47 protein-coding genes and 2 pseudogenes (1 of these 49 running past the window's edge) are annotated in these 57,671 nt (G+C 59.4%); 28 read left to right on the top strand and 21 right to left on the bottom strand.

The window, feature by feature from the left end; genetic code table 11:
- Window positions 1-893, top strand: an 893-nt coding sequence (locus tag DWA01_RS08570) for a sigma 54-interacting transcriptional regulator (RefSeq protein ID WP_136057698.1), incomplete at its 5' end; no start/stop codon positions are given.
- A gap of 88 nt (window positions 894-981) precedes the next feature.
- Here the strand turns inward: DWA01_RS08570 and DWA01_RS08575 are convergent.
- A complete protein-coding gene (locus DWA01_RS08575) occupies window positions 982-3,006 on the bottom strand; it encodes a sensor histidine kinase (protein ID WP_114285434.1) in 2,025 nt (674 codons plus the stop codon).
- Window positions 3,007-3,244: 238 nt separating this feature from the next.
- Here DWA01_RS08575 and DWA01_RS08580 point away from each other — a divergent pair, with 238 nt between their 5' ends.
- Window positions 3,245-4,318: a 3-carboxy-cis,cis-muconate cycloisomerase gene (locus DWA01_RS08580; protein WP_114285435.1), complete on the top strand. Its 1,074-nt coding sequence runs from the start codon at window positions 3,245-3,247 to the stop codon at window positions 4,316-4,318.
- 436 nt (window positions 4,319-4,754) lie between these two features.
- Here the strand turns inward: DWA01_RS08580 and DWA01_RS08590 are convergent, their stop codons facing one another.
- The 6 genes from DWA01_RS08590 to pobA form a co-directional block, all read right to left on the bottom strand.
- Entirely contained in the window at window positions 4,755-5,585 is an 831-nt protein-coding gene (locus tag DWA01_RS08590) for a 3-oxoadipate:acetyl-CoA acetyltransferase (RefSeq protein ID WP_114285437.1), read from the bottom strand.
- A 71-nt stretch (window positions 5,586-5,656) separates the two neighbouring features.
- Window positions 5,657-6,277 carry a protocatechuate 3,4-dioxygenase subunit alpha gene (gene pcaG / locus DWA01_RS08595; RefSeq protein ID WP_114285438.1) on the bottom strand — a complete coding sequence of 207 codons (621 nt, stop codon included), beginning with the start codon at window positions 6,275-6,277 and terminating at the stop codon, window positions 5,657-5,659.
- 3 nt (window positions 6,278-6,280) lie between these two features.
- Window positions 6,281-7,006 carry a protocatechuate 3,4-dioxygenase subunit beta gene (pcaH, locus tag DWA01_RS08600; RefSeq protein ID WP_114285439.1) on the bottom strand — a complete coding sequence of 242 codons (726 nt, stop codon included), beginning with the start codon at window positions 7,004-7,006 and terminating at the stop codon, window positions 6,281-6,283.
- 36 nt (window positions 7,007-7,042) lie between these two features.
- Window positions 7,043-7,420 (bottom strand): 4-carboxymuconolactone decarboxylase, encoded by a 378-nt coding sequence (pcaC, locus tag DWA01_RS08605; RefSeq protein ID WP_114285440.1) that lies wholly within the window; start codon window positions 7,418-7,420, stop codon window positions 7,043-7,045.
- Complete coding sequence (gene pcaD, locus DWA01_RS08610; protein WP_114285441.1) at window positions 7,413-8,201, bottom strand: 3-oxoadipate enol-lactonase; 789 nt, start codon at window positions 8,199-8,201, stop codon at window positions 7,413-7,415. The genes pcaC and pcaD overlap by 8 nt, the downstream gene beginning before the upstream one ends.
- Window positions 8,201-9,370: a 4-hydroxybenzoate 3-monooxygenase gene (pobA, locus tag DWA01_RS08615; RefSeq protein ID WP_114285442.1), complete on the bottom strand. Its 1,170-nt coding sequence runs from the start codon at window positions 9,368-9,370 to the stop codon at window positions 8,201-8,203. Before pobA ends, pcaD begins: the two co-directional genes overlap by 1 nt.
- A 91-nt stretch (window positions 9,371-9,461) precedes the next feature.
- Between pobA and pcaQ the strand changes: the two genes are divergently transcribed.
- The 7 genes from pcaQ (at window position 9,462) to DWA01_RS08655 (ending at window position 18,645) form a co-directional block, all read left to right on the top strand.
- On the top strand, window positions 9,462-10,376 hold the full coding sequence (pcaQ, locus tag DWA01_RS08620; protein ID WP_114285443.1) for a pca operon transcription factor PcaQ: 915 nt from the start codon (window positions 9,462-9,464) through the stop codon (window positions 10,374-10,376).
- A 209-nt stretch (window positions 10,377-10,585) separates the two neighbouring features.
- Complete coding sequence (locus tag DWA01_RS08625) at window positions 10,586-11,632, top strand: TRAP transporter substrate-binding protein (protein ID WP_114285444.1); 1,047 nt, start codon at window positions 10,586-10,588, stop codon at window positions 11,630-11,632.
- A complete protein-coding gene (locus tag DWA01_RS08630) occupies window positions 11,632-12,141 on the top strand; it encodes a TRAP transporter small permease (protein WP_114285445.1) in 510 nt (169 codons plus the stop codon). The genes DWA01_RS08625 and DWA01_RS08630 overlap by 1 nt, the downstream gene beginning before the upstream one ends.
- Before the next feature lie 3 nt (window positions 12,142-12,144).
- Window positions 12,145-13,500, top strand: coding sequence for a TRAP transporter large permease (locus DWA01_RS08635; protein ID WP_114285446.1), 1,356 nt, complete (start codon window positions 12,145-12,147; stop codon window positions 13,498-13,500).
- Window positions 13,501-13,989: 489 nt separating this feature from the next.
- Window positions 13,990-15,699: a type I secretion system permease/ATPase gene (locus DWA01_RS08640; protein WP_114285447.1), complete on the top strand. Its 1,710-nt coding sequence runs from the start codon at window positions 13,990-13,992 to the stop codon at window positions 15,697-15,699.
- Window positions 15,689-16,981, top strand: coding sequence for an HlyD family type I secretion periplasmic adaptor subunit (locus DWA01_RS08645; RefSeq protein ID WP_114285448.1), 1,293 nt, complete (start codon window positions 15,689-15,691; stop codon window positions 16,979-16,981). Before DWA01_RS08640 ends, DWA01_RS08645 begins: the two co-directional genes overlap by 11 nt.
- Window positions 16,982-17,214: 233 nt before the next feature.
- Window positions 17,215-18,645, top strand: a complete 1,431-nt coding sequence (locus tag DWA01_RS08655; protein WP_114285533.1) for a Glu/Leu/Phe/Val family dehydrogenase — start codon at window positions 17,215-17,217, stop codon at window positions 18,643-18,645.
- A gap of 303 nt (window positions 18,646-18,948) precedes the next feature.
- On the opposite strand, the gene DWA01_RS08660 is transcribed toward DWA01_RS08655, so the two are convergent.
- Complete coding sequence (locus DWA01_RS08660) at window positions 18,949-22,167, bottom strand: 2Fe-2S iron-sulfur cluster-binding protein (protein ID WP_114285450.1); 3,219 nt, start codon at window positions 22,165-22,167, stop codon at window positions 18,949-18,951.
- 296 nt (window positions 22,168-22,463) lie between these two features.
- Between DWA01_RS08660 and DWA01_RS08665 the strand changes: the two genes are divergently transcribed.
- The 3 genes from DWA01_RS08665 to DWA01_RS08675 all read left to right on the top strand — a co-directional run bounded on the left by DWA01_RS08665 (window position 22,464) and on the right by DWA01_RS08675 (window position 27,198).
- On the top strand, window positions 22,464-25,544 hold the full coding sequence (locus DWA01_RS08665; protein ID WP_160115984.1) for a methyl-accepting chemotaxis protein: 3,081 nt from the start codon (window positions 22,464-22,466) through the stop codon (window positions 25,542-25,544).
- A gap of 65 nt (window positions 25,545-25,609) precedes the next feature.
- The gene (locus DWA01_RS08670) at window positions 25,610-26,656 is read left to right on the top strand and encodes a protein-glutamate methylesterase/protein-glutamine glutaminase (protein ID WP_200832527.1); all 1,047 of its coding nucleotides are present in this window, start codon (window positions 25,610-25,612) and stop codon (window positions 26,654-26,656) included.
- Complete coding sequence (locus tag DWA01_RS08675) at window positions 26,653-27,198, top strand: chemotaxis protein CheD (protein WP_114285453.1); 546 nt, start codon at window positions 26,653-26,655, stop codon at window positions 27,196-27,198. The genes DWA01_RS08670 and DWA01_RS08675 overlap by 4 nt, the downstream gene beginning before the upstream one ends.
- A gap of 200 nt (window positions 27,199-27,398) precedes the next feature.
- On the opposite strand, the gene DWA01_RS08680 is transcribed toward DWA01_RS08675, so the two are convergent.
- The 6 genes from DWA01_RS08680 to DWA01_RS08705 form a co-directional block, all read right to left on the bottom strand.
- On the bottom strand, window positions 27,399-27,839 hold the full coding sequence (locus DWA01_RS08680; protein WP_114285454.1) for a c-type cytochrome: 441 nt from the start codon (window positions 27,837-27,839) through the stop codon (window positions 27,399-27,401).
- Between the two features lie 135 nt (window positions 27,840-27,974).
- Window positions 27,975-28,454, bottom strand: a complete 480-nt coding sequence (locus DWA01_RS08685; protein ID WP_114285455.1) for a DUF411 domain-containing protein — start codon at window positions 28,452-28,454, stop codon at window positions 27,975-27,977.
- Window positions 28,451-29,407 carry a WD40/YVTN/BNR-like repeat-containing protein gene (locus DWA01_RS08690; protein WP_200832528.1) on the bottom strand — a complete coding sequence of 319 codons (957 nt, stop codon included), beginning with the start codon at window positions 29,405-29,407 and terminating at the stop codon, window positions 28,451-28,453. Before DWA01_RS08690 ends, DWA01_RS08685 begins: the two co-directional genes overlap by 4 nt.
- A gap of 102 nt (window positions 29,408-29,509) precedes the next feature.
- Complete coding sequence (locus DWA01_RS08695) at window positions 29,510-29,752, bottom strand: hypothetical protein (RefSeq protein WP_136057699.1); 243 nt, start codon at window positions 29,750-29,752, stop codon at window positions 29,510-29,512.
- A gap of 201 nt (window positions 29,753-29,953) precedes the next feature.
- A complete protein-coding gene (locus DWA01_RS08700; RefSeq protein ID WP_114285457.1) occupies window positions 29,954-30,337 on the bottom strand; it encodes a hypothetical protein in 384 nt (127 codons plus the stop codon).
- 120 nt (window positions 30,338-30,457) lie between these two features.
- Window positions 30,458-31,288, bottom strand: a complete 831-nt coding sequence (locus DWA01_RS08705) for a GNAT family N-acetyltransferase (RefSeq protein ID WP_114285458.1) — start codon at window positions 31,286-31,288, stop codon at window positions 30,458-30,460.
- A gap of 306 nt (window positions 31,289-31,594) precedes the next feature.
- On the opposite strand from DWA01_RS08705, the gene DWA01_RS08710 reads away from it, so the two are divergent.
- The 11 genes from DWA01_RS08710 to DWA01_RS08760 all read left to right on the top strand — a co-directional run bounded on the left by DWA01_RS08710 (window position 31,595) and on the right by DWA01_RS08760 (window position 45,945).
- Window positions 31,595-32,446, top strand: a complete 852-nt coding sequence (locus DWA01_RS08710) for an IclR family transcriptional regulator (RefSeq protein ID WP_114285459.1) — start codon at window positions 31,595-31,597, stop codon at window positions 32,444-32,446.
- A 112-nt stretch (window positions 32,447-32,558) separates the two neighbouring features.
- On the top strand, window positions 32,559-33,722 hold the full coding sequence (locus DWA01_RS08715; RefSeq protein ID WP_114285460.1) for a zinc-dependent alcohol dehydrogenase: 1,164 nt from the start codon (window positions 32,559-32,561) through the stop codon (window positions 33,720-33,722).
- 22 nt (window positions 33,723-33,744) lie between these two features.
- Window positions 33,745-34,665 (top strand): FAD binding domain-containing protein, encoded by a 921-nt coding sequence (locus tag DWA01_RS08720; RefSeq protein WP_114285461.1) that lies wholly within the window; start codon window positions 33,745-33,747, stop codon window positions 34,663-34,665.
- Window positions 34,658-36,544: a molybdopterin-dependent oxidoreductase gene (locus DWA01_RS23825; RefSeq protein ID WP_114285462.1), complete on the top strand. Its 1,887-nt coding sequence runs from the start codon at window positions 34,658-34,660 to the stop codon at window positions 36,542-36,544. The genes DWA01_RS08720 and DWA01_RS23825 overlap by 8 nt, the downstream gene beginning before the upstream one ends.
- Window positions 36,544-37,611 carry a molybdopterin cofactor-binding domain-containing protein gene (locus DWA01_RS23830; protein ID WP_114285463.1) on the top strand — a complete coding sequence of 356 codons (1,068 nt, stop codon included), beginning with the start codon at window positions 36,544-36,546 and terminating at the stop codon, window positions 37,609-37,611. Before DWA01_RS23825 ends, DWA01_RS23830 begins: the two co-directional genes overlap by 1 nt.
- A gap of 67 nt (window positions 37,612-37,678) precedes the next feature.
- Window positions 37,679-38,644 carry a Bug family tripartite tricarboxylate transporter substrate binding protein gene (locus DWA01_RS08735; protein ID WP_114285464.1) on the top strand — a complete coding sequence of 322 codons (966 nt, stop codon included), beginning with the start codon at window positions 37,679-37,681 and terminating at the stop codon, window positions 38,642-38,644.
- Between the two features lie 26 nt (window positions 38,645-38,670).
- Window positions 38,671-39,162 (top strand): tripartite tricarboxylate transporter TctB family protein, encoded by a 492-nt coding sequence (locus DWA01_RS08740; protein ID WP_114285465.1) that lies wholly within the window; start codon window positions 38,671-38,673, stop codon window positions 39,160-39,162.
- 5 nt (window positions 39,163-39,167) lie between these two features.
- Complete coding sequence (locus DWA01_RS08745; RefSeq protein WP_114285466.1) at window positions 39,168-40,682, top strand: tripartite tricarboxylate transporter permease; 1,515 nt, start codon at window positions 39,168-39,170, stop codon at window positions 40,680-40,682.
- On the top strand, window positions 40,675-42,759 hold the full coding sequence (locus DWA01_RS23505; RefSeq protein ID WP_235008482.1) for a thiamine pyrophosphate-dependent enzyme: 2,085 nt from the start codon (window positions 40,675-40,677) through the stop codon (window positions 42,757-42,759). The genes DWA01_RS08745 and DWA01_RS23505 overlap by 8 nt, the downstream gene beginning before the upstream one ends.
- Before the next feature lie 10 nt (window positions 42,760-42,769).
- Entirely contained in the window at window positions 42,770-44,221 is a 1,452-nt protein-coding gene (locus DWA01_RS08755) for an NAD-dependent succinate-semialdehyde dehydrogenase (RefSeq protein ID WP_114285467.1), read from the top strand.
- The gene (locus DWA01_RS08760; RefSeq protein WP_114285468.1) at window positions 44,218-45,945 is read left to right on the top strand and encodes a dihydroxy-acid dehydratase; all 1,728 of its coding nucleotides are present in this window, start codon (window positions 44,218-44,220) and stop codon (window positions 45,943-45,945) included. Before DWA01_RS08755 ends, DWA01_RS08760 begins: the two co-directional genes overlap by 4 nt.
- A 295-nt stretch (window positions 45,946-46,240) precedes the next feature.
- Here DWA01_RS08760 and DWA01_RS22930 read toward each other — a convergent pair whose 3' ends face one another.
- Window positions 46,241-46,618: a hypothetical protein gene (locus DWA01_RS22930; protein WP_136057700.1), complete on the bottom strand. Its 378-nt coding sequence runs from the start codon at window positions 46,616-46,618 to the stop codon at window positions 46,241-46,243.
- A gap of 236 nt (window positions 46,619-46,854) precedes the next feature.
- Here DWA01_RS22930 and DWA01_RS08770 point away from each other — a divergent pair, with 236 nt between their 5' ends.
- The 3 genes from DWA01_RS08770 to DWA01_RS08780 all read left to right on the top strand — a co-directional run bounded on the left by DWA01_RS08770 (window position 46,855) and on the right by DWA01_RS08780 (window position 50,133).
- On the top strand, window positions 46,855-47,316 hold the full coding sequence (locus DWA01_RS08770) for a hypothetical protein (RefSeq protein ID WP_136057701.1): 462 nt from the start codon (window positions 46,855-46,857) through the stop codon (window positions 47,314-47,316).
- Window positions 47,317-47,696: 380 nt separating this feature from the next.
- Window positions 47,697-48,458, top strand: a complete 762-nt coding sequence (locus DWA01_RS08775; protein ID WP_136057702.1) for a tetratricopeptide repeat protein — start codon at window positions 47,697-47,699, stop codon at window positions 48,456-48,458.
- A 421-nt stretch (window positions 48,459-48,879) separates the two neighbouring features.
- A complete protein-coding gene (locus tag DWA01_RS08780; RefSeq protein ID WP_114285472.1) occupies window positions 48,880-50,133 on the top strand; it encodes a glycerophosphodiester phosphodiesterase family protein in 1,254 nt (417 codons plus the stop codon).
- Between the two features lie 245 nt (window positions 50,134-50,378).
- Here the strand turns inward: DWA01_RS08780 and DWA01_RS08785 are convergent.
- A pseudogene (locus DWA01_RS08785) lies at window positions 50,379-50,555 on the bottom strand (IS3 family transposase); the annotation flags it as partial.
- Between the two features lie 90 nt (window positions 50,556-50,645).
- Between DWA01_RS08785 and DWA01_RS08790 the strand changes: the two are divergent.
- Window positions 50,646-51,032: pseudogene (locus DWA01_RS08790) on the top strand (transposase); the annotation flags it as partial.
- A gap of 487 nt (window positions 51,033-51,519) precedes the next feature.
- On the opposite strand, the gene DWA01_RS08800 reads toward DWA01_RS08790, so the two are convergent.
- From DWA01_RS08800 to DWA01_RS08820, 5 genes are all read right to left on the bottom strand, one after another.
- Complete coding sequence (locus DWA01_RS08800; protein WP_114285474.1) at window positions 51,520-52,926, bottom strand: aldehyde dehydrogenase family protein; 1,407 nt, start codon at window positions 52,924-52,926, stop codon at window positions 51,520-51,522.
- 96 nt (window positions 52,927-53,022) lie between these two features.
- Window positions 53,023-53,403: a YybH family protein gene (locus DWA01_RS08805; protein ID WP_136057703.1), complete on the bottom strand. Its 381-nt coding sequence runs from the start codon at window positions 53,401-53,403 to the stop codon at window positions 53,023-53,025.
- Window positions 53,403-54,083, bottom strand: a complete 681-nt coding sequence (locus DWA01_RS08810; protein WP_114285476.1) for a DJ-1/PfpI family protein — start codon at window positions 54,081-54,083, stop codon at window positions 53,403-53,405. The genes DWA01_RS08805 and DWA01_RS08810 overlap by 1 nt, the downstream gene beginning before the upstream one ends.
- Window positions 54,084-54,112: 29 nt before the next feature.
- Entirely contained in the window at window positions 54,113-55,066 is a 954-nt protein-coding gene (locus tag DWA01_RS08815) for a GlxA family transcriptional regulator (protein WP_114285477.1), read from the bottom strand.
- Between the two features lie 427 nt (window positions 55,067-55,493).
- On the bottom strand, window positions 55,494-56,402 hold the full coding sequence (locus DWA01_RS08820; RefSeq protein ID WP_160115985.1) for a LysR family transcriptional regulator: 909 nt from the start codon (window positions 56,400-56,402) through the stop codon (window positions 55,494-55,496).
- Between the two features lie 148 nt (window positions 56,403-56,550).
- Here DWA01_RS08820 and DWA01_RS08825 point away from each other — a divergent pair, with 148 nt between their 5' ends.
- Window positions 56,551-57,671 carry the 5' portion of an MmgE/PrpD family protein gene (locus DWA01_RS08825; protein WP_114285479.1) on the top strand. The gene runs 397 nt beyond the window's last position, so the window shows 1,121 of its 1,518 coding nt (coding positions 1-1,121); the start codon lies at window positions 56,551-56,553; its stop codon lies off the right edge, out of view.

Consider the following 57,671-nt stretch of genomic DNA (forward strand, 5'->3'; position numbering starts at 1 on the left):
CCGGCGCCCGGGGCCGGCTGCTTGGTGCGTCACCACAAATCAACATCGTGCGTGACATGCTGTGCAAAATCGCGCCGCTGCCGACCTCTGTCCTGTTCACCGGCGCCAGCGGCACCGGCAAAGAAATCGCCGCCCGCACCCTGCATTCCTTGTCAGACCGCGCCGATCAGCCGTTTGTGCCGATCAACTGCGCCGCGATCTCGCCCGACCATATTGCCGAAGAACTGTTCGGCGTGGTCGAAGGGGGGGATCAGCGCAAAGACGGGCTGTTCCTGCACGCCGACGGTGGCACGCTGTTTCTGGATGAGATCGCCCATCTGCCCGCCCAGGTGCAGGCCACACTGTTGCGGGTGCTGGAAGATCACCGCATCCGCCCTTCTGGTTCGGAACGTGAAATTCCGCTGAACCTGCGCATCCTGTTTGCCACCAATGCTGATTTGCAGGCGCGGGTGGCCGAGGGCAGCTTCCGCGCCGACCTGTATCACCGCATCAACGTCATCAATATCGAAATGCCCACGCTGGAAGACCGTGCCGAAGATGTGGTCGAACTGGCGGCGCTGTTTATGGGGCAGATTTCCCGCGGGCTTGGCCTGCCGGCGCTGGAGCTGAATGACCGCATCCTGCTGAACTTGCGGCGCTACAGCTGGCCCGGGAACGTGCGCGAGTTGCGCAATCTCATTGAGCGTTCGGTTATTCTGGGGGGCTTTCCGCCGGAATTTGCCGGCGCCGGTAAGGTGACCGGATCTGAGGCGGTTGAGTCACTGGAACTGGTGGAACAACGCCATATTCTGCATGTGCTGGATGCGTGTAACGGCAACCGTGCAGAAGCCGCGCGCCGGCTCGGAGTATCGCGCAAAACCATCGACCGGAAATACGCCATCTGGGAATGTTAAAGCGTATCGCGTCAGAGACCGGTCAGCGCATCACTCTGGTTGGCGGGTCAGCGTTTGTAAAACAAGCGTGGTCGTCAGCCAAAGTGAGTCAATATGAACGCGAAATGCTCTGAACTGCCGCCTCGCTCACAACCGCTTCTGGTAACCAGACCGTAAACGCGGTGCCGGTTCCGGTGTTCATGCCAGCGCCTGTGCCCATACCAGTGCCATCGTCGCTGCCGCTGTCGACGGTAATGATACCGCCGGCGCGCTGCACCAGGGTCTGGCTGATCGACAGGCCCAGCCCGGTGCCTTCGCCCGGTTTGGTGGTGAAAAACGGATCAAACACATTTTCAGCAATGCCGGGGGCAAGCCCGCTGCCATTGTCTCTGACGGTGATCGCTACCCCGCTGCCGCCCTCATGCGGCCTTGAGATTATGCGCAGGGTCAGGGTGCCGTCCCCTTTCATCGCCTGCAGCGCGTTCATAATCAGATTGATCAGCACCTGTTGCAGCTCGCCCGGATCCATCCGCACCTCTGGCGCGGCGCTGAAATCGCGGATCACCCTGGTGTCGCCCTGGCTGATACCAAAGCCAACCAGCACCAGACAATCTTCCAGCACAGCGCGGACGTCCACGCTCTCGTGCGCACCGCTGAATTCGCCGGGACGGGCGAACTGAAGCAGTTTGCCGACTATCGCGGTGATGCGCAGCACCTGTTGGTCAATCAGGGCGAATTCGGTGCGCACCTCTGCACCATTGGGGCCCAATAATTCGCGCATCACATCTACATTGCCCTGTATCACCGCCACCGGATTGTTTATTTCATGTGCAACGCCTGCGGTTATTTCCCCAATGGACGCAAGTTTTTCCGACACCACCAATTGCTGAAACGTGCTCTCCAACTTTTTGTTGGCGGCGCGTAATTCCTCGGTGCGCTGCTCCACACGTTCGTTCAGCTCCTCCGCCCAGTCGCGCAAATCCCGGTCCCGATCGCGCACCTGATCCAGCAGCGTATCCAGGTGAAACGCCACCTGGGCGATCTCATCCCGTGCGCCCACAGGCCCGATGCGCGCTTCCAGATCACCGGCCTCCACCAGGCTCATGGTTTTTGTCATCCGCTCCAGCGGCGAAAAAATGCCGCGCGCCATGCGCAGAAACAGCGGCACCGACAGGCCCACCACCACCATAAAGGCGGCGAATATCGACCAGTATGCCGATTGTTTTGCCGCCCGGTAAGGCGCTTCGAGAAAACCGACATACAACATGCCAACGCGTTTTCCAAAACTGTCTTCCAGCGGCAGATAGCCGGAAATATACCAGTCGTTGACCACAAACGCGCGGTCAAGCCAAGTGCGCCCGTCGCCCAGAACCGTGCCGCGCACCGCTGCAGACACCCGGGTTCCCAACGCGCGCACGTCCTCAAACAGGCGCACATTGGTGCTGACCCGGACGTCTTCCAGAAACAGCGTTGCGGTGCCCTGGCGCGCGTCCCCGGTGTCACCCGCGCGGTAGACCAGGTCATTGATCGTATCGATAAATCCCAGGTTGCGGTTCAGCAGCGTGCCGCCGACCAGCACGCCTTCAAAGCCGGTGACAGAAACCCGCGCCGCTGTGTGCACCACCATGCCCCGGTCTTCAGTGGTGCGGGTGGTGGGCACTGCCGCTTCAGTCTTGATCAGCGGAATGCGCGCCTGTTCTGCCATCGGTTCCGAGATCGCGCGCAGCCCGGACATCGGGAAAATATCGATCGCCGAGCGCGACCCGTCCTGAAGCGCGCTTTGCACCACCGGCCAGGGGTTTTCCGCCGCAGTCTCCCTGGGCAGATAGGTCAGGAAATCAAGACCAAGACGGGTGCGGTAGCTCTCCAGTAACCGAGCAAACGCCGGGCCCCGGCTGTGAAGTGCATCCGCGAAAGTCACCGAATTCGCCAGGCCCTGAACGTCGGTCTCACTGCTCTCCAGCAGCCGTTGCAGATATTGTTCCGCAATGCGCAGATCGCTGGCCACATTGGCGATCAGCAGCGCATCATAGCGCGCGGTCCAGCGGTTTATCCCGACCGCGAGCATCAGCGGCAGCAGCACCACCAGCGGCAGCAGCGCCAGAATTAAAAGCCGCAGCCGGACGGATTTCACAACGCTGTTCCTTTCGGTCGGGGTTCCCGGTCATATGTGTTTTCCTTTAGAACACGCGGCCTTGCCCCAGGCAAATTTGTTTTGCCGGCGCCCGGCGACGCGCAGTACAGTAAACCCGGGAGAAGCTTCTGTTCTTCAACGCAAAACCGTATAGTCTGCACTGGGACAAGCGATGGGAGAGCTTGGCTGTGCGGCTTGGAGTCGGGCCAGACGCATCTCAGGACAGGAAGGCGCGACGATGAACTATCTGACCCTGCAAAACCAGTGTTTTTCCGGCCTGTTTGAGGATGAGGCGGTGGCGCAGGAATTTGGCACTGCCGCCACGCTCGGACGTTTTCTGGCCTTTGAAATCGCCCTGACCCGTGCCCTCGCTGGGGCGGGCGTGGTGGATCAGCCCACCGCCGCCTCGGCTGTGGCTCAGATGCACACATTCCATCCGGATCTCGCGGCCATCGCCCGCGCGGTCCCGTTTGACGGGTTGCCGGTTCCAGAATTCGCCCGCCAGCTCAAGGCCCATATCGGGGTGAAACTCGCCCATGCGGTTCACACCGGCGCCACCAGCCAGGATTTGATCGATACTGCGATGATACTGGCGATAAAAGAGCTGAACCTGCTGCTTGCGACACGGCTGAAGCAGGTGATCGCCACCCTGACAGAGCTGAGCGCGGCGCAGGGGGGCAATGCGCTGATGGCGCGTACCAGAATGCAGGCGGCACTGCCCATTACTGTGGCCGAACGCCTTCAGACCTGGCAGCTGCCACTTTCGAGCCACCTGGAGCGGCTGCAACAACTGCGCCCGCGGCTTGAGAAAATGCAATTTGGCGGTGCTGTCGGGGACCGTGCGCTGCCCACTGGTGCGGGTGAAACCGTCGCACGGCAGATGGCGCAGACTTTGGGCTTGCACCACGCAGACAAGGCCTGGCACAGCATGCGGGACGGGGTGGCGGACTATGCCAGCTGGCTGTCTCTGGTGACTGGCAGCCTCGGAAAAATGGGCCAGGATATCTGCCTGATGGCGCAGCAGGGCCTGGATGAGATCCGCCTCAGCGGCGCCGGCAGCAGCTCAGCAATGCCCCATAAACAAAACCCGGTGCAGGCGGAAATGCTGGTCAGTTTTGCCCGCTATAACGCAGTGCAACTCGGCGGGATGCACCAGGCGCTGGTGCATGAACAGGAACGCTCCGGTGCGGCCTGGACGCTGGAATGGATGATACTGCCAGCAATGGTGGCGGTGACTGTCAGGGCTTTGGCCAGTGCAGATAATCTGCTCAAAAACGTAGAGCAGATCGGGGCGCCATCCTCTGCTCCATGAGAATTATCATGGATTTCTGACCTGACATCCGGATGAGGGGGCAGGGCCGCGCCGCGCTTACGCGCGGCGCGGCCCTGCGGGTGGCTCACAAACGGTGCGGCCTGTTTTCATGTTCAATCCTCGCTCCGCTGCGGCTACTTCCCTGCGGCGTTCCCGCAGCGGCCCCCGAAGTAATCCGTGCAGCCGCACCTTCAGCCGTACTTTCAACTGTCCCCGCTTCAATGCGTGCACCAGCCCGGCGCATACCCGGTCAGCGCAGCGGTAGTTGCAGGAATTCGCGGGCCTGTTGCCAGCCTGCCACCGGTCACCCATATTTTTTGCGCACAGATAGTCCGCCAGCCGCCTCAGCGCCGCATTGCCAGGGACCAGCGTGTTGCGGCCCACCGTATATTCTCTTCCGCGGGTACCTTGTCTATGACAGTCCCTGCCAGCCGCCTCAGCGCAGCGGTACTTGCAGGATCTCGCGCGCCTGTTGCCAGCTTGCCACCGGCCGCTCGTATTTGCTGCAGAGTTCCACCGCGCGGCTTACCAGCGCTGCGTTGCTCGGGGCGAGCGTATTGCGGTCCAGCCGGATATTGTCTTCCAGCCCGCAGCGGGTGTGGCCACCAGCGGCAATGGCCCAGTCATTTACGGTGATCTGATGGCGGCCGATGCCGGCGGCACACCACGCGGCTTCAGGTGCCAGCCGCTCAACGGTTTTAATATAATAATCAAACACATCCTTATCGACCGGCATGGCGTTTTTAACCCCCATCACAAACTGGACATACAGTTGGCCGGGGATGCGCCCGTCGCGGTTCATCGCCACCGCCTGGTGGATATGGCTGAGATCAAAAGCCTCAATCTCGGGTTTCACCTGATACTGCCGCATTTCCCCGGCCAGCCAGTCCACCAGATCCGGCGCGTTCTGATACACCCGTGTCGGGAAATTGTTGGAGCCGACCGACAGCGACGCCATGTCCGGCGACAGGGGCAACATGCCGCCGCGTTCTTTGTCTGCACCCGAGCGCCCACCGGTGGAGAGCTGGATGATCATGCCGGGGCAATGTGTTTTCAGCCCTTCCATCAGGCGGGCGAATTTTTCCGGGTCACTGCTGGTGGTGCCGTCGTCATTGCGCACATGGCAATGGGCGATGCTGGCCCCGGCCTCAAAGGCTTCATGGGTGCTTTCCACCTGCTCGCTTACGGTGATTGGCACCGCCGGGTTGTCGGCTTTTGTCGGTACTGAGCCGGTGATCGCAACACAGATGATGCAGGGTTTTGTCATGGGGCAGCCTTTGCAATATATATAGGGTTCAAAGCGGTGCGGGCGCGCCCGGAATGCCGCCTCTGCGCGGATCAGATGTCGAAAAACACCGTTTCGCCATCGCCCTGTAGCCGGATGTCAAAATGGTACACTACTGCGTCGCCGCGCAGCTCCCGCCGCGCGATCAACGTGTCGCGGCGCGCCGGTTGTTCGATCAGCGCCAGCACCGGGTCCGTGCGGTTGGCGGCGTCCTCATCGGAAAAATACAGCCGCGTGTTCAAGCCGATATTGATGCCGCGTGCCACCAGCCACAGGTTGATATGGGGCGCCATCACCGTGCCGGAGCGCCCGGCGACAGCACCAGGTTTCAAGGTGTCAAAACCAAACACTCCGCTATCAAAATCGGGGATGATCCGGCCCCAGCCGCGAAAACCCTCTTCTACCTCGCCGGCATGTTCCGGATGCGCATAGATGCCCGCTGCATTGGCCTGCCAGGCTTCGATCAGCACGTCTTTCACCGGGGTGTCTGTACCGTCAAACACATGGCCCTCAATCCGGATACGTTCGCCGCCCGCATGGGGGCCGGCGATGTCCCGGCCCAACTCCTGGCGGTATATGTCAAAACCCGCAGCCCCCGGCGCAAGGCCGATATGAACAAAGGGCCCAGCGGTTTGCGCGACGGTTTCTTTCAGGTAATCAAGCTCTTGTGCCATGGATCAATTGCCCTCCAGCCGGTTTTCAAACAGGGTCGAACGCCGTCCTCTCAGAACGATATCAAATTTGTAGGCGATGCTGTCCAGCGGGATACTTGCGTTAAGATCCAGCCGGGCAATCAGTTGTGCGATCGCGTCGGCATCAGGCACCGCGTTCACAATCGGACATTTGGCAATCAGCGGGTCGCCTTCAAAATAGAGCTGGGTCACCAGACGCTGGGCAAAAGCCGACCCAAAGACCGACACGTGAATATGCGCCGGACGCCAGCTGTTCACCTGGTTGCGCCACGGATAAGCCCCGGGTTTCACCGTGCGGAAGAAATAATAACCGTTCTCATCGCTCAGCGTACGGCCGCAGCCGCCAAAATTCGGGTCCACCGGCGCCAGGTAGCTGTCTTTCTTGTGCCGGTAACGCCCGCCGGCATTGGCCTGCCAGATCTCGATCAGCGCGCCCTTCACCGGGTTGCGGTTTTCATCCAGAACCCGGCCATGGACAATGATACGCTCACCGATCGGATCGCCGGTATGGGCGTAGTTTTTGATCAGATCATTGTCGATCGCATCGATGTCACCCTGGCCAAACACCGGGCCGGTGATTTCGCTGGCGGTGTTTTCAAGGCTTAGCAGCGGATAGTTCGGCGACCTGGTCACCGAGGTTTTATACGCCGGAGCCAACGCCGGCGGCTGAATGCTGCGGTCACGTTGGTAAAATTCGCCGGGTTTTGGCATGTCGACTGTCTCCCTCAGCATCCGGGCAGGTCCGGATCAGCTCTGTTCCATCTCATCATAGGTCTGTTTCGCCAGTTTCAGCGCCTGATTTGCCCGTGGCACACCTGCATAGAGCGCCACGTGCTGAAACGCCTCCTGAATATCGCGTTTGCTGGCACCGGTGTTTTTGGTGGCCCGAATGTGCATCGGGATTTCCTCAAAATTCCCCAGTGCCGCCAGCAGCGCCAGTGTCAGCATTGAGCGTTCGCGCGGGCTGATGCCGTCGCTGGCCCAGACCGTGCCCCAGGCAGCCTCGGTGATCAACTGCTGGAACGGCGCGTCCAGATCAGACTTTTGCGCCTCCACCCGGTCCACATGCGCGTCCCCAAGCACGGAACGCCGGACCTCCATCCCTCTTTGATACCGTTCAGACATGGGAGACCTCCTTTAAAAACCCGACTAACAACCTGGCATAATGATCCGGTGCTTCAACGCAGGGCAGGTGGCCTGCGCCTTCAATCATCTCAAATCTGGCGCCCGTTATCAGATCGATCGTCGCTTTGACCTGGTCCGGCGGGCTGGCCCCGTCTTCACTGCCGGCAATGCCCAGAACCGGCAGCGTCAGCGCGGCGGTGCTGGCGCTCAGCTCACAGCCTGCGATGGCCGCACAGGCCCCTGCATAACCCTCCGCTGGGGTGCGGATCAGCATGCTCTTCCAGGCATCCAGATCGGGAGACTTGCGGAACTCGCTGCCAAACCAGCGCAGCATAATCTGGTCGGCCATCGCCGCCATGCCATCGGCACGCACATCGTCGATGCGCAGCTGCCACAGGGTGGGATCGCCCATCTTCACCGCGGTATTGGACAGCACCAAAGCCCGGATCAGATCGGGGCGCTGTGCGGCCAGTGCCTGGCCCACCATACCGCCAAGGGACAGCCCGACAAAGACGCAGCCAGAGACCTCCAGCATGTCCAGCAGTCCGGCACAATCCTGCACCAGATCATCCAGCGCATAGGGGGCAGGCGGGCAGGACGACAGCCCGTGGCCACGCATGTCAAACCGGATCAGGCGCAGATGCTGCGGCAGAAGCAAGACAATGTCATCCCACAGGCGCAGATCGGTGCCGAGCGAATTGGCAAAGACTACCGGCGCACCGTTTGGATCGCCGTCCTGACGCCAATGAAGGCTGGCATGTTTAAGCTTTGCAATCCGCATCAGTAGGGCAACCCCACATAATTCTGCGCAAACACTTTCTGCGCGGTTTCATTCTCGCGCAGGAACTCAAGCTCCGCACGCTGCATCTTCAGATCAAAAGCGCTTTGTTCGGGGAACCGGTGCAGCATATTGGTCATCGACCAGCTGAACCGCTCGGCCTTCCAGACCCGCGCCAGTGCTTTTTCAGAATACCGCTCAAGCCCTTCGCTGTCATTGTCTTCAAACTGCTGTATCAGCCCGTGATACAGGTAATAAATGTCAGAGGCGGCGGTGTTGAGCCCCTTGGCCCCGGTTGGCGGCACGATATGGGCGGCATCTCCACAAAGGAACAGGCGCCCCCAGCGCATCGGCTCACAGACAAAAGAGCGCAGAGGTGCGATGGACTTTTCGATCGAGGCGCCGGTGATCAGCGCCTCGGCCGCCGCATCCGGAATGCGCCGCCGCAACTCGTCCCAGAACATCTGATCGCTCCAGTCCTGGGGGCTGTCCGACAGCAGGCACTGGATGTAATAGCGGCTGAGATTTGCATTGCGCATCGAACACAGCGCAAAGCCGCGCTCCGAACTGGAATAAATCAGCTCCTCGTTCACTGGCGGCGTTTCTGACAACACCCCCAACCAGCCAAACGGATAGGTCTTTTCATATTCGCGCCGCACCGACAGCGGAATGGTCTGACGGCTGACGCCATGAAACCCGTCACATCCGGCGATATAATCACAGTCAATGCGCTGTTCATTGCCTTCCAGCCGATAGGTCACCGACGGCCTGTCAGTGCCGGCGTCATGGATCACCACATCTTCGACATTAAAGACAATCTCAGCGCCCGCTGCTTCCCGCGCGTCATAAAGGTCGCGCGTCAGTTCGGTCTGGCCATAGACGGTGACGCTGGTGCCGGTGTGTTTCCTGAAGTTGACCTCGAACTGTTCATTGCCATAGGCGATCAACGTGCCGTCATGAGTGAAGCACTCACGATCCAGCCGCGTGGCAACACCGGCTTCGCGCATCAGATCGACAAAGCCGACCTCCAGAATGCCCGCCCGGATCCGCCCCAGCACATAGTCCCGGGTTTTACGCTCCAGCACGATCGTGTCGATCCCTTTGCGGTGCAGCAACTGCGCCAGCAAAAGCCCGGACGGACCGCCGCCGATAATGACCACTTGTGTTCTCATGCCAACTCCTTCTGCCCTCCAAAATGACCAGGTGTTTTAGGTATGTAAAATGAGATATCGTGCGGAATAGTTTTCAGAATCGGAAAGTAATATGATCGACCGGCGCATTAAGTTCCGACATATTCAGTGTTTTGTCGAAATAAACCGGCAGAAAAGCATGAAAAAAGCCGCGGAAAATCTGTTTCTGACTCAGCCGGCGATCTCCAAAACCATGAAAGAGCTGGAGCAGATAGTTGACGCGGTGCTGTTGACCCGTAGCCGGGCCGGGATCTCGCTGACCAAACAGGGTGAAGTGTTCCTGCATTTCGCTGAAATGTCAGTCGCCGCGCTTCAGCAGGGGCTGGACGGGGTCGAACAGATCGGCCGCAAGGGCAAAACCACGCTGGCGGTCGGCGCTCTGCCCAGCGTGGCGGCGCGGTTGATGCCGGCGGTGGCGCTGGAATTTGCCGCGCTGTCACCGGAAACCGTGCTGCAGATATCCGACGGGCCGCACGGGCATCTGGTTGAACGCCTGCGCCACGGCAGTCTCAACCTTGTCATCGGGCGGGTGGGGGCGCCGGAGACGATGCAGGGCATCACCTTCACACAGCTCTATAATGAGCACGTGGAATTTGTGGTCCGCCCCGGTCATCCCATACTGAAGGATCCGGTGCTGTCGCGTATATCCGACTGGCTGGTGATTTACCCGGCACAGGGCTCGGCGATCCGCCCGCTGGTGGAACGCTACCTGATCGAGAACGGTGTCGGGGATCTGCCCAACCGGCTGGAAACGGTTTCTGGGGCCTTTGGTCGTGGATTTACCCGAAATTCGGACGCAATATGGATCATCTCCGCCGGGGTGGTCGCCAATGAAATCGCAGAGGGCCGCCTCACACGTCTGCCGTTTGATACCAGCATCACCAAAGGGCCGGTCGGCCTGATGACCCGGCCGGATACCACCCCGTCAAAAGAGGAGCAAATTTTCAACATCGCGGTCAAAAATGTGCTGAAATCGCTGCAACTCTGACCCCAAACCGGGCCTATACTTGCCGCTTTTCAGAACTAAGCCGTATCGTTTGTCATTTTACAACATCGATTCGTTCAGTTTAATTTTGTTCCGGGAACCACATCTCTGCGCTGCCACGTCTGATTAAAAAGGGCGCGGCGGTGCAACAGAAATAATTTGTCGACAGCCGGCGCAGCCGGAGGTCTTTCATCACCTAGTGGGAGGACTCTATGACTATTTTAAAATCACTCAGCACACTTGCGACCGGTCTGGTGCTCGGGCTTGTCTCAGTACAAGCCTCCTTTGCCCAGGCCGAGTTTGAATTCAAACTGCACCATTTTCTAAGCGCCAAAGCACCGGCACAGTCCAAAATGCTGGAACCCTGGGCCCGCGCAGTTGAAGCCAATTCGGGCGGTCGGGTGAGTATCGAAATCTACCCGTCGATGACGCTGGGCGGACGCCCGCCCGAGCTGATCAACCAGGTGCGCGACGGGGTTGTCGATCTGGTCTGGACCGTAAACGGCTACACGCCGGGCCTGTTCCCGCGCACCGAAGTGTTTGAACTGCCCAATGTGTTCATCAACGACCCCAAAGCGGCCAACCTGGCGATGGCGGATCTGTTTGAGAGCGACCTGGCTGCGGATTATAAAGGTGTCGAGGTGATGTTCCTGCATGTCCATGCGGGCAATGGCATCCATATGCGCGACACAGCGGTGCGCAGCCCGGCCGATCTTGCCGGGATGAAAATGCGCATCCCGACCCGGACCGGCGCCTGGGTGATCGAAGCGCTTGGCGCTTCACCGGCAGCGATGCCTGTGCCGGAACTGCCACCGGCGCTGCAAAAAGGCGTGATTGACGGTGCATTCATCCCCTGGGAAATCATTCCACCGCTGAAGATCCAGGAACAGACTGAGTATCAGATCGAAGGCGCTGGCAAACGGCGTTTTGGCACCACGGTGTTCCAGGTCTCGATGAACAGCGCCCGCTGGGGCGGCCTGCCGGAGGACATCCAAAAAGCGTTCCGCGACGCCTCTGGCCCCGAATGGCTGGCCGAGGTCGGCGACATCTGGCGTGCCTCTGACGAGTTTGGCATCAAAATGGCGCAGGAGTCCGGAAATACGCTGATCACGCTCAGCGACGCGGAAACCGCGGTGTTTACTGAGACGCTGGAACCAGTGGTGGACCGCTGGATCGGCGAAGTCTCTTCAAAAGGCATCGATGGCGCCGCTCTGGTCGCCAAAGCCCGCGCCGCAATGGCCGCGCGTGCATCTGACTGATGGCAGATGCTGACAACAAAAGCGGCACCGGACTTTCCGGTGTCGCGCGCCAACTGATTTTTGGCTGGGCCATGCTGGGCGGCTTTGTGCTGCTGGCGGTGGTCGCGATCAATATGGCCTCGGTGATCGGAGGTTTTTTTGGCAAACCTTTCCCGGGCGATTTTGAACTGACCGAAGTCGGTGTCGCTGTCGCGGCGTTTTCGTTTCTGCCCTGGTGCCAGATCTCCGGCGGCAATGTGACCGCGGACATCTTTACTGCCGGTGCATCAAAGCGTGCGGTGGCGTTCTTCACCCTGCTGGGCTCGCTGGTGGCGTTGCTGTTCAGCGTGATCCTGATCTGGCGCATGTATGCCGGGATGCTGGACCAGAAAGAATACGGTTATACCACCGCTATTCTGCAGTTCCCCCACTGGATGGCCTTCGTGCCGATCCTGATTTCGCTGGCGCTGCTGGCGTTGGCCTCCGCGGTCACCCTGCGTGAGAACTTTAACTCAGTTGTCAAAGGTTAAAGCATGACGGACGCGATCTCTCTCGGGCTGGGAAGCCTGGTTGTTCTGGTGCTGCTGATCGGCATCCGCATGCCCATTGCCTATGCGATGATTCTGGTCGGCGGTATCGGCACCATGATGCTGAGCGGGCCGGCGCTGGTGTTCAGCCAGCTGAAGACCCTGGCGTATGGTCAGTTCTCAATCTACGATCTCTCGGTGGTGCCGATGTTTGTGTTGATGGGGGCGATCGCCTCCAAGGCCGGGCTGAGCCAGGCGCTGTTCCGTGCCGCCAACGCCTGGTTGGGCTGGATGCGCGGCGGCACTGCGATGGCCGCGATTGCCGGCTGTGCGGGATTTGGGGCGGTCTGTGGGTCGTCGCTGGCGACCGCTTCGACCATGGGCAAGGTGGCGCTGCCGGAGTTGCGGCGTTATAAATATTCCGGCGCGCTGGCCACCGGTACCCTGGCTGCAGGCGGTGTGCTTGGCATCCTGATCCCGCCCTCTGTGGTGCTGATCATCTATGCCATCATCGTTGAGGCCAATATCGTCACCCTGTTTATGGCGGCGCTCATCCCCGGCTTGATGGCGGTGGTGCTGTTTATTCTGACCATCGCGATCTATGTGAAAATATGGCCCGAGGCCGGCCCCAAAGGCGGCGTGCCGGAGCGAGCGGAATTTATCGCTGCGACGCTGGGGGCGGTGCCGGTTGTGGTGATCTTCGGACTGGTGATCGGCGGTATCTATACCGGGCTGTTCAACCCCACACCCGCAGCGGCGGTCGGGGTGTTCCTGGTGCTCGCTTTCGGGCTTCTGCAACGCAAGATTCGCTTTGGCGACCTGATCAGCGCATTGCAGGAAACCGCCTCTACAACCGGCATGATCTATCTGATCTTGCTGGGGGCGGAACTGCTCAAGATTTTCATGTCACGCGTGGGCCTGCCACAAGAAGCTGCGTCCTGGATCGCTGGTTCCGGCCTCAGCCCGATGGTGATCATGGTGCTGTTGCTGGTGGCGCTGATCCTGCTGGGCTGCCTGATGGACAGCCTGTCGATGATCCTGCTGGTGATCCCGTTCTTCTGGCCGGTGCTGATCGAGGTGAACGGTGGCATCTACCAGGGCGCCGAAGGCTCGGGTTATGGCATGAGCACCGAGGACCTGAAGATCTGGTTTGGCATTCTGGCGCTGATTGTGGTCGAGCTGGGACTGATCACACCGCCGGTGGGGATGAATGTGTTTGTGATCTCCTCGCTGGCGCGGGACATCCCGATGATCGAAACCTTCAAAGGTGTGGTACCGTTTTTTCTCGCTGAAGTGCTGCGGGTGGTGGTGCTGGTCTCGTTCCCGGCAATCACTCTGTGGCTGCCTGGCGTGCTGAGCTGACACCCGCTGCGCCGGCTCCCTCCATGGCGGCATTGCGCCGCCAGAGCGGTCCGGGGCGACGCCGGGGACGATGTGATGCAAGGTATCACCGCCCCGGTCTGCGGCCGGGCGGAACGCTGCGAGGGCGCGGGTGGGCCTGGCTGGCCCGGCGTGGCGGGCCAGCCAGGCTTCCCCGCGCCTGGCGGCACCATGGGCTTTTCTGTCTGTGTGCCTGCGGCGGGGGCCGGAATCCTCAAGGAAATCAGCGCTGCATCCCGACGCTGGTTCGGAGCTGCGAGCAGAGCTTCCCTTGACTGGACCCCCTGTTAAGTGCAGGACTCAAACAGACGAGATCGTTTTGTCTGAACCGGATGACGTCCGAAGCCGTGACATACGCTTCAGCTTGATTGCACTAATATTCGCGCTCAAACCGATCTGATTGCTGCGATACCCGCCCTGTATCTGCGGGCCGGGACCTGATTATGCCGAAACCGCTTAAAAGGAATTCGCATGGGCAGTGACTTAGGCAAGGCCTTCCGCCGGCATATCCCGACGCTGACCGCGATCACGGTGTTCAGCATATTTATCAATCTGCTGATGCTCACCGGCCCGTTGTTCATGCTGCAGGTCTATGACCGGGTGCTGAGCAGCCGGTCTGAAGCGACATTGCTGGCGCTGTTTGCGCTGGTGGCCGGCCTGTTTGCCGCCATGGGGGTGCTGGATTATGTGCGCGGACGCGTCGGCGCCCGCATTGGTGCTGGTTTGCAGAGTGACCTTGATGCGCGGGTGTTTCAGGCCGGGGTGCGCGCGCCGGCCAAATTGGCGCCGCAGGCGGCCACCGCGCTGTCCGATCTGGACGCGATCCAGCGGTTCTTTTCGGCGCCGGTGTCTTTTGCCATCTTTGACATCCCCTGGACGCCGATCTTTTTTGCCGCCATTTTCCTGTTTCACCCACTGCTCGGCTGGCTCGCGGTCGCAGGCGGGCTGGTGCTGGTGCTGATCACGCTGTGCAACCAGATCCTGACCCGGAAATCGGCTGGCAAGATGCACCGGGATGCCAATACCAGCACCCGGCTCGCCGAGCAGATCCGCACCCAGCCGGAAACGGTTATCGGGCTTGGCATGATCGGCGCTGCCATCCGCCGCTGGCAGGGGGCGCGCGGCTCAGCGCTGAGCTCATCCCTTACTTTTCACGACCGTTCCGGCGGCTTTACCAGTTTCAGCAAGATGCTGCGCATGCTGGTACAGTCGGCAATCCTGGCGCTTGGCGCCTGGCTGGTGCTGCAAAACGAGTTGTCGGCCGGGGCGATGATCGCCGGATCTGTCCTGCTGGGACGCGCGTTGGCGCCGGTGGAACAACTGATCCAGGGCTGGGGTATGGTGCTGCGGGCGCGTCAGGGCTGGAACAGTCTCGGCACGCTGCTGACGGCGGTGCCTGAAAGCGAGCCGGTGACGCCTCTGCCCGATCCACAGGCAAAACTGGTGGTAAAGGGCGTCACGGTGATGATGCCCGGCACCAGTAAACCGATGCTGAACCAGGTGTCCTTTGCGATTGGCCCGGGTCAGGCACTGGGGGTGATTGGCATCAGCGCTTCAGGAAAATCAACACTGGCCAGGGTGCTGACGGGCTATCTGAAGCCCAATATGGGCGAAGTTCGGCTGGACGGGGCGACGCTGGCACAATACGGGCCGGACGGGCTGGCGCAACATATCGGCTATCTGCCCCAGGATGTGGTGCTGTTTGACGGCACCGTGGCCGAAAATATCATGCGATTGCAGCCGGAGTCTGATCCGGCGCTGGCGGTGCGCGCCGCCCAGGCCGCCGCCGCCCATGACGTGATCCTGCAGTTGAAAGACGGCTACGATACGCGGCTGGGATTTGGCGGTGTAACCTTGTCGGGCGGCCAGCGGCAACGGGTGGGGCTGGCGCGGGCACTGTTTGGCGATCCGGCGATTGTCATTCTGGATGAAGCAAGCTCAAACCTTGACGCTGAGGGAACCCAGGCCCTGAACCAGACTGTGGCGGCGCTGAAGGCGGCGGGCAAAGCGGTGATCACCATCGCCCATCGCCCCACGGCAATCGCCGAATGTGACCTTGTGCTGGTGCTGGCAAACGGCGCGGTACAAGCCTTTGGCCCGCGGGATGAAGTTCTGCGTAAAGCTCTGAAAAATCATAGTGAAATCGTGGCGCTACAGAAAGAAAGCCAGCATGCAACCTGACAGAAAATCTCGCGGCCATATGTGGGTCGGCTTCTGCACCATCGCGCTGTTGCTGGGCGGGTTTGGGGTCTGGGGCACCCAGGTGCAAATTGCCGGCGCAGTGATCACTTCGGGGCAGATCATGGTCGAGATGCGCCAGCAAGTGGTGCAGCACCCGGATGGCGGTGTGGTGGGCAAAATACTGGTGCAGAACGGCGACAGTGTGGCCGCCGGAGATGTTTTACTCTCTCTGGACGGTTTTCTGCTGACCTCCGAAAGTGACGTGCTTCAGCAGCAGCTGGATGAACATTCGGCGCGGGCGGCGCGCCTCAAAGGGGAACGCGACGGGGTTGAGATCCGCTTTGATGCCGGGCTGCTGGAGCGGGCGGAAAGCCAACCGGTGGTTCAGGAGATCCTCGATGGGCAGCGCCGGCTCGCGTTCGCCCGGCGTGCCACATTAAATTCGGCGCTGGAAGCGCTGAACGAACGCAAACAGCAGATCAGTGACGAGATTGGAGGGCAGCAGGCCCAGCTGCGCGCGCTGGAGCTGGAGGTGGAAATTCTCGGCGAAGAGTTGAAGAATATGGAGGTTCTGCTTGCAAAAGGCCTGGCCGAGGCCTCGCGGGTGCTGAGCCTGCGGCGCGAGGATGCCCGCCTCCTGGGGCGGCGCGGCGATCTGCTCTCCACCGTGGCGCGCAACCAGGGCCGCATTTCCGAGATCGGCATTGAGCAGATCCGTCTGCGCGATGCCCGGCGCGAAGAAGCCATCACCCAGCTGCGCGATCTGCTCACCAGCCAGGCCGGGCTGCGCGAGCGCCAGCTGGCGATCTGGGAACAGTTGTCGCGCCTGGAAATCCGCGCCCCGGTGGCCGGTGTCATTCACGGCATGCAGGTCTTTGCGGTCAATTCCGTGGTGCAACCGGGGCAGACCATCCTCAACGTGGTGCCACAAAATACCGATCTGATCCTGTCGACCCGGGTGGCGGCGATCAACATTGACTCGGTTTATATAGGCCAGGTGGCCTCGATCCGCTTTCCGGCCCTCGACAGCCGCACTACACCGGAGCTGATTGGCCGGGTCGCCAGCGTATCGCCGGATGTTCTGATCGATCAGGTAACGGGCCAGAGTTACTACAGCGCCGATCTGACGCTGGACCCGGGGCAGCTGGAACGTCTCGGGGGGCAGGTGCTGATCCCGGGCATGCCGGTTGAGGCCTTTATCAAAACCTCTGACCGCACACCGCTCAGCTACCTGCTGAAACCGCTGACCAATTATTTTGCCCGGGCATTCCGTGAAGAGTGAGGCGGCGGGGCCGGCCGTGCGCGCGCCCCGGCGCTTTGATCCGCGCCGCGGGGCGGGGGGCGGCACAATGCCGCACTGCAGTGTTTCCGATGGGAAACTTTGGCGGCAACAACAGGATTTTGTTTGCGCAAACGCCCCGGCTTTGCTGGATTTTATTATGGTACTCGCGGAGAATGGGTAAAGGATGCCCAAGCACGGTGGGTGATTCCACACCCGCCATTCAGGAGGAATTTATGTCTGCATATTCGGAACCAAGCTTCAGAGAATCCGTCGACCTGATGTTCAATCGAGCGGTGTCGCTGATGGACCTCGCGCCCGGGCTTGAAGAAAAGATCCGCGTTTGCAACGCCACGTATACCGTACGCTTCGGCGTGCGCCTGCGTGGCCAGATCCATACCTTCACCGGCTACCGCTCGGTGCATTCCGAACACATGGAACCGGTGAAAGGCGGCATCCGCTATTCGCCGGAAGTGAACCAGAATGAAGTAGAAGCGCTGGCGGCGCTGATGACCTATAAATGCGCGCTGGTGGAAGCGCCGTTTGGCGGTTCCAAAGGCGGGCTCTGCATTGACCCGCGCGCCTGGGACGAACACGAGCTGGAACTGATCACCCGCCGTTTCGCCTATGAGCTGATAAAACGTGATCTGATTAACCCAAGCCAGAACGTGCCGGCCCCTGACATGGGCACCGGGGAGCGGGAAATGGCGTGGATCGCCGACCAATATGCCCGCATGAATACCACCGACATTAATTCACGCGCCTGTGTCACCGGCAAACCGCTGAATGCGGGCGGCATTGCCGGACGGGTCGAGGCCACCGGACGTGGCGTGCAATACGCGCTGCAGGAGTTTTTCCGCGATGCTGACGGGGTGAAAAAATCCGGTCTTAAAGGCACACTTGATGGCAAACGGGTGATTGTCCAGGGGCTTGGTAATGTGGGGTACCACGCTGCCAAATTTCTCAGCGAGGAAGATGGTTGCAAAATCATCGGCATTATCGAACGTGATGGTGCCCTGGTGGATGAATCCGGTCTTGATGTTGAGGCGGTAAAAGCCTGGATTGCCGAAAATGGCGGTGTGGCCGGATATCCGGATGCGGAGCACACGATTTCGGGCAATGCTGTGCTGGAGAACGAATGCGACATTCTGATCCCGGCGGCGCTGGAAGGCGTGATCCACATGGGCAACGCCGCAGACATTCAGGCACCGCTGATTATCGAAGCTGCCAACGGTCCGGTGACGGCCGGGGCAGATGAGATACTGCGCAAAAAGGGCGCTGTCATCATTCCGGACATGTACGCCAATGCCGGCGGTGTGACCGTGTCCTATTTTGAGTGGGTCAAAAACCTGTCGCACATCCGCTTTGGCCGTATGCAGCGCCGTCAGGAAGAGGCGCGTCACCAGCTTGTGGTGGATGAGCTGGAAAACCTGTCGCAGGCGGTTGGCAATACCTGGACGCTGTCGCCGGATTTCAAACAGCGTTATCTGCGCGGCGCGGATGAGTTGGAACTGGTGCGCTCGGGTCTCGATGACACTATGCGTACCGCCTATCAGTCGATGAAAGAAGTCTGGCATTCGCGCAATGATGTCAGCGATCTGCGCACTGCGGCCTATCTGGTGTCGATCGGCAAAGTCGCCGCCAGCTACCGCGCCAAGGGGCTCTGACCCCGGCAATTTATACGCTGGTCCTCTGGGGTCCGGTAATGCGATATCATATGGCGGCGCTTTCGGGCGCCGCCGCTTGTGTTTAAGCTGGTTTGAAAATCGTCTGGCACGTCATTCTGGGCTGCCGTTCTGGCTTCCTGTGCTGAAATCTGGCGTTCTGAATTGTTGGCCCGGCAGCGCCGAGCCGCGCCTGACCTTCCCCCCGGGAAGGCGCTTTACGCCTCCCCAAGGTCAGGCACTGCCCTGTTTCCAACCGTTTTTCGGGCTCAAGGGGGCCAGAATAATTTGCAGCCTGACACTTCCCTACAGATCAACCTCAACCACGCCACCGGGCGCGGCGGCACGTGACTGGCACAGGATCACCGCATCAGCGCGCTGCGCGTTGGACAGCACGAAATCCCGGTGCTCAACCTCGCCCGAGACCAGCCCGCATTTGCAGACACCACAAATGCCGTCGTCACATTTCACATCCACATGCACCCCGGCCTCCGCCAGCACATCGGTGATACTTCTGTCCGCCGGCACAAGGAGTTCTCGCCCGGAGCGCGCCAACCTCAAAGTAAAGTCATGGTTTTCATACTCGGGCATCTCCGGCACCGAGAAATATTCCAGGTGCCGACCCTCTTCGGGATAGCCCTGACGTTCCGCGGCCTGGATCACCGCCTCCATATAGCGCTCAGGCCCGCAGGTGTAGACGTGAAAGCCAGGCTGCCATCCGGCGAGCAGCTGATCCAAATCAGCCCGGCTGCCGCTCTCAGATACATGGATGCGCACTTTATCCGCCCAGGGCTGCGCCAGCAGCATGTCGCGAAAGCCCGCATCCTCTTCGCGGGTCACCGAATAATGCAGCTCAAAATTGCCGCCCTTCGCGTGCAGCTCATGGGCAAAGGCCACCATCGGCGTCACCCCGATGCCGCCGCCCATCAACAGGGATTTGCCCGCCGGCTGCACCAGTGGAAAATGGTTGATCGGTTTTGAAATGAACACCTTGCGGCCCTCACTAAAAATTCGGTGCAGCAGGGCGGATCCGCCACGCCCGTCAGGCTCAATCAGCACCGCGATCTCATAGCGGCTGCGGTCTGCAGGGTCGCCACACATGGAATATTGCCGCAGAAACTCCGGTGCCACCACGATATCCAGATGCGCGCCTGCCTGCCAGGCGGGCAGATCGCCCCCGTCCAATGCTTCCATCACATAACGGCTGATGCCGCTGGTCAGCGCGTCCGCTTTTCTGATCTTCACCCGCAGCACCGGCGAGTCCTCCTCGGCGTGGTACTCATGCGCCAGCCCGTCCGTATCGCCACGCGCCAGCCGACTCCGGTATTCCTCTGCGGTGATCATCTGCTGCCAGGCCTCAATGCCGGCTTCCCGGTCAATCGGGGACGGGTAGGGCCAGGGCGCCGGTGCCAGTGAGGCCGGATACACCGCCAGGGTCTGGTCCTCAGGCTTCACCACCAGGTCTTTCTGCAGCGGCCTGCGGTTTACCAGGTTGGGTGTCGGGCGATAGGCACCGTCCTCGGCCAGCTCAATATCCCACCACCATTTTTTCACGTCATTGGGTTCACCGTGGCCGGCGATGTCATCGAGCTTTGCCAACAAGGGCGCCGCCGAAGGCACATTCATCGCCGCCCAACGGAACGGGCGCTCGGAAAACAGCCCCTCCAGGTTCCAGGGACAGGTTTTCATACAACGCCCGCACATCGCCCCCCCGGCGGTGGAAATCCGGTAGCTGGCGCATTTCTGGCTGTCCGACTTCCAGATTTCATAGCCGTTGAACATCTTTTTCGGCCCGGCAGTGATGGCGCCCGCCGGACACTCGCGTGCACATTTGTTGCAGCTCTCGCAGAACCGCTGCAGCCCGAAATCAATTGGCTGGTCATGGGCCAGCGGCATGTCTGTGGTGACCACTCCGGATTTTAGCCGCGGCCCCAGGAACGGGTTCAGGATCACTTCCCCGATTCGCGATACTTCCCCCAGCCCGGCCAGCAGCAGCAGCGGCGGCTGCACCACATCACCGTCCATCACCGTATGGGCTTTGGCGCTGTAGCCCAGCGCACGGATTTGCGCCGCAATCACCCCGCCCAGCAATGAGAACCGCAGATAGGCCCGCATCGATTGTGCCACCGCAATCCAGTCGTCGCCGGACGAGCCCTCGGTGGTTTCAAAACCCTGGTCGATGATCATCGATATGGCCTGGTCATGGGGCGGATCAATCGCGGTGCCGGTGGCGTCATGGGAATACCAGGCCCAGTCGGGGCAACGCGAAATCCCCACCGCGTCAACGCCGAGGAAATAGCTTGCCGCTTTGACATTGGCGGCATTGCGATCCGCATCTGTCTGAGGCGGCGCCTTGTCGTCAGGCGCGCCGCCCTGCAGTAGTACAAAGGCCCCCAGCGCACGTCTCTGCGCCATCGACGGTGCTGCCTTGCGCACATAATGACCGCCGCGCGCCGCATCCTGCAGTGGTTTGCCCAGGTCGCCGAACTGGATGCGGGCAAACATATCGCCGCGTTTTGGCAGCCGCGGAATGCGGGTCTCGTCCAGATAGGTCGTAGGTTTTTCCACCCGTTTCAGCGTCTCAAACGGATGCGCCCCGTCCACGTAGTTGCGTTTTGCGTAGGGGTCCTGGTTCAGCGCCGACTTGGCCGACTCTTTGCCCAGCCACCAGGACGGCCCTTTTGTTTTAAACCAGCTTTGTTCCGCCATCGGTGCCAACGGCAGATCCGGGGCGATCTCAAAATCGGTGGTCACCGCTGCTATGCCGAAGCGCTTGCCGATCCAGGGCGCCACCAGCACGCCGTCTTCCAGCGTGACCAGACCCGCGGCCACTGCCAGCCGGTTCAGATCCACGTCCGAGGTGGTGGCGCTGTGGGCACGCGCGTTACAGCCCAGCACCCGCAGGTAATTGGCGATCACCGTGGCGGTTTCGGTGGCGCGCAGACAGGCCCGGTGGTCCTGAGCATTTTCGATCCACTCGTTGCCGGGCTCTGAGCTGTCGGGGTCGCGATGGTGCTCATAGAGGAACACTACAGCGTGGCCGTGGCCGTCAATACTACTGGCGGGGGCTTCCATCGACTCTTTCAGATCGGCCATAATGAGATCAATCCCAGCGGCCAGAGTCTGGGTCTGCCGCTCGCGCAGATCCTGCGCCAGACGGTCAATGTCCGGATTGCGCATTGGCTCAGACAGCATCAGATCCGGGCTCATTCGGCAGGTGCCCACCATTGAAGCGTCGGAAAAATAGCCGAACGCTTTCAGATGCTGGCTGCGTTCTTTCGGGTCTTGGGGCGTCTCGGACGGAACCTTTGCCACCAGACCGTCGCGGATCGCGTCCATCATGGCCTGATAATCGCGCATCGCGTTCACCAGCGAGTGCGGCGAAGAGAGTTGCTCAAAGCTTAATTCAACCGAAGCGGGAATCCCGGAGAAATTCGCAACAGACAAATTTCTTTTCAAACGTTCAGAGGGGTAGAGACCAAGATGAACCGGGCGGGATTTACCCGAAAACAGATGCGTATTCATTTGGTCCTCTTAGAATTTTGGGTTTAGTCTCTGATGTTTAGCATAAGTTTTACGACTGGTTAACAATCATAATTTGTTAATTTTGAAAAGTTTGGCCCTGTACGCCTGGCGGCAACGGGGCTGTTTTTCCTGGTATTATGCGAGGAAGGCGGCGCCGTTTAAACGAATCTTCACGCCTGGTCGTCCATCTTGCCCAGAACGGGTTTGAAACAGCACCAGGTGCTTTGCATTCCCAAACCAACTGTCAGGGCCTGTCCTGGCGTGCTTTCCAGGGCCTTGCGGCAAGGAGATGAATGATGAAAGCGTATACCCGAATAAAGCTGTCAGTGAAATTGCCGGCGATCATGATCCTGATGGCGGCGATAGCTGTCGGGTTAACGGCGCTCATTTCATATAAAAATGCCAGTAAGTCATTGCTCGCAGAAGCCGAGGTCCGGCTTGAGACCGTCGCCTCTGCGCGCCAGTCTCAGTTAGACAGCTGGATCAACGCAACCGCCTCAGACATCAAAGCCCAGGCCAACAGCCCGACGGTGGCATCGGCTTTGCGCGGCTTTGGCGAAGGCTGGAGCAATATCTCCGGCGATCAGCAATCCTATCTTCAGGACTGGTATATTACGCGAAATCCGAATGAAGCAACGGAGCGCGAATTGCTGGTAATGGTGGATGACGGCTCCGCTTATTCACAGATCCACAAACTGTATCATCCTTATTTTGCTGAACAGCTGGCCGCCAAGGGATTTTATGACATCTTCCTGTTCGATACGGACGGCAACATGGTGTATTCGGTGAAAAAGGAAACGGATTTCGCCACCAACTTCCTCAACGGCGAATGGAAAGACAGCGGCCTTGGCATGGTTGTGCGCCAGGCTCTTGCGGCCACCGAGCAGGAAATGTTTTTTGACGAATTCCGCTCTTATGGGCCCAGCGCAGGCGAAGCCGCCTCGTTTGCAGCCGTACCGGTACTGGACCGCCGTGGCAAAGTAAAAGGCGTGCTGGCCTACCAGATGCCCACCAATGAGCTGGACCAAATTTTGGTGCGCCCGCAAGGTCTTGGACGCGCTGGCGAAGCTTTCCTTGTTGGGCCAGATTATTTGCTGCGCAGCGACCTGCGTCTTGGTGAAGGTCATGAGGCACTGAAAATCAGGGTTGAAGATGAAGCGGTCAGTCAGGGACTTGCCGGCAATTCCGGGGTCGCAACAGTGAATTCAGCAATTCATGCCGAGTCCATTCAGGACCTGACCGCCTATTCCAGCGTCTCCTTTTTCGGCACAACCTTTGCGCTGATCGTTTCGGTTCCCATTGTGGAAATCCTCGAGCCGGCAGCCGAGCTTGGTAAGACTATGATGTGGCAGGGCGCGCTGATCCTTTTTGGAGTTGGTCTTGTTGCCTTCTTCGTCGCCCGTGCAACATCAAAACCTCTGACTGCAGTAGAAGGTGCGATGCGGCTTGTTTCAAACGGCGACTATTCCGGTGAAGTCCCCGGGGCAGGCCGCGGCGATGAAATCGGCGGCATTGCCAACGCGCTGGATGATTTCCGTACCGCGCTTGCCGACGCCGAACAGGCCACTCGTGACGGGTTGTTCAAAGGCTCAGCTTTTGAAGGCTCATCTGCAGCATTGATGATGGTCAACCAGGAGTTTGATATCATCTATACCAACCTCGCGGTCCAAAAGCTGATGAAAGAGTATGAGGGAACGTTCAAAGATGTTCTGTCACAGTTCAGCGCTGACGCGTTGATTGGCACCAACATTGATGTGTTCGACCAGGAGCAGGGCAAACTCCGCACGCTTCTGGGCGACAGCGCGCGCATGCCATTTGATACCGATATGAGAGTGGGCAATGTGCACTTCTCGCTGTCGATCAACTCTGTGCTGAATGCAGAAGGCACCCAGGTTGGTTGTGTCATGGAATGGAAAGATGTGACGCAGGAGCGCAAAAATACCGCGATCATTCAGTCAATTGACGCCAACCAGGCCAAGGCGGAATTCTCCCTTGATGGCGCTTTGACTTCGGTGAATACAAACTTTTGCGACATGCTTGGCGCCAGCGCTGAAGAGCTGTTGGGACGCCATCACGACACCCTGTTTAATTTCGACCCGGCTCAGGCCGACAACAATGGAAGCGTCTGGGACCGTGTGATGGCCGGCGAAGCGATCTACGGCCGTTTCAAACTGGTCAACAATGGCAGTGAAACTATTCTTGACGGGGCCTTCAGCCCGGTCAACGACCACCAGGGCAACCCGTTTGCTGTCATCCTGATGGGCAACGACATCACCGCCTCGCAAACGGCGCTGGCCGAAGCCGAAGCAGAACGCCTGGAAATGCAGAACGCCCAGGCTATGGTTGTGGATCTGCTGCGTGTCGGTCTTGGCAAACTGGCCGATGGCGTGTTGACCGGTTCCATCAATGAGGCCTTTGCGCCGGAATATGAAAACCTGCGTATCGACTTCAACCGGGCCTCCGGCAAGCTGCTTGAAGCGATGCAGTCGGTGGTGGAAAATGCCGATATGATCCGCGGTGAAGCCGCCGAGATTTCCAATGCGGCGGACGATCTGTCCAAGCGCACGGAAAAACAGGCGGCGACGCTGGAAGAAACCGCTGCTGCGCTGGACGAGCTGACCTCCTCGGTGCGCTCTGCGGCCGAAGGTGCCAGCCAGGCCAGCACTATGGTGGAAGACGCCAAGGCCAATGCGGAAGAAAGCGGCATGGTGGTGCAGGAAGCGGTCAGCGCCATGAGCGAGATCGAAAAATCTTCCGATCAGATTTCCAAGATCACCTCGGTGATCGACGATATCGCCTTCCAGACCAACCTGCTGGCGCTGAATGCGGGTGTCGAAGCCGCAAGGGCCGGCGAAGCTGGCCGTGGGTTTGCGGTGGTAGCCTCGGAAGTGCGGGCTCTGGCCCAGCGCTCCTCCGACGCGGCCCGCGAAATCAACGAGCTGATTTCGAAATCCGGCGGTCACGTGAAACGCGGTGTGGAACTGGTGGGCAACACCGGCCAGGCGCTGCGGGGCATCGTGTCATCGGTGTCGGAAATTGCCACCCATGTGACCGAAATTGCGGTTTCGGCCAAAGAACAGTCGGTAGGACTGGCGGAAATCAACGCCTCGGTGAACCAGCTGGATCAGGTGACCCAGCAAAATGCGGCCATGTTTGAAGAGACCACCGCCGCCAGCCACTCCCTGACCCGGGAAGCAGAGACACTGAACTCGACGATGGCCAAGTTTGACATCGGCTCCGGTGCCACGCAGCAGCCGGTTGCGGCTCCGGTGCCGTTGCGCCAACCCGTCGCCACTGCGGCAGCGCCCGCCAAAGTTGTCAACGCGCCAGCCGCGCCGGCCCCCAACAATGATGCCGGGAGCTGGGAAGACTTTTAAAATCCTGGCCGGCGCACCGGGGTGGTGCGCCGGCCTCAATGTTACTTTTTAAGGAGGGATTTTCTGTGACGCGAAAAGCCCGGGTACTTATTGTAGACGATTCCCCCACCATGCGGCGCCTTTTGCGGGCGTCTCTGCTGACTGATCCGCGTATTGAGGTCGTCGGAGAAGCAGAAGATGCAGCGCAGGCACGGGATGCGGTGAATAAATATTCTCCCGATGTGATGACATTGGATGTCGAAATGCCCAATATGAGCGGGCTGGAATTTTTGCGCCGGCTGATGGCGCACCGGCCGATGCCGGTGGTGATGGTCTCCACGCTGACCAGCCAGGGCAGTGCGGCCGCGGTCGAAGCACTGGCGCTCGGCGCCATCGAATGTGTTGAAAAACCGCGCTTCGGCAATGCCAGGGACACCATGGCGCGGCTCGCGGAAATCGTTCACATGGCGGCCAGCGCTCGGGTGCGTGAACCGGTGCCACGCCGGGTTATCGAGGCGCAGAATAACGTTACGCCCTTCGCCGGCTCGGAAAAAATTGTCATGATCGGCGGTTCTACCGGTGCGGTGGAGGCGCTGGAAGTCCTGCTGCGCAGTTTTCCCGCCAACTGCCCGCCAACACTGATCACGCAGCATATGCCGGCGGCATTTCTGTCCAGTTTTGCTGCCCGGCTCGATCCGCTGGTGGCACCCAACGTGCGCCTGGCCAGCGAAGGCGAGGAAATCCGTCCGGGCAATGTTTATATCGCGCCGGGCGGAGACTATCACCTCAACCTGGATACCAAAGGTCCGCTCCGCACCCGGCTGGTCGCCGGGCCGGCGCAATCGGGGCACCGTCCTTCGGTGGATTCGATGTTTCTCTCTGCGGTGCCCGTCGCCAATCGTGTGGTCTCCGCAATTCTGACCGGGATGGGGCGTGACGGCGCTGCCGGCATGCTGGCGCTGAAAGACGGCGGTGCGCGGACCATCGGTCAGAGCGAAGACAGCTGTGTGGTGTTTGGCATGCCCCGTGTCGCCGGGGAAATGGGCGGCGTGGAAACCTGGGCCGATCTTCAGGACATTGGTAAAACTATCCTGACCCAGTGCACACGGCGCAAGAAAGTGAGAACAAAATGAATGGGCTGACGGCCAGACAGAAACTTTCCGGCTCATGTTACATTGCCCAGGGCGAACACGCGCTTGGCAACCGAAGCGAAGATGTTATTTCCACCATTCTGGGGTCCTGTGTCGCCACCTGTCTCTGGGATCCGGTGGCTGGGATCGGCGGCATGAATCACATCCTGCTGCCGGATTCTGGCGGTAATTCCGTCGCTGCCAGCAGCTACGGCGCCAATGCGATGGAATTGCTGATCAACGCGATGATCAGTGCCGGGGCGGTGAAAAAACGTTTCCGCGCTAAGATCTTTGGCGGCGCGACCATGTATGCGGGCCTGTCTGATGCGGGAAAAAAGAACGGCGACTTCGTGCTGGATTACCTGGCCCGTGAATTGATCCCGCTGGATGGGAAAAGCATTGGTGGCACCCAGGCGCGCCGGGTTGAATTCTGGCCTGCAGACGGGCGGGCACGTCAAAAACTGGTCGAAGATCAAAGTGTGGCCGATGAAAAACCAACTCGCGTCGTAACGCCACCGCAGGGCAGTGATCTGGAGCTGTTCTGACAGACCACATCGATGCGGAAAATTTCAAACGGGTTCCGTTTAACGGTCTCGGCTCAAAGGACTGCGTCATGCGCTTTCCCGGAGGGTGAATGCCACAACACCTGGCGGCCGGACCACCGGATCACCTGCGGCAGTGAAACACGCGAGACTCCTGGCGCACCTGACGGCCAGGGGCGCCTTAGACAGCGAAACCGGGTGGCTTATTCTGTCAGCGCCGCGTCTTTTTGCGTTATGGCTGCCTGAAAATCTTTTTGGGCCTGGGGCCAGCTGCCTTTGATAAAATCGAGCGTGGCGCGGATTTGTGCGCTGCTCAATACGTCGCCGAAAGCTGGCATGTCACTTTGGTAACCACCGCCAACAACGGCATTGAGACCCAGTTTTGTCACCGAAAACAAATAACTATCGGAATGAGACCAGCTGTGACCGGTTTCATCATGTGGCGGTGCGGGCATCAGCCCGGAGGGCAACCGGCGCCGCCAGCCTGCCTGGCCCTCAAGGTTTTTGCCGTGGCAGACGGCGCAATTTTCCGCGTAGAGCAATTTGCCATCGGGCAAGCCGTCCTGGTCACCACCCGCCAAGGCTGGCACTGATGTGATGCTTTGTAATCCGGCAAATATTAGCGCAATCAGTTTGTGAGACATTTTGTCCTCCTCCGGGCCCAAAGCCCAACAGGGTTTGCAACCTGCTTTGATCCAGCGGGCGGAAGGGGGACAGCCCCCTCCCTCATAACCCTGCCGGGTCGCATTCAGTGGCCTTGGTTGTGACCGTCTGCTTCCCTATTCGTTCGAATAGACGCTGATACCCTCATCTCCAAAACCGTAGATTTTGAGCGTTCCGCTCTTCACCGCCGCCATGCCCGGCGCGTTTGGCGGCATACCGGGAAGGGTGATGCCTTTGATGTCAGGCCGTTCTTCCAGCAAGCGGTCCACAATCTCAGCCGGCACCAGGCCACTGACCAGATAGCCGTCGACCACCGCAAGATGGCAACCAATTCCGCGCGCGGGCACCCCCGCGTCGACAGAGCGCTGATCAAAGTTCCGGTCGTCTTTTACGGTGACACTATAGCCGTTTTTTTCCATATATTCTGCGTAGCTGTCGCAACAACCACATCCGGGCGCGCGGTAAATGGTCATCTCCTGACCGGGGTCGGCACGCGCTGTGGAGGCCTGTACCGCCGCATCGGAGAATGTCGTGGCGGCGACAATCGCCAGCGCTGATGTGACGATGGAAAGAGCGGCTATCACTTTGATGTTCATGTTGTTCTCCAGAAATTATGAGAGGTGGCGGACCAGGTGAGCCCGCTGTCACGGCTGAGAAGGATTGTGTCATCGTTCACCGCAATGACGTGGTCCGGGTTGGCCGGGTGCACCGCAAGATGTGCCATCGGCATCTCTGCGATCTGCGCCCAGTTCACCCCGGCGTCGGTGGATTTCCAGAGGTCGCTGGACAGAGCGGCGTAGATCACATCGGGCGCAGCGATTGCCAGCGCCAGGCTGGAAACTGGCGCGCCTGCCGGCAGGGGCTTGTCCGGCGCCGGCTCAACTCCGGCGACCAGCGCATCCATCGCATCGCCGGATTGCACCGCCTGCCAGCGGCAGAAACAATCGGGCACCCGGGTCAGCCCGGTGTCTGTGCCGGCGTAAAGCCAGATCCCCCCCATGCCGGTCGGGCTGTTGACCGAAACGAGCGACAGGATATCCTGCTCTGACCCATTTTCATACGGACGGTCCATCACGAATTCCCAGGTCTCGCCGCCGTCCTGGCTGCGCCAGAGCCCGTCGCCACGCAGCGCAACATAGAGCGTATCGGGATCATGGGCTGCAATGGTGAGGGCATCTGCCGGCCCCTGCGGCAGACCCGTGTCGCTCTGAGACCAGCTGAGGCCGCCATCGTCAGTGCGGATCAGCCCGCCGCTGGCCAGGGTCGCATATATCCGGCCAGGCCGCTCCGGGTGGCTGGCAAGCGCGCTCACCTGACCGGGCGATGTCAGCGCCGCGCGTTGCCAGTTCGCGCCACCATCGGCACTGCGCCACATATCACTGGCAACAAGCAGTAAATCGTCGCCGTCAAAGGCAAGGCCGCGGACAAGCGAGGCGTCTGCCAGTGGCGTAGCCTGTGCCATGGCCGGCAGAGGCGACAGAGCAATCAGCGCCGCGCCGCCGGACAACAACCTGCGCCGGCATATCCCTGTCGGGAGTGTTTTTGTCATATAAATCATCCTGTTGTAGGCATTTTAACCTCAGGCGCTGAGCTGCAGATGCAGACCGCCCGGGCGCCACCAGGGTCTTTCCCCGCAATGGGGGACCCGCTCTTACAGAATGACTTTTCGGGGGGGCGAGGGATCCAGGCCAGGATTGGTTCCGGTCGCGGCCCGTTCACCGCTGCTCAGATGCACTTGCCGCGGTATAGCGGCGGTGGCGCTTGCGGTGTCGCACTGCACCAGGCTCATCGGAGAGCTGTAGACCTGATCACAGATGCCGCGGGTCTCTTCGCCGGATACGCAGCCGCTGCAGGAGTCATTTTCCGCCCCGGTAATGACATCGCTGTCTGACATCATAATTTCCATATTTGTCGCAGCGAACCCGTGCACGGTTGATGCCGTCGCAAACGCGAGCGAAATCACAATACAGATCAGGCGAACAAACCGGGACATTCGGGCAGTGTATATATTTGTTCGGGACGCACCATCGGAAACATTGTCACAGGCAGCAGGATCGCCAGCTTGAGTGGTTGAGAACAGATGCGAAAGTCTCCTTTAGGGTTGCGTCACCCGGCAAGTCCCGTAGCCAATGTTTCCCCGGCCGTTGTTTTCAACAAAGAACATGTTTGCAAACAACTGAATATCGAACTGGCTGTTAAAAACATAATATTTTTTCACGCCGATATTGCTATCCTGGGCAATGTAGTCGGCTTGGTAGTCATCGCATGTGACACGTCCTTCAATCGGGGTGAATGAGCAACGGGAGAGCGTGGCTCTGTCTCCGCTGTCGACAATTTTGACCGCGAATTGGCCGCTTTGTAACTGTGACGCGGAATAAGCGCCTTTTTCCCATACTTTGGAGGAAACAGGACAGAAGTACGTGACTGATAGTGCCACTGTGGGCCAGAACAGAAAACCAGCGAAAATCAATCTGAACATAAGAAGTTACCTCAAATATCACATTAATTCTGTGACCGGGGGGCTGGTTTCCGTGTGATCACAAGCCTTGCAACTTGTAATTCTCTGATCATTCCTGTTTCAACCTGCGCTCTGCCCCGTTCAGCCCAGCTCCAGCGTCGCTACAGAGCGGATCTGAGAGCCGGGCGCCGGAGGCTGACCCTTGTACATGCGGACGGTCTGAAACGACACTGTCATGCCAAATTCGCGGCAACAACGGGTCAGTTGTATCATGTCGGCGGGCACATCCACCACCACCGGGCCCGCGCCGGCCAGCTCTGCGACGCCGTGCAGCAGCACCTTCGCGTCCGCGAGCGAGCCCGCCACCAGCGGCCCGACTTTGAAGCCGTTCTGACATTCGCGAACCGTGGCGAACCCGGCGCATTTGCCGGCAGAGACCAGAACCAGCGTCTTTCTTGTCGCCGTGTCGCAAAGCCATTCAGCCAGAAAGTGCGCTTTGCTGTACCCGTTGGCCGCCGCCTCAAGCCGGGTCAGTTCCAGGATGTCGCCTGGCGCAACCCGGCGCAGATCCGGATGCGCTGCTCCGGGGATCCGCCCTTCAAACCGCAGCGTTGCGCCGGTGTGTACAAAGCCCGAGCGGCGGTAATTGTCCTGCTGGTCGCTGACCCCGTCGAGCCCGATGGTGCGCGGACCGGCGTGCTGCATTGCGTATTGCCAGAGCGCGAACCCAATGCCCTGACCGCGAAATTTCGGCCGGCAGATATACAATCCCAGAAAGGCGAATTGATCCGAGTGGTTTATCACCGAAATGGCAGCCACCAGGTTGCCGTCGATCCGGGCGGCAAAAAATCCTTCAGGGTCGCTTTGATAAAACGCGCTGGCGTCGTCCAGACCCGGGTTCCAGCCTCCGCGCTCCGCCCACTCCATGACTTCGCTCAGCTCTTCCCGGCGCAGCCGTCCTGGTTTCATCATATCCGGCTCCTCTGCGTCGGCTTCAGAATGTGGTGTATCCGATCCCGCATATGCTTGAACAAGCAGCCCAGTGCGCTGCCCCGGTAAGCCCTATTAATTCGCAAAAGTACCCGGTCTTCGCAACACCCTGTCGTCGCCGGGTGATTTCAAAACACAGCAAAATTGAACTTGCAGGGCCGGAACGCCTTGAAAAACCTCCCTTTGACGGCTGTGAGTTTCACAATGTTGAAGTAACAGCGCCATCGTGAAAATAGTTTGCCAGAATTCTGAATTTGCCACAATCCTGTCTGAGGAGGAGAGCTGAAAGTGAAGAAAGAAAGTCTCGATATTCCGGATGTGAGCGCCGCCAATGGCGCGGGGCAGACCGCTGGGCTGCGCGTGAACCATGCTGGGGCGCGGCACATTCAATCCGTTGGCCGCGCGCTCGACATTCTGGAGGCGCTGGCGATCGAACGCGACGGGCTGACTTTGTCGGAACTGGCCGGACGTGTCGCACTCAATCCTTCGACCTGTCATCATCTCATCGCGACGCTCGTATCGCGCGGATATCTGGTGCATCTTGGCCGCAGCCGCGGCTATGCCCTGGCGCAAAAATTACATGAACTCGTCCGGTTGGCGGATCAGGAGGCGGATCCCGCTGAACTGCTGAAGCACGATCTGCGCAAGCTTGGCGAGCGGCTTGGTCATGGGGTGCAATTGGCGGTTCTGAGCGAAACTTCCCTGCTGACAAAACTCAGATATCCGGGGCCAGACCAGAGCCTCAACGAGCCCGATGAAATTACTAAAATGACCGCACTGCACGCGACGGCCACCGGCAAGGCGATCCTCGCCTGGATCCCGGACACCGAACTTGTGCGCATCATTTCGAGCAACGGTCTGAATGCTTACACCGACAACACTATCACCAGCCTGTCTGGCCTGGTCGAAGAGTTGAGGCTGGTGCGCCGGCGCGGCTACGCCATCGACAACGAGGAAATGAAAGACGGGCTGATCTGCATGGGGGTCGCGCTGCGCGAGGTCGGCGGGGCGGTGATCGCGTCATTTTCGGTCACGTTTCCGGCGGAGCTGGCCACAGAGGAATACAGGTCGAACTTGTCCAGGTCTCTGATCACAGCATCGCACGACTTCTCGAACACACTGCTGAAACACAGCCATTGATCACACCGCTATTGCTAAGAACTCCACCGTAGAAAAAACTGCCGCCAGGAAATCTACTGCGAAGAAAGCCATTGATAAAACTACATTATTTAAATGAATTGGAGGTGAACAGATGACACTGCCCGACACTGTAACAGTAAGCGCGGACTATCCGGTCCCAGGCAAAATGAAAGCCTGGGTTCTTGGGGATCCCGGCGAGATTACCCTGTCTGAAAAGCCGGTGCCCGCGCCGGGCAGGGCCGAAGTTCTCGTCCGTATCGACGCGGTGGCGATCTGTGCCACGGATCTCGAAATCATTCACCACGGTCCGCCCGCGCAAATCCAGGGTGGCGATCCGTTCAACAAGAATTTCACCCCGGGCCACGAATATATGGGGACCGTTGTCGCGCTGGGGCAGGGAGTTGATGAATACGAAATCGGCGAACGGGTGACGGTTGAGATCCATGCCGGCTGCGGCCAGTGCAAGCGGTGTCGTCAGGGCATGTACACCTCCTGCCACAATTACGGCAAAAACTATGGTGATGTGGACAAGGGGCACCGGGCCAACGGCTTCACCACCGACGGCGGATTTGCCGAATACGCGGTGAACAACATCAATACGCTGGTGCATGTGGACGACAATATGTCGGACGAAGAAGCCACCTTGGTGGTGACCGCAGGGACCGCGATGTATGGGCTGACGGAACTTGGCGGTCTGGTCGCCGGGGAAAGCGTTGTGGTCACCGGCCCCGGCCCGATTGGGCTGATGGGGGTAGCTGTCGCCAAGGCGCTGGGGGCGCAACCGGTTATTTTGACCGGGACCCGCGACAACCGCCTGGAGATCGGCAAACAACTTGGTGCCGATCATGTCATCAATGTGCGCCGCGAGGATGCGGTTGAAAAAGTGCGCGAGTTGAACGGCGGCAAGGGCGTCGATTACGTCCTGGAATGTGCAGGCGCACCCAATGGGGTGAACGAGGCCGCGCTGATGGTAAACCGTGGCGGCAAAATCTGTCTTGCGGCCTTTCCCGGCAACAGTCCGGAGGTGGATGTGGCCTATCTGGTCCGCAACAATATCTACCTCTACGGCATCCGTGGCGAAGGCCGGGCGGCGACACACAGAGCCGAGGCCTTCATGCGTCAAAAGCGCTTCGATGCCACGCTGATCCACACCCACACCTTTGACATGGGCGACCTGCAAGAGGCGCTTCGCTATGCCAGGGACCGGGTCGGAGACGCGATTAAAGTGGTGGTGAAGAACAAACACGCCGAGGCGCGGCGGGTCGCGGCGGAATAGTCCGTACCAGGGGAGACGCACCATGCTGACCTGCGATAACTATCACTTGCCGATCACGCTGCAAGACGCCCTGGTCCTCTGGGCCGCTGCACCGGAGGGCAGCCGGCTGGTGGCGGGTGCTACCGATCTGCTGCCCTGGGCGCGTGAGGGCAGGGCAGGGGAGGTGCATATTCCGGCCCTTGTCGATCTCTCACGCGTTGCGGAATTGCACGGATATACCACGGCCAAAGGCAGGGTCCGTCTCGGGGCGAATACGGTCTGGCAGGCGTTCCTGACGGACAGCGCACTGCGCCGTCTGCTTCCCTGCATGCCGCATTGCTCGAGCTGGTTCGCGGATGACCAGATCCGGGAACAGGCCACGCTGGCGGGCAATCTGGCCAATGCCTCGCCGGTGGCAGACGGCACGCCGCCGGTGGCGGCGCTGAACGGTGTGCTTGAACTGGCGCATCTGGAAGGGGACACAATTGTCGCCCGCACAGTTGCGGTCAGCGACTTCGTGCTTGGTCCCGGGCGCACCGTGCTGGAACCCGGCGAAATCATCACCGCCGTGACCCTCGATTCCGCCAGCGGCTATGGCGGCTCGTTCCAGAAGGTCGGGCAACGCCGCTCGCTGGTCATTTCGGTGGCCTGCTGTGCCGCACTAGTAAAGACCGACAATACCGGATGCGTATTTGAGGATGTCAGGCTCTCGCTTGGCGGGGTTGGTCCGCGCCCGATCCGGCTGAACAGGCTTGAAAGCGCGCTGCGCGGAGAACGTATCAGCCACGGGTTGATCGACAGAGCCGCCCATATGGCCGCCGCGGAAGTCGCCTCCCGCAGCCGCCAGCAATATCGCCGCAGCGTGGTCGTCAGTTTTGTCGGGGCAGCGATCCGCGACGCGCTGGCCGACCAATCCGATGTGGTGGTGAATTTTCAGGATACGGAGGAGACGGCAAGTGTCTGAACTGTGGGTCGAACTCGAGATCAACAATCGCAAAATTGCCCGGAAAACGCAGGCGCACAAACGTCTGCTGGACTTTCTGCGTGACGATCTGCACCTGACCGGTAGCAAAGAAGGCTGTGGTGCGGGCGAATGCGGCACCTGTTCGGTTTTTGTCGACGGCAGGTTGGTGAAATCCTGCCTGATGCCGGTGGCCAAAGCCTCTGGTTGCAAAGTCGAAACCATCGAGGGCCTGGCCGCGCCGGGACAGTTGACCACGATACAGCAGGCCTTTCACAAGACCGGGGCAAGTCAGTGCGGTTATTGCATCCCGGGCATGGTGATGGCGGCGACCTCGGCTTTGCGTCAAAACCCCCAGGCCGGGATTGAGGAAATCAAAGAGCGGCTTGGCGGCAACATCTGCCGCTGCACCGGCTATACCAAGATTTTTGAGGCGGTCGAGTTGGCCCGGGCGGTGATTGCCGGTGATCAGTCAGAAGACGTTCTTGCTGAGGAGCCGGTGGGCAAGTCCTACATCGGGCACAATCAGCGCCGCATCGATGCGCCGGCCAGACTTTCCGGGCGTCTGAAATACGCCGCCGACATCAGGATGACCGACATGTTGCAGATGCAGGTGCTGCGATCGCCCCACGCCCACGCCAGGATCGTATCAATCGACACCAGCGAGGCAGAAGCGATGGCGGGGGTCGCTGGTGTGATCACCTCAGAGGACGTGCCGGGCACCGACGGTTTTGGTGTTTTTGTGCACGATCAGCCGGTTATGGCCCGCGGCAAGGTCCGCCATGTCGGCGAAGCGGTCGCGGCGGTCGCAGCCGAAGATCTGATCACGGCACGCCAGGCGCTGGCCAAAATCAACGTCGTCTATGAAGAATTGCCCGGCGTCTTTGATCCTGAGGAGGCGATGCAACCCGGCGCCGTTGTCCTGCATGACTACGCGGCAGACAACATCGTCAAACATATCCCACTGCGCAAAGGCGATGTCGCGGCTGGTTTTGCCGAGGCCGACATCATTCTTGAAGAAAACTTCAGCACCCAGCAGGTCGAACACGCCTATCTGGAACCAGAAGCCGGTATTGCCTATGTCGATGCAGATGATGTTGTGGTGGTGATTTCCCCGTCGCAAAACATCACCCACCACCGCCAGATGCTGTCGCGTATCCTCGACAGGCCGATCAACAAAGTGCGTTGCATCATGAGCCCGGTTGGCGGTGGCTTTGGTGGCAAAGAAGACATGCTTTATCAGGGCATGCTGGCGCTCGCGGCGATGAAAACCCACCGGCCGGTGCAACTTGTGTTCACCCGCGAAGAAAGCATTGTCGCCTCGGCCAAACGCCACCCGTCCCGCGTGCGCTACAAGATGGGGTTAAAACGAAACGGGCAGATCTTGGCGATCCGCTTTTCGATGATTTCTGATGGCGGCGCCTATGGCATGTCAAGCGAAGGCGTGATGCGCAAGGCGGCAATCCTGTCCTGCGGTCCCTATGAGGTGGCAAATCTCTGCGTCGATACCACTGCCGTTTATACCAACAACACCCCCTCTGGCGCGTTCCGGACCTTTGGTGGCATGCAGGCGCAGTTTGCGACTGAGAGCATGATGGACATCGCCGCTGAAGCGCTTGAGATTGACCCGTTTGAAATTCGCCGCGTCAATATGATGCTGCCCGGATCAAAGACCCATACTCAACAAGAACTCAACAGCGCTTCGCTGGACCGGGTTCTGGAGGCGGCCGAGGCCGCGTCGCGCTGGGAAACGGGAGCCCCGCATATGCGCGGTGCGACCCGGAGCGATCTTGGCGGTGCGGACACCCGCGCGCCCTGCACCCTGGGTGCCCGCTTTGCCGGTGGCCGGCCCGGAGCAGACGGCAAAGAGAGGGTGTGGTGATGGAACGTAAACTGCGCGGCCGGGGCGTCGCTGCAAGCTGGTATGGCATTGCCAGGACCGCCACGATTGACCGCGCCGGAGCCTGGGCCGAACTGGACGACGGCGGCACCGCCAAGATTGTCACCGGAGTCACCGAAATCGGTGAAGGCATTCTGACGCTGCTGGCCCAGGTGGCGGCTGACGCGCTTGGCATCAAACCGTCTGACGTGACGATTGGCGACAATGACACCGCCCGCTCGCCCGAAGCCGCGCATGCCGGCGCCACCCGGCAGACCTATATGATCGGCAATGCGGTGACCCTGGCTTGCCGCGAAGCAAAAATGGCGCTGTTTGAACAGATCGCGACCCACTGGTCGGTCGATATCGACTGCCTGCTCGCCTTTGATGGTGAACTTCAGGCCAGAGGCCACAATCTGCGCATGACGATGGAGGAGGCGGTCGCGACCTGCAAGGCGCACGGCGTGGTGCCCGTTGGCTCCGCCTCCTTCACCGCCCATGGCACCGGGCTTGACCCGGTCGACGGTTCTGGCAGCCCGTGGCAGGCCTATGTGTTTGGCGCACAGGTGGCCGAGGTCGAGGTCGATACGTATACCGGCGAAGTCCAGGTTCTGGGCATCTGGGCGGTGCATGACGTTGGTCGCGCCATCAATCCGCGCGGCGTTGAAGGTCAGATCGAAGGCGGCGTTGTTCAGGGGCTGGGGCAGGCGCTGATGGAGGAGTATCAGACCGTAGACGGCCACCCCGTAACGCCAGGTTTCGCCAAATATATCCTGCCGACCGCGCTGGATATACCGCAGATCAACTGCACGATTATTGAGGACCCGGACCCGCTCAGCCCGCTGGGCGCCAAAGGCATCGGTGAGCCGGCGCTGGTGCCGACCGCGCCGGCAATTATGAACGCAATCTATGATGCCATCGGTGTACGTATGACGTCTCTTCCGGCCACGCCGGAGAAAATTCTTCAGGCATTGCAGGACAAAACGCCCGGGCGCGGCCGCGATGTCAGGACCGCGCGGGACGAGGGGGCACAATCACAGGAACTGGCACAGAGGAGGGGCGCGCTGTGAGAGGAATATGGGGGATTGCCTGAGCGGGCAGTCATCTCAGTTTGAAAATAAACCAAGGGAGGAAGACATGAATATTTCAAGAAAATTCTGCGGTCTGTTGACCGCGGCAGTCACTGCATCGACGCTGGTATTCAGCAGCGCAGAAAGTGCGGAATTCCCCGATAAACCCATTGAAATGACAGTTCTTTTTGGCGGTACCGCCAATACGATCGCCCAATTGTTATCTGAGCTGATGTCGGCCGAGCTGGGCCAGCCCGTCGTGCCTGTAGCCCGCAAAGGTGGTGGCGGTGCGGTCGGCTATTCCTATGTGGTTGGCACCGCCCCGAACGGCTATAATATCGTCTGGAATTCAAATTCCATCAGCACGTCCCGCCGCACCGGGCGGATCCCGTTCGACTATACGGCCTTTACCCCGATTGCGCGGGTCTCTACGGAAATACCAGCGCTCGCAGTCAATCCCTCCACCGGGTGGGAAAGCCTGTCCGACCTGCAGGCGGCGGTCAAAGCTTCAGACCGCAAGCTGAAAGTCGGCATTTCCGGCAAAGGTTCTTTCACACATCTGACCTCAGCCGCGCTGTTTGACGCGATGGGGATCGGCGACAAAATCAACTTTATTTCCTACGGCGACGGCAAAGCGCCGGTGGAACTGCTGGCGGGGCGCATTGATGCCGCGATCCAGTGGCCGGGACAGTTTGTGTCCTATTCGCAGGCCGGTGATCTGACCGTTCTGGCTGTCACAGCCGATACACGTGCCGAGATTTTGCCCGAGGTGCCCACCGCAATGGAGCAGGGCGTGGACGTGAACATTTCCATGTGGCGCGGCCTTGCAGCCCCTGCCGGGACGCCCCCTGAAATTGTCGCAGCATTGCAGGACGCGGCCCGTCGTGCCGTCGAAAGCGATCAGTTTACTGAGGCCGCAGGAAATATTGGCTTTGCCAAAGCGTATCTTGGGGCAGAGGAGTTTGGCAATGTCATCGCCAGCGACGACGTCTTTTACGGCGCGCTGCTGAGCAAGCTCGGCCTGGCCAAATAAGTACGACCCGCAAGGAGGTACTTCAGATGACCAACCGGAACCACAATGCCGTGCTCGGATTGCTGCTGCTGACCCTGTCCGGCATCTGGACCTGGTTGGTCATGAGCACCATTCCCGCCGGGTTTGGAGAGGGTGATATCGGCCCGCGGGCCTTTCCGCTCATCTTCGGGCTGTTTTTGGCCGCGCTCGCGGCATTGCTGCTCGCGCAGAGCCTGCGCCACCGTTCGGATCAACGCACCAGAACCGCGCCGGACGATCCGGCGGGAAGCCCCATCCTCTGGCTCCCGGCAGCGCTGCTCCTGATCGAGATATCCGCCTATGGTTTCCTGCTCGAAAAACTTGGTTTTGTGCTCGCCACGCCGCTTGTCGTGCTGGCGGTGATGGGGCTCAACCTTCGCATTCGGGCGCCGAAATTGCTGTTGGGCATGTCCATTGGCACCACGCTGATCTGCTGGATCATTTTTGAAAAAGCCCTGGGCATCTATCTTGCCCATGGCTCCTGGATCAATCTCGGGTGAGCATGATGGACAGTTTTCTCAACGCGCTTGCACTGGCTTTGACACCGATGTCCATCGCCGCTGTCGGCTTTGGCACTTTGCTTGGCCTGGTGTTTGGCGCCATCCCGGGGCTGACTTTCACCGTGGCGCTGGCTCTGGCTTTGCCGGTCTCCTTCAGCCTCGAAACGGTGCCGGCCATCGGGTTGCTGCTTGGCACCTATATCGGCGGCATGACCGGCGGCTCTGTCTCGGCCATCCTGCTGGGCATACCGGGCACACCATCGGCCGCGGCAACCGTACTTGACGGCCATCCAATGACAAAAAAGGGGCTGGCCTCCCTCGCTTTGGGCACTGCGGTCATCGTATCGGTGTTTGGCGGTATATTCAGCCTGATCGTGATGGTCGTCTCTGTTGATCTGGTCTCACGTGTGGCCATCGGCTTCGGGCCTGCCGAAATATTTGCGCTGGTCCTGTTTGGCTTTTCCACCATTTGCGGCCTCTGTGGGAAATCGCTGCTCAAAGGGCTGATCAGCGGCGTGCTTGGCCTGATGATCATGACTATCGGGCTGGACGCCATCGAAGGCGTGCCGCGGCTGACCTTCGGCAGCGTCAACATGCTTCAGGGCGTCAACCTGCTGGTCGCAATGATTGGCCTGTTTGCCGTGCCTTTCATCATAGAGGCCTTCAGTGAAAAGCCTCACAACCGCAATGCCCCCCGGCCCATTGCCAATGTGCGGGCGAAACTGCCCTCATTCGACCTGTTGTTCCGGAACCTCTGGTTGATGATCCGCTGTTCGGTGATTGGCACCGGGATCGGCGCTATTCCTGGCACCGGCGGTGCCATCGCCGCCTTTCTGGCCTACGATCATGCCAAGCGGTTCTCAAAGACGCCTGAGCAGTTTGGCAAAGGCAACATCGAAGGGGTGATCGCCCCGGAAACCGCCAACAACGCGGTGACCGGCGGTACGCTTATTCCGCTGCTGTCGCTGGGCATTCCGGGCGATCCTGCAACCGCGATCGTGCTGGCGGGGCTGATGATCCACGGCATCGTGCCGGGCCCGGCGCTGTTCATGAACAATGCTTCAGAAGTCTATGGAATGTATGTCGCGGTGGTGCTTGCCTATCTCTGGGTTCTGGCTCTGCAGCTTCTGGGCATCCGTGTGTTCATACATGTGCTGAAGGTGCCGCGCGAACTGCTTGCTGTTGTCGTCCTCGTGCTCTGTGCCATCGGTGCTTACTCGATCCGCAACAGCGCCTTTGACATCTATTCCATGGCGCTCATCGGAGTGGCAGCCTACGTGCTCGTCGCCATTCGTGTCCCCATCACGCCGATCATTCTTGGCATGGTTCTCGGGCCGACACTGGAGAATGAATTCCGTACCGCGATGATGTTGTCCGAAGGCAAAATGGACATTTTTTATACCTCCCCGACCGCGCTCGGTTTCATCGGCCTCGCGGCACTCGTCATTATCTTGCAGGGCATCAGTGAGCTGAAGTTAAAACGCAAAAACGGCAGAAAGGTCCAGGTGTCCGATGCTTGATAAAGCCCGGGAAAACGAACAGAGCAAAGCTGAAATCCGCGCGCGGGCCAGCACCCTGGCCAAAGCGATGCCCAATCTGGAGGCCTGGACGCCAGCCGGGGCGCCGCCCAACGAAAGTCTGGTAGCGGCCCTGGCGGATGACGCCAATGACGGCATCCTTGAGCTGACCTTGTCCGAAGCGCTGGTGATCGGGCTGCTGAAACAGGGGGTGAGGCAATATTACGCGATCTTCGGCCATGGTTCGACCGATCTGGGCGAGGTTCTGAGACTGTATCATGAGGCGGGGGTGCTGCGGGTCATCAACTGCCGCAATGAGGTGGAAATGGCCCATGCCGCGACGGCGCATGCCTGGGTTTACGGTGAAACGCCTGCCGTGGTGACTTCGATCGGCCCCGGCGGGCTTCAGGCCATGGCCGGCTCGCTTGCCGCCGCCTCCAATGGCGTCGGTGTCTATCATATCTACGGCGATGAAACGACCTGCGGCGAAGGTTACAACATGCAGCAGGTGCCCAAACCGGAACAGGGGCTTTTCGGCCGGATCGCAGCGTTGATGGGGCAGTCCTATACGCTGCACACACCCGGGGCGCTGCGTGAATGCCTGCGCCGGGGCACGTCCTGTGTGCATCACCCCTATAAGGCGGGGCCCTTTTACGTGCTGTTGCCCATCAACACCCAGCCCGAGAGGACCCGCGTTAATATCGCGACACTTCCGGCGCGCAGCGCATTGCCGCCGCTGGCACCCACCGCGGCTGCGGGCTTTGCCGAGGCGGTGACGTTTCTGCGCAAATACCAAAAGATCGTGATCAAGGCCGGTGGTGGCACCCGGGCCCATCACCAGGCTCTGCGCCGCTTTGCCCAGCGTATCGAGGCGCCCGTGGTGCTGTCGCCGGGCGCCTCCGGGGTGCTGCAGGACGGTGATGTGCAGAATATGCATGTGGGCGGCTCCAAAGGCTCGATCAGCGGCAATTACGCCATGCACCACGCGGAGGCCGCCATTATTATCGGCAGCCGCGGCGTCTGTCAGGCGGATTGCTCCGGTGTGGGCTATGCAAATGCGCAGGCGGTTCTCAATATCAACGGCGATTTTGATGATCTGTCCCATTACGCCAATACCATTGCCTTGCCGGGCGACATCACTGCGGTGCTTGACGGGCTGCTGAGCGCGCTGGGCACCGACACAGAGGCTGACACAGGAGCGCGCACAGGAGCTGTCACAAGTGCCGGTACAGGGGATGACACGGGCGCGGATACAGCCACCGCCACCAACAGCGACCCCGACACGGGCGCGGATGCAGCCACCGACCCTGACCGCAACATCGCCACAGGGGCCGGGCTGCGCGCGGGCTGGCTGCGCGACTGCATGGCGCAAAAGAACGCATGGACCGCGTTCAAAGCCGCGCGCACCGGCGCCCCCCCAATGTACGACGACGCCTGGCAGCGCCCGGTTCTGACCCAGCCCGCCGCGATCCATACGGTGGCCCGTTTTGCCAACCAGGTGGGGGCGATCAAATTCTTTGACGCCGGAGACGTTCAGGCCAACGGGTTTCAGATTGTTGAGGATGACGCTCCGGGGCAGACCTATACCGAGACCGGGGCCTCCTATATGGGCTTTGCCGCCTCGGCGCTACTGGGCGCTGCCGGGGTTGAAAATCCGAAATACGCCATTGCCTTCACCGGTGACGGCTCTTTTATGATGAACCCGCAAATCCTGATTGATGCCGTCGAACACGGGGTCAGGGGCATGATTGTCCTGTTTGACAACCGGCGCATGGCCGCGATCAGCGGCTTGCAACAGGCGCAGTACGGCCAGGATTTCAAAACCAGCGATTCCGTCGGGGTCGATTATGTCGCCATGGCCGCGTCTGTCACCGGCGTGAAATCTTTGCACGCGGGTTTTACGCAACAGACGCTTGACGCCGCGCTCCGGGACGCCTTCGCCCACGACGGGCTCTCGCTCTTGCATGTCCCGGTTTACGCGGGGCAGGCGTCCATCGCCGGCATGGGGGCCTGGGGGTCCTGGAATGTCGGCAACTGGGTCGATGAGGTGCAAGCGGCTTATCTCGCCACAAAAATCTGAGGAAATGCCAATGTATGACGATCTGAATCTTTATATCGACGGCGCATGGCGGTCCGCCTCCGACAGAGGCACCAGGGCGGTCTCCGATCCGGCGACAGAGGAGCCCCTGGGCACGATTGCCATGGCGACCGAGACGGATATCGACGCGGCGCTGGGCGCAGCAGAAAGGGGCTTTAAGATCTGGCGCCGGACCGGCACCTGGGAGCGGGCTGCAAAGATCCGCCGTGTCGCCGACCTGCTGCGCGCACGCACGGACGAGATCGCCACGCTGATGTCGCTTGAAACCGGCAAACCGCTGGCCGATGCAAAGGGGGAAACCGGCGCCGCGGCGGATCAGTTTGAATGGTATTCCGAAGAGGCCAAACGTATTTACGGCCAGATTATCGGCGCAAGGACCGCCGACAGCCGCATGTCTGTGCTGCTGCAGCCGGTGGGTGTCGTGGCGGCGTTTTCGGCGTGGAACTTTCCCGCCCTGCTGCCGGCCCGTAAAATCGCCGCAGCGCTGGGCGCAGGCTGTTCGGTCATCATCAAACCGGCGGGCGAGACACCGGCCTCCTGCGCGGCGTTGATCCAGGCTTGCCACGATGCCGGCATCCCCGATGGCGTGGTGAATATGCTCACCGGCAACTCCAGCCTGATCGCCGAGCGGCTGATCCGTTCGCCGGTCGTGCGCAAAGTGACGGTCACCGGCTCTGTTCCGGTTGGGAAACGTATCCTGGCGCTGGCTGCCGAGGGGGTGAAAAAAGTTTCCATGGAACTTGGTGGCCACGGGCCGGTGCTGGTGTTTGACGATTTTGACGCCAGTCAGGCGGCCGAACTCTGTGCCCGGACCAAATTTCGCAACTGTGGTCAGGTTTGCATCTCGCCAACCCGGTTTTATGTGCATGACAGCAAATACGAGGAATTCGCGGCGCGCTTTGCAGAGATCGCGCGTTCTCTCAAGGTCGGGCACGGGCTGGAGAAGGGGGTTGAAGTCGGCCCGATGGCGAACCAGCGCGGGTTGGAAACCGTCCGGGCGATGACCGGGGACGCTTTGAACCGTGGAGCGGAACTGCTGGCCGGGGGCAATACCCCGCCCGGGCTGGACAAGGGATTCTTCCTGGAGCCCACGGTCCTGGGACGGGTGCCCGATGAGGCTCTGGTGATGAATGAGGAACCCTTCGGCCCGATTGCCCCGATCACCAGTTTCAGCACTTACGACGAGGTGATCGCGCGCGCCAACGCGCTGCCGTTCGGGCTGGCAGGCTATGTGTTTTCCAACAATCTGTCCGTCGCAACCCGCGCTTATGAGGACCTTGAAGTTGGCATGGTCGGCGTCAATGAAATGCTTCTGGCCACCGCCGAGGCGCCCTTTGGCGGCGTCAAAGAAAGTGGCATGGGCCGGGAAGGCGGTGCCTTTGGCATCCAGGATTATCTCGTTCCGAAATATGTGAAAATCAGGCTGTCGGAGACACAGGTATGAACGAAGAAAAGGAACGCGGTCTGTCGCGCGGGCTGACCAATTACGGCGACCGGGATTTTTCGGTCTACCTGCGCAATTCCTTTGCCTCCTCCATGGGCTATTCGCGCGAGGTTCTGAAAAAACCGATTGTCGGCATTGCCAACAGCTTTTCCGGATTTAACAACTGTCACCGCCATTTCCCCGAACTGCTGGAGGCGGTCAAACGTGGCGTATTGCTGGGCGGCGGGCTGCCGATAGAATTTCCCACCATCTCGTTGGGCGAAGTTTTCCTGAACCCGACCAGCCTGAAATTCCGCAACCTGATGTCGATGGACACCGAAGAGATGATCCGGGCGCAGCCGATGGATGCGGTGGTGCTGATGGGCGGTTGCGACAAAACAGTTCCGGCACAGCTGATGGGGGCGGCATCAGCCGATCTGCCGGCGGTGCAACTGGTCGCCGGCCCGATGATGACATCGCGCTATGGCGAAGAACGGCTGGGCGCCTGTACCGACTGCCGCCGGTACTGGGGCAAGTATCGCGCCGGCGAGGTCAGCACGGCGCAGATCAACGACATCGAAGGGCGGCTGGCCACCACGGCGGGCACCTGTGCGGTGATGGGCACCGCGTCGACCATGGCCTGCATTGCCGAAACGCTGGGCATGTCGCTGCCCGGAACCGCTGCAATTCCGGCGGTGCATGCCGATCGTCTGCGCGCGGCCGAGGCTTCGGGCCGGGCGGCAGCGCGCATGGTTGAACAGCCGATCCTCCCCAGCCAGGTGATCACCGAAAAATCCGTTGAAAATGCGATGCGTATGGTATTGGCGCTGGGCGGCTCCACCAATGCCATCGTGCATCTGACGGCGGTGGCGGGGCGGCTTGGCATCAAAGTGTCGCTGGAGCGGATGAACGAGCTCTCTGCCACCACGCCGGTGCTGGTCAATCTTAAACCGGTTGGCAGCCATTACATGGAAGATTTCTTTTTTGCCGGCGGCGTCGGGGCTGTATTGCGCGAATTAAAACCTCTGCTGCATCACGACACGCTGACTGTGGCGGGCGAAACCCTGGGCGACCGGCTGGAGCGCGATCCCGGTTATGTGGATCACCGGGTGATTGCCACCGCTGAGGCGCCGCTGGAGCCCCAGGGCGGGCTGGTCGCGCTTTTTGGCAACCTCGCGCCGCGCGGGGCTATTCTCAAACGCTCGGCCGCCGACAAGGACCTGTTTGAGAAAACCGGCCGTGCCGTGGTCTTTACCTCGCTTGAAGATCTGGCCAGCCGCATTGATGATCCGGATCTGGACATCGAGCGCGACGATATCATGGTGCTGCAAAACGCCGGGCCCAAAAGCGCTTCCGGCATGCCGGAGGCCGGCTATCTGCCGATCCCCAAAAAGCTCAGCGCCCAGGGTGTTAAGGATATGATCCGCATCTCGGACGCGCGCATGTCCGGCACCGCCTTTGGCACCATTGTGCTGCATGTCACGCCCGAGGCCTCCATCGGTGGCCCTCTGGCGCTGGTGCGCAACGGCGACCAGATCAGGCTGTCGGTGGCAAACCGGTCCATCGAACTGCTGGTGGATGAGGCTGAACTGGCGCGGCGGCGCGGGGAGTGGTGCTGTGATAACGTGCCGCCCGAGCAGCGCCGCGGTTATGACCGGCTCTATGCCACAGAGGTACTGCAGGCGGACGAGGGCTGCGACTTTGCGTTTTTGAAGCCAGTGGAACTTGATGCCAATCCGACCTGAATGGCTGGAAAATGACCCGGGCCGGGAAACACCGGGAGCAGACAGGATGGAGACAGTTGCCGCCGCCCGCCGCTCCCTGCCATTTGAGTTTGCTGCGGCGGGCCGTATTTTGAGGCACAACGTGGGGTGCCGGCAGAGCAGCGATCAAACGCGGGCGGTCCTTGCGTTGCTGACGCTGGCACCATTCGGATCTCTGCGGTTCTGCAAAAAGCAGCGGGGGCGGTTGAAGGTCATAAGGGGGGGACAACTAAGGTTGGCACATTCCGCGCCAGCTTTTTATGTCTGACTCTGGTCGTCAGGCTGCCTTTGTACGTTCAATCAAGCAGGAGGCATTGCCGGCCAGCAATGCGCCAAGCTCGGCTCCAAGCTGCGTGCGCATGATCGGGGAAATGAGTTTACCCAGCACACCCATCTTCATTTCGAAGATGGCAGAATTGTCATCCCTATGCCCACCCACACCGCAGACAACCGTGAGGCGAGGCCGCTGACTTTGACCAGAGGTGTGCCAACCGGGATTGCCTCGTCTGATGCCCAGGGTGGAACGTCGCCGTCTTCCTCTTTCAAAATCCAGTTTGCTAACGCTGATCAATTCAGTCTCGGCACGCGCAATTGCGCCAAACAACGCAAAGTTAGTTAGAAGAACAAAGAAGAGTGGTGTGGCGAGCTTGGACACCCGAATACTCTTACTTGAAATGTGTATCTCAATATTTTCATAAATCCACCACTGTAGCAAGTTCGTTAGCTCCAGTGGTTTTGGTAACGAGGCGTCTGTCTGCTATGTCCGCTCAGCCGGCGTTCAAGCGGAGCACAGCGAAGGTCCGCTCTGCTGCAAATGCAGGATATGTATACTGAATACCCGGCCGTTAGTTTTGCACGAAATTCTGCTGGAAGCCGGGGCTGCCGCCTACCTTGTATGCCTGGTCGGACTGGATCACCAAATCACGCATCCGGGCAATAAACTCGTTTCCTTTCTCACTATTACCGGCGGTTTTCCATGTATTGGGTGAAAAAGCCGGCGTTCGCTTCGCGCCGGGAGATACCCATGTCCCGCAGGTAGTGATCTTCTGTAGCTCGCAGCTTCCGGGTTTGGCTGTAGGCATAATCAAGGCGCTGGTGGATTCGGGTGATCGTACTGCCGCATTGGCAAAAATGACCGAGTTCGCCGCCCTTTTGGACGCCGAGCTTGGGGTGGCTCCCACCGCAGGCATGCTTGAACGGAACGAAAAATTGATATCAGGGGAAACCGGCGCTGTGCGCTCCCAACCTGTTGCGAAAGCGCCGGCGTCGGCCCCGGGGAAATTGTTCAGGGGGCGAGCCGCCGTGGCAGTACTTCCGTATCGCTGCATGAGCGACACCAAAAGCGATGTGTAATTCGCTGATGGAGTTACCGAAGATGTGGTTAACGGGCTCGCTGTGTGGCGCTGGTTCCCGGTAATTGGACGTTACACCAGCGGGCAGTCAGGAAACACAATCGCAACTGTGCAATCGGTTTCACGGAAATCCGGGGCCCGCCACGTTATCAGTGGTTCAGTGCGGCGCTCTGGTTCGCGCTACCGGGTTACACCGAACTGAGCGATGCAGGAACCGGCCAACAGCTTTGGTCGCAACAGTTTGATGGGCGCGCAGACGACATATTCGAAATTCAGGACCGGATCAGCGATGAAATCGCCCGTCGTGTCGAACCCGAAATCCGCCGTGCCGAGAGGAAACGGCTGTATAGAAAGAAACCTTCAGAACTGACAGTCTGGGAAATGTTGCATAAAGCCCGGGTGATAAAATTCAAAAACGGCCACGCTTATGGCTCTGCCGAAGACAATGTCACCGCGATGGCAATGTTTCGCGACGCTCTGGCGCGAGATCCAAATTCCAGCGATGCGGTCAGCGGGATTGCGACCTGCCACTGGCACAATACCATCAATAGCTGGTCAAATGATCCAATGAAATCCGGCGAGGCCGCCATGCGCCGCGCCAAAGAGGCGGTGGACCTGGATGACACCAATTATTCCGCTTTGGGCACCGTTTCGATCATTCAGACTCTCGGCCAACACGATATCGCCGCCGCTGAAGCCACGGCACGCAACTCGATTGACATGAACCCCTCTGATATTTTGGTTCGCCACTATCTGGTTTGCAGTCTTGAGTTCGGCGGCAAATTTGATGAGGCGGTTGAGCAGTGCAACTACATGATGGCACTTGACCCCTGCGCCCCCTCATTATCCGTATTGTGTGGTGATCTGTCGACCTGTCTGTTGTTGGGGGGCAACGCCAAAGACGCTGTCGACTATTCACGCAAATCTATGGCAGCCGACCCAGGCTATTTACGCGGCCGCCAGCGTTTGATCGCAGCCCTCGTGGCCGCTGGTGAAATGAAAGAGGCAGAATTTGAATACGCGATATTGCGCAAAGCCATGCCTGCTTTCAATCTGGACTATGTGAAACGGACCTACCCGTTCGTACACGAAAAATACTTGCAAGCTTACTCAAAGTATTTTGCCGCAGTCGGTGTACAGTAGGTCTTACACAGGGGCTGCAGCTGGCGGCGCTGATGTGAACTCCTTCGGGATTTGAATTCGCTCATTTCTCAATGGCAATCCGCATTCAGTGAGTAATAGGGCAGATTTAACATTAAAACCCATTTCCTCCTCACGGCCTGCATCCGGGTAGCAAGCTTTGCTGAATTTGGGGCGAAGGGCGATGCTTTCCGCCACGCCGCCGAAATTTAACCGTCGTCTTGAAGGCACTCCCGGACGGGATGCAGACGTACGCTTACTGTCAATCACGAGCGCCAGATATGATAAGCCCTCATAAGTCTTGATATAAGTAATGTCTTCGCCCTGTTTCTTTGCTTCAGGAAACGCTTGAGATACTTTGGGAATGTCGACTACATATGCTAATCTTTAACGTGTATCAGGCAATTTCAAACGGCGGTATCCCATGCAAATGTTCCCAATAGTACTTGGTGCTGCAATCTTCTTTACCTCTGCCATCCATTCCGCCGAACCCACCAATATCCAGCTCGGGCCTCGCCCGTTCTACCTCATCGACAAGATGCCTGACGGCCAGCTCAAAACCAAACTCCAATCCTGCGCTAACGGACCGTTCTCCCGCACCAACTTCTCCATCGGCCACCGCGGCGCACCGCTGCAATTCCCCGAACATACACGCGAATCCTATCAGGCAGCAGCCCGCATGGGTGCCGGTATCATCGAATGCGACGTCACTTTTACCGCCGATCTGGCGCTGGTCTGCCGCCACTCGCAGGGCGATCTGGCGACCAGCACTAACATCCTTGCCACACCGCTTGCCGCCACCTGCATCAAGCCGTTCACGCCAGCCACCTTCAACGCCGACGGCAGCATCGATGAACCGGCCAGCGCCACCTGCCGTACCAGTGAACTCACCCTTGCGGAATTCCTCTCACTGAAAGGCAAAATGGACGCAGGTAACCGCGCAGCCACCACGCCCCAGGCTTTCATGAACGGCACCGCCTCCTGGCGCACCGACCTCTACGCCACTGGCGGCACTCTGATGACCCACGCGCAAAGCATCGCACTCCTGCAAAGCCTCGGTGTCGAATTCACCCCCGAATTGAAGGCACCGGCCGTCGACATGCCGTTCACCTCGCCGGTCACCGGCGAGGTTTTCACGCAAACCGACTTTGCCCAAAAAATGATCAGTGAATACGAAGCAGCGGGCATCCCTGCACAAGACGTCCGCCCGCAATCCTTTAGCCCCGACGACGTGCTCTACTGGCTCAGGAACGCACCCGAATTCGGCGAAAACGCCATTCTGCTCGACGGCCGCAAGTTTGACGCCAGCGACCCATCCGACAATCAAACCCCCACACTGCAACAGATCGCCGATATGGGCATCACCACCATTGCCCCACCGCAATGGGTGCTGCTGAAAGAAGACGACGGCCAGATCATCCCCTCGGACTACGCTCGGGCCGCACAGGTTGCCAACCTCGACATTATCACCTGGACCCTCGAACGCTCCGGCCGCCTTCGCGAAGACGTTCTGGATGGCCGTAGCAAATACTACTACCAGTCAACGCTTGGCGCACTAACCGCAGACGGCGATATTTACACCACCCTTGATGTGCTGACCCAGCAGGTGGGTATCAAGGGCATATTCTCCGACTGGCCTGCCACGGTAACCTACTACGCCAACTGTATGAAACTCTGAACACATGCAACAATCTGTCAAAGTCGAGAACGGCCTTGAACCGTCTTTCACTCCAATGCCTTCTGGTGACCAGTCACGGTCCAAAGCGGACCCGCTGATTAGTGGTCGTGGGCGAAACTGCCGTCGATGTTTGACGCTACCCTCCGTCCTTTTGCGCTCATGAAGCGGACATTCAAAAAAGGAGGTTTGGTCCTGCAATTCTTCCTATTTTGAATAGTGAATAGTGAATAGTCCCTGGTAAACTAGACGCCTTGGGAGATGCCTTCTCGGCGACACAGCTCAGCTATGCTGTCTTCGCTGCGCAAGCCATCCAGGACGATCCTGATCGTCTCTTGAGATGAATAATGTTTGCGCGTTGCACGTTTGATATCTTTGACGATCTTCTCGCCACGGCTTTTGCGTGTTCCAGTTGTCTGTCTCATCTTCCACTCCTCAGGGGTTACGATGAGCCAAGAACACTCTCTTATCAAATACGGCTATTTGAACCCATAAGCGCTGACGTCAGACACCACAGCGTCATTCAGGCGTTGATCAAACAGTCACGCAAGTTGCCGAAAGAGCTGTATCGCTCACTGACCTGGGAGCGCGGATCGGAGATGGCAGCGCACAATAGCTTTACCTCGGCGACGGATATCGATGTCTTCCCGTGCGAACCTCACAGCCCCCTCCCAGCAGATTGCTAAAGCAATCGCCTGCCGGGCAATGCATGGCAACGGCGCGCAAACGAAAACACCAATCGCCTGTTGCGACAGTAATTCTCAAAAGGCACGGATTTGTCGATACATAGTCAAGCAAAGCTAAGCGCGGTTGCCAGACAGCTCAACGAACGACCTCGAAAGACGCTGGGATACGAAACTCCCGCTGAGCGTTTCAATACATGTGTTGCGTCGATCCGTTGAGACCGCTCCGCTGACCTCGCAGCGTATGGCGGCTTCTCTAATTGGGTGATTGGGTCAAGCTCGTTTTCCTTCTTTCTTCCAGGTCATTGTCGCTCATCCGGGTCGCGCTTCTCTCCGCAGTCTGGTTGATGCTCTGATGGCACCGCTGCACGCATATGCCGGATCGGCAGTGAGCCTGCGATATCGCCGACCTCACAAGGCAGCTCCCGCTCAAACATCGCCGCTCCCTTGCCATCCAGAATGCAAAGCCCACAGGATCGCAGCGAAACATCTGGCCCAACAAAGTATTCCATCATCTGTCTCCCTTGTTCACGGCTATCCTGTGATCCTGCCGGGAGCTCGACCTCAGAACAGAGGCAGCCCAGTTACGCATGTTCGCCGAACTGGGGCGAAACGGCTGTTTCACCTCTGGAAACCCTGCCCAAAATGGCCACGCCATCAGGCAGGGATTATTACAGCGTCTTGATGGTGAAGGTGGTCTCGTGCTTCAGGAGAAAACAACCTGAATGTCGGTAAACTCGTGCAGCCCTTCCTGGCCAAATTCGACCCCCAGGCCAGAACTTTTCGCACCGGCGAACGGGGCATTTGGTTGAATAGCTCCGTGCTTGTTGATCCAGACCGATCCGCATTCCAACCGGCTGGCGACCTCGCGGGCTTTTACAACGTCTGAAGACCAGACAGAACCGCCCAGGCCGTTGTCGCTGTCATTGGCAAGCACGATGGCGTCCTCCAGATCAGCATATTTGATCACCGGCAGCGCCGGGCCGAACTGCTCTTGGGAGACCAGGTCATCGTCATTGGAAAGGCCACTGATGATCGTCGGAGGAAAAAACAACCCGATCCCTGGTTCACCGCCCAGCAGTACGTTTCCTTTGACTTTGGCAGCCGCGACAAAACCGGCGAACTTGTCGAACTGCATCTGGTTCTGGATCGGGCCAAGCGCGCTGTCGTCATTCATCCCGTCGCCAACCGGGATATTGCGGGCGTACGCCACCAGCGCTTCGCACACCGCGTCATGGACGTCTTCATGCACATACAGCCGTTTCAACGCAGCGCAGGTCTGACCGTTGTTGATAAAAGCCCCCCAGAACAGCCCTTCGGCAATCGCAGCCGGGTCGACATCCGGCAGTACAATACCGGCGTCATTGCCGCCCATTTCAAGCGTCAGGCGTTTCATCGTTTCCGAGGCGGAGCGCATCACTTTTTGCCCGGTGGCACAGGAGCCGGTGAAGACGATTTTGCGGATATCCGGATGCGCCGCCATCATCGCGCCGAGATTTTCGCCGTCGTCGTCAGAGGTGAGCACATTGATGACGCCGGCAGGCAGCACGCGGTCGATCAGTTCAATCAGTTTTAAGGTCGAAAGAGGTGTGTTGGGCGAAGGTTTGATCACCACCGTGTTGCCGGTGCGCAGGGCAGGCAGGATGTGCCAGATCGCGATCATGACCGGGAAATTCCACGGCGTGATCGAGCCGACGACCCCAAGCGGTTTGCGGCAAAGCTCGACCCGGCCCTCATCGGTGTCCTGCAGCACCTCGGTTTTGAGGCTCAGGCCCGCAGTATATCCGGCCCATGCCGCAGCCCCTCCCATTTCCCAGCGCGAGCCAAGACCGTTCAGTGGCTTGCCCTGCTCAAGAGTGATCATATGAGCAAGTTCTTCGGACGCCCCGGAGATAACCGCTGTGACCTTTTCGCAGGCGGCCTGCAGTTCGGCATCAGATTTTGCTGACCAGGATATGAACGCTTCAGCAGCGGCGGCGACGGCAAGATCAAGTTCGGCCTTACCCGCCTGCGGAGCTCTGCCGACGAGTTCGCCGTTTGAGGGGTTTTTCACATCAAAATAGCGGTTGGTTGTGACAGGCTGGCTGCCAATTGTCAGGTGGTAGTCGGTCATTTTTATGTCCTGCGGCAAAGGGGGATCGGCCCGCGCCCAATGATTTGTACCGGGCGCGGCTAAAATGTGTCTGGATTTTCTGGAAAATCAGCCCTGCTATTGCGGCTCGGAGCTGGTGACAATGTCCTGCGAGATCAACCAGGTATCGTTTTGGAGCTGCCAGAGCACCTGGTAATGGCCCTTATCAACCTGCGTGCCACCGTCGACATGGAGCGAATAGGCGCCCAGTTCCACGGCATAATCGCCAAAATCTTTGACGGACTGGCTGGCAAGTCTGAGTTCTTTCAGACCGGCATCGATCATGGCGCCGAAAGTCCCGCTAACCGCGTCCTGGCCCTCTGCCACCGGGGCATGGGGCAGCATGAATTTGCCGTCGATGGTATACATTTCGCCCAGTGTTTTTAGATCCTGGGTTTTGAATGCGACCATCATGTCGGCATTGCGGGCTTCGATTGCGGATTTAATCGTGACAGACATCACGCCACCTTCTTTGAATTTGCGTGTGCCCACAGGTCTGCCGCCAGTTCCGCGACTTTGCCGCGAACCGCCTGAACCGCAAACTCCGGGGCGGTTTCTGGCCCGCCCGAGTTAAAGGGCGGCGCAGGGCGGTATTCGAACAACAACTGCATCACATGGGCCGTGGGCTCATTGATGACTTCTGCAATCACGGTAAGCGCAAAATCAAGCCCGGCAGTGATGCCGCCGCCGGTGATACGATTGCGGTCGATGCAGACACGTTCATCGACCAGCTCGATGCCGGAATAACATTTGAGCACTTCGCGATACGCCCAATGTGTTGCCGCGCGGTGGCCATGCAGCAGCCCGGCCTCAGCCAGGATAAGAGCACCGGTGCAGACCGACGTGACATATTCCGCCTTTTCGCCAGCGGCCCGGATGAAATCGACAACTTCGGTGTCCTGCATCTGTGCCAGAGTGTTGCCGCCGCCGGGCACCACCAGCACGTCAATATCCGGGCAGTCTTCAAACCCGTAATTCGGAACTAAAAGCGCGCCGGCATCAGACATCAGTGGCTCGGATGTTTTGGCAAATGTGAAGGTTTCAAACTCTTCCACCATCGCGAAGAACTGCAGCGGCGCGTAAGCGTCCATCATCGTCATATGCGGAAACAGGTAGATCCCGACCTTTTTCTTTTTCATTTAATTTTCCTTCGTTGATAGTGTTGAATCTATTGACGAAAGCGGAACCGCTCCCGGTAATCCTGGGGGTTCACTTTCAAGTTTCGCAGGAACGAGCGGCGCATTCTGTCGGCGCTGACAAAGCCGGTCTGTGCGGCGATGACTTCGATCGCGGTCGGGGTCGTTTCAAGGTAGCTTTTGGCGGCCTGCAGGCGGATGCTCTCAACAAATTTCGACGGCGTGACGCCCACTTCGCTGACAAATTTCCGGGCAAAATTACGGTCGCTCATGCCGCATTTGCCCGCAAGTTTTTCGACGGACAGGTCGGTGTTCAGATTGTCTTGCAGCCATGGCAGCAAGTCGGCGATCGGCCCCTGTGCCTGGGTGCTCGGAGGCAAAAGCGAACTGAATTGCGACTGCCCCCCGGGGCGCTTCAGGAACATCACCCAGTTTTGCGCAACAGCGAGCGCTGTTTGCGGGCCGAGGTCATCCTCAATCAGGCCAAGCGCAAGGTCCATACCCGCCGCGATCCCCGCCGAAGAGAAAAATTTGCCGTCCTTGACGTAGATTTTGTCCACTTCGACCTGGACAGCGGGGTATTGCTCCTGGAATTGTTTGGCCCATCGCCAATGGGTGGTGGCGCGGCGGCCAGACAACAGCCCGGTTTCCGCCAGTAGAAACGCTCCGGTGCAAACGCTGGCCACACGACGGGCCCTGATCGCAGTCTTTGCAATCCAGTCGATCAGTTGTGCATCGGCAACCGCCAGATCGATGCTCTCGCCACCGGCAATCATCAGGGTGTCGATTTCGCGGTTCTCAAAAGCTTCAAACGGCTTGGTTGCGATGGAAATCCCCGCGGGTGTGGTGCTGATCAGCTCGCCTTTGCGGGACGCGATCTCAACAGAATAGTCGGGAATATCCGACTGGCTTGCTACAATTGACCCCGACAATACATCAAGCGGGCCTACGATATCGAGGGAACTGGCGCCATCAAAAGCGACCATGATAACAAGCTTTGGGCGCTTGTGGGTTGGGGGGGATATGTCGTCTGGGCGCATCATAAGACCTATTGTTTGGCAAAAGCATCGTGTCGGCAATGACGTCTATCCGTCTTTTACTGCCAAAAAGCCACATGTGCTTACGTCAGACACTTTGCCTCGTATCGGGTGGGGCACTTTTGATTGCTGATGCCGGGTCGCTTTTGAACGCTCATGGACAGGCCAAAAGTGACAACCGCGCAAAAATTACAAGGTTCAGCGGCAGTGTGCCCGCCCGCCAGGCCGGCGCCGCAGGCAGCAGCAGCGCCACCCGCAGCGCACACCTGAGGAAAATGAACGCTGGTGCCACGAGCTCAAAACTGGCCAATACCAGCGCGCCCGGGCCCCAATCCCACCACAGACCCGCGGTTCACTTACAGGCAGAAGTTTCCCTTCACACCCGCCAGCGCGCAGCCGGTGCAATGGTTTTGAGAGCCGATTTCAGCAATTTGAACACACGTTCCGCAAATCTGCGTTCCAGATGCAAACCAAGCGCGGCGAGAATGTTTCGTTCAATACCTGGCCCGACAATCAGCCGCGCCTGGATTTCGCCATTCTCATATTCATTGGCAAAATTGCTGAAGGCCTGGATTGCAACACCTTCGCCTTCCATCGCAAAGGCCGTCATCGCCACCTTGTTTCCCAGTTGTCGGATGATTTTCGGTTGCAGGTCTTCCGCTGCAAACGCGCTTTCAATCATCCTTGCGTAGGGCGGATTAGAATACATCAACAGTGGCAGCCCGGCGCAGTCCTTAAGGGTGATATGATCAGATTGATCCCCAAGGTGCTTGCGGTGACCGGTCATATAAAGCGGCTCTGTGAACAGCCGCCTGTGTTCGGGAAACGGGCTGGTCGAATTGTCGTAAAATACGGCAACATCACAGTCTTTCGCGGCCATGGCTTTGCTGGCGTCATGCGCCTGGCGTTCTGAAATTTCCAGCGTTACTTCGGGCAGTTGCTCATGAAACACGCGGAAAATCGCCGGCACCAGCAGCCGGCCGGTATGTCGCGGTATGCAGATGCTGAGCCGGGTGGGGATGGCGCCATCCAATTCCTGGATATCTGCCTGGGTGCGTTCGAAATCCGCAATCACGTTTTCGGCGAAACTCAGAAAGCGCTGACCACTGGGCGTTGGTTCGACACCGCGCCCGGTTCTTTTCAGCAAAGTTGTTCTCAGACGGCTCTCCAGCCCCCTGATTGTCCGGCTGACATTTGGCTGTGCCAGATCCAAAGCGTTGGCCGCAAGTGACATGCTGCCCGCGTCGACCACATTTATAAACAGTTCCAGTTCAGACAGTTTCATCGCGTCCTCATGTCGTAAATGATATAGCTGATATATACCGGCTGCTCTACGATCTGCAAGCCCGGCGCGATAGAGTGGCTGCAAAGGACAATCAGGCGTGAACAGAGACGCGCCCCGTTTGTCAAAATGCGTACGAAGGGCCTGCACCATGAAAAAACACATCGTAAAAGTACATCCCGAAGCGGATCGCCTGCCACGTGAAGAACAGCTGGCGTGGAAAATCGCGTCTGTTGCAGCCGATGACACCCCGGTTGATGACGATGTCAAAGATATGGTGATCAACCGGATTATCGATAACGCATCGGTTGCGATGGCTTCGGTCAACCGTGGCCCGGTCGTGACCGCGCGCGCCCAGGCTGCGGCACATCCCAAAGAGAATGGCGCCACCGTGTTTGGCCTGCCTTGCTCGGAAACCTTCAGCCCCGAATGGGCCGCCTGGGCCAACGGTGTTGCTGTGCGCGAACTTGATTACCACGACACTTATCTGGCCGCCGACTATTCCCATCCTGGCGACAATATCCCCCCCATTCTCGCGGTTGCACAACAGACCGGTGCCACCGGTGCGGAGCTGATCAAAGCGATCGCCACCGGTTATGAAATCCAGGTCAACCTGGTGCGCGGCATCTGTCTGCACGAGCACCGGATTGACCACGTCGCCCACCTTGGGCCATCGGCGGCGGCGGGTCTTGGCACCCTGCTGAACCTGCCTGTCGAAGTCATTTACCAGGCCGTAAACCATGCCTTGCATGTGACTACAGCCACCCGCCAGTCACGCAAGGGTGAGATTTCGTCCTGGAAAGCCTTTGCCCCCGCCCATGCAGGCAAACTGGCGATCGAAGCCGTTGACCGGGCGATGCGCGGGGAGGGGGCTCCAACCCCGATCTACGAAGGCGAAGATTCCGTCATCGCCCGCATGCTGTCGGGCAAAAATGCCTGTTATGATGTGATGCTGCCGGAGCAGGGCGAAGCCAAACGCGCGATCCTCGAAACCTATACCAAGGAACATTCTGCAGAATACCAGAGCCAGGCGCTGATTGATCTGGCCTCCAAAACCGGCCCCAAAATTCTGCAACGCACTGGGGGCGACTGGTCCAAAGTCAAATCCATTCTGCTGCGTACCAGCCACCACACACACAATGTGATTGGCACTGGCGCCAACGACCCGCAGAAACTCGACCCCAAAGCCAGCCGCGAAACGCTTGATCATTCGATCATGTATATTCTTGCCGTCGCGCTGCAGGACGGGCGCTGGCATCACGTCGCCTCCTA

It is taken from the genome of Candidatus Halocynthiibacter alkanivorans (assembly GCF_003333265.1).
In the GTDB taxonomy this organism is placed as follows: domain Bacteria; phylum Pseudomonadota; class Alphaproteobacteria; order Rhodobacterales; family Rhodobacteraceae; genus Halocyntiibacter_A; species Halocyntiibacter_A alkanivorans.

Bases quoted from the DNA above. Each gene is read 5' to 3' on its own strand.
- DWA01_RS08820 (WP_160115985.1), bottom strand. From the start codon at position 56,402: ATGAAACTGTCTGAACTGGAACTGTTTATAAATGTGGTCGACGCGGGC.
- DWA01_RS08625 (WP_114285444.1), top strand. From the start codon at position 10,586: ATGACTATTTTAAAATCACTCAGCACACTTGCGACCGGTCTGGTGCTC.
- DWA01_RS08695 (WP_136057699.1), bottom strand. From the start codon at position 29,752: ATGTCAGACAGCGATGTCATTACCGGGGCGGAAAATGACTCCTGCAGC.
- DWA01_RS08715 (WP_114285460.1), top strand. From the start codon at position 32,559: ATGACACTGCCCGACACTGTAACAGTAAGCGCGGACTATCCGGTCCCA.
- DWA01_RS08675 (WP_114285453.1), top strand. From the start codon at position 26,653: ATGAATGGGCTGACGGCCAGACAGAAACTTTCCGGCTCATGTTACATT.
- DWA01_RS08815 (WP_114285477.1), bottom strand. From the start codon at position 55,066: ATGGTCGCTTTTGATGGCGCCAGTTCCCTCGATATCGTAGGCCCGCTT.
- DWA01_RS08810 (WP_114285476.1), bottom strand. From the start codon at position 54,083: ATGAAAAAGAAAAAGGTCGGGATCTACCTGTTTCCGCATATGACGATG.
- DWA01_RS23505 (WP_235008482.1), top strand. From the start codon at position 40,675: ATGCTTGATAAAGCCCGGGAAAACGAACAGAGCAAAGCTGAAATCCGC.
- pcaD (WP_114285441.1), bottom strand. From the start codon at position 8,201: ATGCGGATTGCAAAGCTTAAACATGCCAGCCTTCATTGGCGTCAGGAC.
- DWA01_RS08805 (WP_136057703.1), bottom strand. From the start codon at position 53,403: ATGTCTGTCACGATTAAATCCGCAATCGAAGCCCGCAATGCCGACATG.
- DWA01_RS23830 (WP_114285463.1), top strand. From the start codon at position 36,544: ATGGAACGTAAACTGCGCGGCCGGGGCGTCGCTGCAAGCTGGTATGGC.
- DWA01_RS08630 (WP_114285445.1), top strand. From the start codon at position 11,632: ATGGCAGATGCTGACAACAAAAGCGGCACCGGACTTTCCGGTGTCGCG.
- DWA01_RS08680 (WP_114285454.1), bottom strand. From the start codon at position 27,839: ATGTCTCACAAACTGATTGCGCTAATATTTGCCGGATTACAAAGCATC.
- pcaH (WP_114285439.1), bottom strand. From the start codon at position 7,006: ATGCCAAAACCCGGCGAATTTTACCAACGTGACCGCAGCATTCAGCCG.
- DWA01_RS08740 (WP_114285465.1), top strand. From the start codon at position 38,671: ATGACCAACCGGAACCACAATGCCGTGCTCGGATTGCTGCTGCTGACC.
- pcaC (WP_114285440.1), bottom strand. From the start codon at position 7,420: ATGTCTGAACGGTATCAAAGAGGGATGGAGGTCCGGCGTTCCGTGCTT.
- DWA01_RS08705 (WP_114285458.1), bottom strand. From the start codon at position 31,288: ATGATGAAACCAGGACGGCTGCGCCGGGAAGAGCTGAGCGAAGTCATG.
- DWA01_RS08655 (WP_114285533.1), top strand. From the start codon at position 17,215: ATGTCTGCATATTCGGAACCAAGCTTCAGAGAATCCGTCGACCTGATG.
- DWA01_RS08735 (WP_114285464.1), top strand. From the start codon at position 37,679: ATGAATATTTCAAGAAAATTCTGCGGTCTGTTGACCGCGGCAGTCACT.
- DWA01_RS08665 (WP_160115984.1), top strand. From the start codon at position 22,464: ATGAAAGCGTATACCCGAATAAAGCTGTCAGTGAAATTGCCGGCGATC.
- DWA01_RS08580 (WP_114285435.1), top strand. From the start codon at position 3,245: ATGAACTATCTGACCCTGCAAAACCAGTGTTTTTCCGGCCTGTTTGAG.
- DWA01_RS08640 (WP_114285447.1), top strand. From the start codon at position 13,990: ATGGGCAGTGACTTAGGCAAGGCCTTCCGCCGGCATATCCCGACGCTG.
- DWA01_RS08635 (WP_114285446.1), top strand. From the start codon at position 12,145: ATGACGGACGCGATCTCTCTCGGGCTGGGAAGCCTGGTTGTTCTGGTG.
- DWA01_RS08800 (WP_114285474.1), bottom strand. From the start codon at position 52,926: ATGACCGACTACCACCTGACAATTGGCAGCCAGCCTGTCACAACCAAC.
- DWA01_RS08775 (WP_136057702.1), top strand. From the start codon at position 47,697: ATGTTGCATAAAGCCCGGGTGATAAAATTCAAAAACGGCCACGCTTAT.
- DWA01_RS08685 (WP_114285455.1), bottom strand. From the start codon at position 28,454: ATGAACATCAAAGTGATAGCCGCTCTTTCCATCGTCACATCAGCGCTG.
- DWA01_RS08745 (WP_114285466.1), top strand. From the start codon at position 39,168: ATGGACAGTTTTCTCAACGCGCTTGCACTGGCTTTGACACCGATGTCC.
- DWA01_RS08590 (WP_114285437.1), bottom strand. From the start codon at position 5,585: ATGACAAAACCCTGCATCATCTGTGTTGCGATCACCGGCTCAGTACCG.
- DWA01_RS08760 (WP_114285468.1), top strand. From the start codon at position 44,218: ATGAACGAAGAAAAGGAACGCGGTCTGTCGCGCGGGCTGACCAATTAC.
- DWA01_RS08645 (WP_114285448.1), top strand. From the start codon at position 15,689: ATGCAACCTGACAGAAAATCTCGCGGCCATATGTGGGTCGGCTTCTGC.
- DWA01_RS08780 (WP_114285472.1), top strand. From the start codon at position 48,880: ATGCAAATGTTCCCAATAGTACTTGGTGCTGCAATCTTCTTTACCTCT.
- DWA01_RS08690 (WP_200832528.1), bottom strand. From the start codon at position 29,407: ATGACAAAAACACTCCCGACAGGGATATGCCGGCGCAGGTTGTTGTCC.
- DWA01_RS08755 (WP_114285467.1), top strand. From the start codon at position 42,770: ATGTATGACGATCTGAATCTTTATATCGACGGCGCATGGCGGTCCGCC.
- DWA01_RS08700 (WP_114285457.1), bottom strand. From the start codon at position 30,337: ATGTTCAGATTGATTTTCGCTGGTTTTCTGTTCTGGCCCACAGTGGCA.
- pobA (WP_114285442.1), bottom strand. From the start codon at position 9,370: ATGAGAACACAAGTGGTCATTATCGGCGGCGGTCCGTCCGGGCTTTTG.
- DWA01_RS08660 (WP_114285450.1), bottom strand. From the start codon at position 22,167: ATGAATACGCATCTGTTTTCGGGTAAATCCCGCCCGGTTCATCTTGGT.
- DWA01_RS08720 (WP_114285461.1), top strand. From the start codon at position 33,745: ATGCTGACCTGCGATAACTATCACTTGCCGATCACGCTGCAAGACGCC.
- pcaQ (WP_114285443.1), top strand. From the start codon at position 9,462: ATGATCGACCGGCGCATTAAGTTCCGACATATTCAGTGTTTTGTCGAA.
- pcaG (WP_114285438.1), bottom strand. From the start codon at position 6,277: ATGGCACAAGAGCTTGATTACCTGAAAGAAACCGTCGCGCAAACCGCT.